A 57190-nucleotide genomic window follows, 5' to 3' on the forward strand; every position below is an offset into this window, starting at 1 on the left:
GCTCTCCACCATCGACGTCAAGAGCGATGAGATCGTCGATAATTGGTTGCCGAGCGTCGAGCGATCCAAGGAGATCGATACCGCTCTTTCCGACCTGAGGGTGGCCTTTAATCGCCATGTCCTGGCGACGACGGACGACGAGGAACACGCGGCCGAAACGGCGATCGAGGAGGAGAAGAGCCGCTTCTTCAAGGCGATCGACGACTACGCGGCGCTCGTGACCGAGGCGAACGAACAGACCGAACTCGCGAAGATCAAGAACGCGGCCGGCCAACTGATCGACTCGGGCCGCCGGATGGTCGCTGCTTCGGCCGCAACCAAGGATGAGGACGCCAAGCAGATCATTTCCAAGGAAATGGCGCCGCGCTTTGCCGAGATCGCCAAGTCGGTCGACGTCATTGTCGGCCTCAACAAGGAGGGCGCCGCCCGTTCCGGTGCGGACATCCAGAATCTCCTGGAAAGTGCCCTGAAACTTATCTCCATTCTCTGTGCGATCGGGGTGCTTGCCGGCGGCGGCGTCATCGCCTTTGCCGTCTCTGGTATCGCCAATCCGATTTCCCGCATTACCGGCGCAATGCGCAATCTCGCCTCTGGCGACGCGCAGTCGCAGATCCCCTTCGCCGGCCGTCAGGACGAGATCGGTGCGATGGCCGAGGCCGTCGAGGTGTTCCGCCAGAACGCGCTCGCCAATCAGCGCCTCGAAGTGGAGGCGGCAGATTCGCGCAGCCGCCAGGAAGCCGAGCGCGCCGAGGTCCAGCGCCGCAACGAGCGCGAGGCCGAAGCGCTGCGCTTTGCCTCCGACAATCTCGCCGCCGGCCTGAAGCGGCTTGCAGCCGGCGACCTTGCCTTCCAGCTTAACGACGCCTTCGCGCCGGACTTCGAGTCGCTGCGCCAGGACTTCAACCAGTCAGTCCGCCAGCTCGGCACGGCCTTGTCCTCCATCGCCGAAAGCATCGGCACGATGGACAACGGCACCCGCGAGATCGCCTCCGGCGCCCAGGATCTCGCCAAGCGCACCGAACAGCAGGCCGCTTCGCTGGAGGAGACCGCCGCTGCCCTCGATCAAATCGTCGCCAATGTCGGCTCCTCGACGAAGCTGACCGAGGAAGCCCGCACGGTCGCGACCCAGGCCAACCACAGCGCGGCGAAATCCGCGGAGGTTGTGTCGCATGCCGAGGAGGCGATGCGCCGCATCGAGGAGAGCTCGCAGCAGATCTCCAACATCATCGGCGTCATCGACGAGATCGCCTTCCAGACCAACCTCCTGGCGCTCAACGCCGGCGTCGAGGCGGCCCGTGCAGGCGATGCCGGCAAGGGCTTCGCGGTGGTCGCCCAGGAGGTGCGCGAGCTTGCCCAGCGCTCCGCGCAGGCTGCCAAGGAAATCAAGGGGCTGATCCAGAACTCGACGACCGAAGTCGGAAGCGGCGTCAAGCTGGTGCGCGATACCGGTGAGGCGCTGAACGTGATTGGCGGCTTCATCGGCCAGATTAACAGCCACATGAACGCGATCGCCGTCTCCGCCAAGGAGCAGTCGACTGGGCTTGCCGAGATCAACACGGCGGTCAATTCGATGGACCAGAGCACCCAGCAGAATGCCGCGATGGTCGAACAGTCGACCGCAGCGGCCTCAAGCCTCGCCCTGGAAGCGGCGAAACTCCGCGATCTTGTCGCCCGCTTCAAGCTCGAGGGCGCATCGAACTTGCGTGCCGCCCGCGAGACGGCAAAGCCGGTCGCTTCCCCGGCACGTGCGCTCGGCGGCCGCATCGCCCGCGCCTTCGGCAGCAAGGCCGCGACCGCGGCCGCCGTCGACGAGTGGGAGGAGTTCTGAGCGCTTCCCCGGGATGGGGAGCTCGCCCCCTCATCCCGCTGCTGCGACCTTCTCCCCGGCGGGGCGAAGGGACTCGCCCTCCACGCCCCTCTCCCCGCCTGCGGGTAAAGGCCAGGGTGAGGGGCGGGTGTCGCCGCGCCGCCGTTCTAACAGCTCATGGAATTCCGAAATGTCAAATATCGCCGTTTTTTCGACCAGAACCTCCGAAGACCGCGCCCGCGTGGCCGACCTCGTGAACGCCAGGGATCGCATGCTCTCGGTTGCCGACGAGCTCGACCGCATCATGACAGCCTTGTCACAGAAATCCGTGCGAGGGGCCTACGAACAGCCAGCGAGGACCAGCTCCTGACGGAGGCAAGGCGGGGGCAACAAAGGTAGGAGCGGGGCAGGATGACGAGATGACTGGAAAACCGCTGAGCAAGCCGCGGCAATCGCTGGAGCAGTACATTCGGTCGATCGGCCGGCATTATCTCCATGCCGTCATCGTGATGACGCTGCTGATCGCTGCCACCTATCTGACCATGCTGGTCGCCCTCGACCGCCATTCGCTTCAACAGAAAATCAGTTTTCTCACCAGCAATCAGTTCATCCGCTTCCAGCAGCTCGCCAACCAGACGCGCGCGCTGATGCGCGCCTCGGCTGATCCGAACCTGCCGGACTACATCATCGGTCCGATGAGCGACGACATCCACCGGGCGATAGGCGACATCCGGGCGATCAGCACAGAATTGCACGCGCTGGATCGGAGCATCGGCGGCAATCTCCTGGAGCGGCTCAACCCGCGCGACGAGATTTCGGTTGAATTGCGCCACGAACTCAATGTCCGCCTCGAGGACTTTCTCGAGCGGGCGGCGCGGATTGCCGATACCAGCGCCGAGGACCGCCGGCAGCGCTATTCGTTCTGGGGGCCGATTGACTTCGCCGTCGCCGCCGACAGCATGCTGATGCGCCAGTTCGCCGACCTGATCCGCCACGCGCACGACCGCAGCGACGTCAGCATCGATAATGCCAAGCGTATCAGCACGGGTCTCCTCGCACTGATCGCCGCCACCGTTGTTCTGGCGAGCACCTTCCTCTTCAGTCCCCTCCTGAAGAAGCTGCGCAACGAGCAACGCCGGACGATGGCTTTCGAGCAACAGCTAACGATTCTTGCCCACACCGACGCTCTGACCGGTCTCAACAACCGCTCGTCCTTCAACGCCGCGCTCGGCGATCTCTTTGGCGAACTGGAGCGGACCGGCGCCGTCTTCTCCATGCTGCTGGTCGACCTCGACCGCTTCAAGAGCATCAATGACGGCCTCGGCCATCCGGCCGGCGATGCGGTGCTGTGCCACGTCGCGAGCGCCCTCCAGGAGACGTTGCGCGCGAGCGACTTCATCGCCCGGCTCGGCGGCGACGAGTTCGCCGTGCTGCTGCCTGGAATTGGCGATGCATCCGCGCTCGAATCTGTTGCCGAGCGGGCGATCGAGGCGATCGCCGCGGCCATTCCCTTCGAGGGACGCGGCCTGCAGGTCTCGGCGAGCATTGGCGGTGCCATTGTGCCCGATCACGCCTCGGACGAGGCCGGATTGATGCGCATCGTGGACCTGGCGCTCTATACGGCGAAGGCCGGCCGCAACACCATGGTTATATTCGACGAGGCGGCGCTGGCGCGGCGGCTCGAAGAGAACCAGCTTTCGCTCGCCCTGGTCCTTGCGGCCGATCGCAACGAGTTCGTCGTGCACTACCAGCCGAAGGTCGATCTCATGACCGGGACGCATCTGGGCTTCGAGGCGCTCGTGCGGTGGCAGCACCCCGAACTCGGTCTGCTTCCGCCCGGGCGCTTCCTGCCCTTGATGGAAGGCACGCAGCTGATCCGCGGCATGACCCGCGCCGTGATCGCCGCTGTCGGCCGCGACCTCAAGACCTGGAAGAATGCCGGCCTTGTTCCCGGCCCCGTTTCGGTCAATCTTCCCGAGGTCCTTCTGGTCGGCGGCGAAGGCTACGAGTTCTTCGCCGCCACCGTCCGGGAGAACCGCCTGGAGTGGCAGGATTTCGCGGTCGAGATTACCGAGGACGTTTTTCTCAATCGCTCGGCCGACCAGATCCTGGCGACGGTGGCACGCTTCCGCGAGCACGGCCTTTCGATCTCGCTCGACGATTTCGGCACCGGCTTCGCCTCGCTCGTGCATCTGCGCGATTTCCCTTTCGACGAATTGAAGATCGACCGGAGCTTTGTCGACGGCATAGGCCGCGACGCCCGCAGCGAGCAGATCATCCGCGCCATGATCCATCTTGCCCAGAGCCTCGGCAAGCACTGCGTCGCCGAGGGCATCGAGACGGATCAGCAAAGACGCTTCCTGATGGAGGCCGGCTGCGACGTCGGCCAGGGATACCATTTCGCCAGACCCGAGCCGGTCGCCCTTGCAGGCAAGCGGCTGCCGCAGCAGGCCGCTGCCATCCACCGGCGCACGGACTCAGGACCTGCGACGGCGCCGCTCAGGCGGATCGCGCGGCGGTGACCTAAAAGGATGGAGGATGTTGTGAGAAAAGAAATCAAGGGTGCCTGGCTTGCGGCGGCACTCCTGCTGGCGACTTCCCTTCCCGCTGCGGCGGCCGATCAGCGCGGCGCTGTGGATGTCGTGCATTTCTGGATTTCGAAGAGCGAGTCGGCGGCACTTGACGTATTGCGGAAGGCATGGGCCGAAGCCGGCCATCAGTGGGTCGATCTTCCTGCGGAAAACAAAGTGGCGGTGCACAGGATCGTCAGCGATCGCATCGCCAACGGCTATGCGCCCGCCGTCATGCAATGGAACGCCAATGAGGGCTCCCGCGAGCTGCCGGAGATGGGCATCGTGCTCGACATCGAAGCGGTCGCCACGTCGGATGACTGGCGCCGCGTCCTGCCGGCAACTGTGCTCGATCGCATTACCTACAAGGACAAGGTCTTCTTCGCGCCGACCAGCATCCACGCGGAGAACTGGCTTTGGACCAGCGAGGCCATCTTCCGCGAGGCCGGCCTGAAAGCGCCCGAGACATGGGACGAGATCTTCGCCGCCGCCGAGAAGATCGAGGCCGCGGGCCACCTGCCCATCGCACTCGGCGAAGGCCCGTGGGAGATCTCCCTGATCTTCAACGGCATCGTCTATTCGAAACTCGGTGCCGATGGCTACGCGCGGATCATCCGCGGCGACCCGGCGCTGGTCAAAGATCCGCGCATGGCAGAGGCGCTCGGCATGCTGCGGCGTCTGTCGCGCTATACGGAACCGGCGGCAGCTCGCCGGCACAGGACCTGGGCGGACGCCACGGCCGCCGTGGGAGCCGGCAAGGCGGGCATGCAGTTCATGGGGGACTGGGCAAAGGGTGAACTGGTGGCGCGCGGCTACGCCGTCGACAAGGATTTCGGCTGCAGCCTGATGCCCGGCACCGAAATCGCCTATTTCATGGTAATCGACGCCTTCGCCTTTCCGCTGACCAACCGCGAAGGCGCCGCCGAAGCGCAGCGCGCCTTCGCGCGCATGGTGCTCGATCGCGACAATCAGGTTGCCTTCAGCCGTATCAAGGGTTCCCTGCCGGTCCGCACCGACGTCGATCCGAGCGGGCTCGACCGGTGCGGCCGGCTGGGCCTCGAGAAGATCGTCCGGAACAGCGGCGTCAGCGCCCAGTCGATGGCCATGCCCACGCAGATGTCCGACGGCTGGATCGGCGTACTGGCTGCATTCTTCAGCGACGAGAGCATGTCCGTCGAGACCGCCCAGCAGCGCCTATATGACGTCGTGAACCACCAATGAGATGGGTGAACTTAACAACTTGTTTCTGCGGCGCTTGAAACTTACCAATGGATTCGTTGGAGGCGTTGGGAGGCGTCATGCTGACTTTGCGACAGATCGAGGTGATCCGCGCTATCATGGTCACCGGCACAGTCGCCGGTGCGGCGAAGCTCCTCGGCGTCGCGGCACCCGGTGTCAGCCGGCTGATGAAGTATACGGAAGACAGTCTTCGGGTTCGCCTCTTCAACCGCAGCCACGGGCGATATGTGCCGACGCCCGAAGCGCGGCACATTTTCGGATTGCTCGACACCGTTTATCGACAGGTCGAGGATCTGCAGTTCGCGGTGCAGCGGCTGGAAAAAGGTGATGGGCTCGAGCTCAGCATCGGCTCCGTTCCGAGCATCGCCAATGTGATGGTGCCGCGAGCGATCGCCAAGCTGCGCCAGCAGTATCCGGGGCTCTATGTCGATATCAACATTCTTAAAATTGAGGAAGCGGTCGATTACCTGCTCGTCGGCCGCGGCGAGGTCGTTGCCATCAGCTCCTATCTCGAACATTCGATCATCCATTTCGAACCGCTCGCGACCGGCCGGCTGCTCTGCATCGTCCCGCAAAACAGCGAGCTCGCCGCGAAGCACACGATCGCACCGGCGGACATTGTCCGCCATACGTTGATCGGCATCGATCCGAACGATCCCTATGGGCGGGTGATGACCGAGATTTTCCGTCGTCAGAACCTCGCCTATGATATGAAGATCAAGGCGCGTTTCGGCACGACCGTCTGTGCCCTCGTCGCCGCCGATCTCGGCATCGCCATCATCGACGAGTTTACCGTCGCCGGAGGCAGGGTGCCAGGAATCAAATGCCTGGAGATCGAAGCGGACACGACCTTTCCGACCTTCGTCGCGTACCGCCGGGACGTGCCGCGATCGATCTTCGCGGAGCGCTTCATCGACACGCTGAGAGCCGAAATGGCCCGCGCCAAAAGATAACATGATGTTATTGACTCTACACAACTTGGTATTTGCCGTTACGCCGGAGATCGGCCAGTATCACGAAGCTGGGCGGGGGAGGTTCGCCGCTCATAAAAGAATGGACTAAGGAGGAGAACATGACAAAGACAGCTATTGCGTCGATCGCGATCGCCATGGCGATATCGGCCGGTCTGCCGAACATATCCTGGGCCGACACGATAAAGATTGCGAACGTAATCGAGCTTTCGGGCGCCGGCGCCACCGTCGGGAGCAACTGGCGCGATGCGCTGAAGCTCGCCTTCGAGGAGATCAACGCTGCCGGCGGCATCCTCGGCGAAAAGGTCGAGGTGACGGATTACGACACGCAGACCGACCCGACCACCTCGCGCGCCATGGTACAGAAGGCGATCGACGACGGCGCCTATGTCATCATGGGACCGATCTATTCCGGCTCGGTCAAGGTGAACATGATGGTCGCCCAGCAGAACGGTGTGCCGCAGCTGACCGGCGCCGAGGCCCCGTTCATCACCGACATGGGCAATCCCTATATTTTCCGCACCTCGTTTGGCGCCCAGCAGTCGATGCCCAAACTGGTCAAGTACCTGACCGAGGAAATGAAGGTGAAGTCGGTCGCCGTCGCCTGGGTCAATGACGATTTCGGCAAGGGCGGACGCGATTCCTTTGTCGCCGAGCTGGAGAAGAGCGGCATCGCGGTCAATGCCGACGTATCGAGCGAGGTGGGGCAGGCCGATTTCGCGGCCGACGTCATCAAGCTGAAGTCGAGCAATGCGGATGCGATCTTCGCCTATCTGCATGAAGAGGAAAGCGCCCGGCTTCTCAAAGAAATCCGCAAGCAGGGCGTGGCCCAGCCGGTCTTCGGCGAAACGACGCTGATGAACCAGAAGGTCGTCGACCTTGCCGGCGATGCGGTCAACGGCGTGCGCGGCCATGTCGGCCTCAGCGCCAATGCGCCGATCCCCGGCATCGAGGAATTCGCCAAGAAGTTCGAGGCGAAGTACAACTACAAACCCGATCACAATGCGATCAAGGCCTATATGGGCGCCTATGTGGTGAAGTACGTCACCACCAAGAACGGCAAGGTCGACCGGCAGGCCTTTGCGGATGCGCTGCACGGCATGACCATCACCCCGGCTGACGAACCCGGCATCCTGATGGAGACCAGCTGGGACGACAAGGGCGAGGTCAACCGCGAAAGCTTCCTCGTCGAGGTCAAGGACGGCAAGCAGACCGTCGTGACCACACTGCCGAAACTGTAAAAACGGGCAGGCTTCCGGCCCGCTGGGAGCCCCCCTCTTTGGGACATCTTCAATGGACACGTTTTTCCAGTTGTTCGTCTCCGGACTGGCAACGGGGTCGATCTATGCGCTCGCGGCGATCGGCTTCACCCTGCTCTGGCAGGCGTCGCAGACGATCAATTTCGCCCAGGGCGAGTTCATCATGCTGCCCGCCTTCCTCGTTCTCGCCGGAACGCAGTTTCTCGGCCTGAGCTTTCCGGTGGCGATGGCGATCGCGCTTGTTCTTTCGCTGCTGCTGCTCGGCCTCGGCTTCAAGCGCATCATCATCGATCCGCTGCTGCCGCACGGCGTCCTGCCGATCGTCATCGCCACGATCGCGCTCGGCATCCTGATGAAAGAAAGCGTCAAGCAGTTCTATACGGCCGAGGCGCAGCCATTCCCGGCGCTGTTTTCCGACCGCACCCTCAACGTCCTCGGCGCCGCCATTTCGGTACAGGACATCGCCGTTCTGCTGATCGCGCTCGGAGCGGTGGCGTTGCTGCAGCTCTTCCTGAACCGGACGAAGATCGGCCGCTGCATGCAGGCGACCGCGCAGAACCCGAACGTGGCCGAAATCCTCGGCGTCCCGGTCCGCCGGATGATCCTCTACACGTTCCTGATCAACGGTACCCTCGCCTTCCTCGCCTCCATCCTGATCTCGCCGATCTATCTGGCGAAGTTCTCGAACGGCGAGACGCTCGGCCTGATCGCCTTCATCGCGGCGATTGTCGGCGGCTTCAACCAGATCCGCGGCGCGCTTGCCGGCGGTCTCCTGATCGGCGTCATCGACAATCTCTCGGCAGCCTACGTTTCCGCGTCGTATCGCTCCGCGGTCCCGCTGATCCTGCTCATCATCATCATCCTCGTGCGGCCGCAAGGCCTGCTCGGAAAGGCAGAAGGACGCACCGTATGAGCAAGCACACTCTCGCTACACTGGTCGCCGGTCTCGCGATCCTGATCCTGCTCCCCTTCACCCAATCCAACTACGGCGTGTTCGTGCTGTGCTCGTGGCTGGTCTATTCGATCTCCGCCATGGGGCTCAACCTGACGCTCGGCTATGCCGGCCAGGTCTCGCTGGCCCAGGCCTCCTTCATGGGCATCGGCGCCTATATGACGGCGCTCATGACCATGGCCGGCGTGCCATGGCCGGTCGCGATGATCGCGGCGATGGTGCTGTGCTTCGTCATCGGCTTTCTGCTCGGCTACCCGGCCCTGCGCGTCCAGCATCACTTCCTGGCCTTCATCACGCTGGCCTTCAACGCTCTCGTGGTGCTCGTGCTGCGCAACGAGGAATGGCTGACCGGCGGCACCTACGGCATCGTCGGCATTCCGCGGCCTGAGGTCCTCGGCTTGCCGACGCAGACGCCGCTGGCCTTCTACTTCTTCGTTCTTGCGCTCTTCGTGCTGATGGCGGCCGCCCTCTACGCCATCATCCGCTCGCCCTGGGGCCGCACCTTCAAGGCATTGAGGGAGAACCCCATTCGCGCCAACAGCCTTGGCGTCGACATTCGCAAGACGACGCTTCTCGCCTTCGCCATCGGCTCCTCCTATGGCGGGCTTGCCGGCAGCCTCCTCGCACAGCTCACCCAGTTCATCGATCCGCATTCTTTCGGCCTGACCGTCTCGCTCAAGGTTCTGCTGATGGTCATAGTCGGCGGCGCCGGCTTCTTCTTCGGCCCGATTCTGGGCGCGCTGCTGATCGTTCTCGCGCCGGAGTTCCTGCGCTTCACCGAGGGATACTACCTGATGATCTATGCCACGCTGGTCATCGTGCTGATGGTCTTCTGCCCGACCGGCCTGCTCGGACTGGTCGAGCGTGCCCGCACGGCCCTGAAGCTTAAGCAGAACCCGAATGCCACGACCTGGGAGGCAGGACGATGACGCCGGTCCTTTCCGTACGCAATGTCAGCAAGTCCTTCGGGGGCCTGAGAGCCGTGGACGACGTGTCGTTCGATGTCCACCAGGGCGAGATCCTCGGGCTGATCGGCCCGAACGGCAGCGGCAAGTCGACCCTCTTCAACTGCGTCCTCGGGCAACTGCCCGCCTCGACGGGAACCGTGCTGGTCGATGGCAAGGAGGTCGCAGGCAAACGCCCCTGCGACCTCAACAAGCTCGGCGTCGGCCGCACCTTCCAGATGCTGCAGGTGTTTCCGGAGATGACGGTGCTCGACAACATCATCCTGGCCGGCCAGGAGCACAAGGGCACGATGCTCTCGCGCCTCTTCGGCAAGCCGGATGCGGGCCTCACCGAGGAGGCCTTGAGGATGATCGACTTCTTTCGGCTTGGGCACCAGACCCACGCAAAGGCGGGATCGCTCTCCTATGGCCAGCAGAAGCTGCTCGACGCCGCCATGGCGTTCATGGCGGGACCGAAGCTGGTGATGCTCGACGAGCCGGCCGGCGGCGTCAACCTCACCATGCTCGCCGACCTGAAGGAGCGCCTGAAGGCCTTCAACCAGGAACGCGGCGCCACCTTCGTCGTCATCGAACACAACATGGAATTCGTGATGTCGCTCTGCACGCGCATCATCGTGCTGGCGAACGGCAGGATCATCGCCGAAGGCGACCCGGAAACGGTGCGCAACGATCCGACCGTCATCGAAGCCTATCTCGGAGGTTGAGCCATGCTGGAACTCAAGCAGGTCTATGGCGGCTACGGCAAAATGACGATCCTGAACGGCACGTCCTTCAAGATCGACAAGGGTACGATCACCACGGTGATCGGTCCGAACGGGGCCGGCAAATCGACGGTCTTCAAGGCGATCTTCGGGCTCCTGAAGATCCGCTCGGGAACCGTGCTCCTGAACGGCGAGGACGTGACGTCCTTGCCGCCGGCGAAGATGCTCGCCAAGGGCGTCACCTATGTGCCCCAGGGACGCAACCTATTCCCGATGCTGTCGGTGCGCCATAATCTCGAGATCGGCGGCATTTCGTCCAATGATCAGTCGAGGATCGCACGGCGCATCGACGAGGTGATGGAGCAATTCCCGATCCTGAAGGAGAAGGCGAAGGAACAGGCGATCACGCTTTCGGGCGGCCAGCAGAAGCAGCTCGAGATCGCCCGTGCACTGCTGCTTGATCCGTCGCTGATCCTCATCGACGAACCGTCGATCGGGCTCTCCCCGCAAATGATCAACGAGACCTTCCGCACGCTGATCCGGCTGCGTGACGAGGGCGTGACCATCCTGATGGTCGAGCAGAATGCCAAGGCGGCGCTCGCCATGTCCGACTACGGGCTCGTGCTCGAACAGGGCCGGAGCCGGATATACGACAAGGCCGACAAGCTGCTCGCCGATCCGCGCGTCGGCCAGCTCTTCCTCGGCGCCCATCTCGAGGAGGCGTGAATGCAGCCGGTCCCCGAGATTACCGGAAAGACCGTCTTCATTCCGCTGATCGGTCATCCGGTCGAGCAGGTGAAGTCGCCGGGGCCGGTGAACGCGTGGTTTTCCGACAATGATGTGGCTGCGGTGCTCATCCCGGTGGATATCCTGCCGGACAAGGTAGCATCTTTCCTCGACGCCATCCGCGGCACCGGGAACTGCCCCGGCCTTTCGGTGACGATGCCGCACAAGCAGGCGGCCTATGCCGGCGTGGACGCGCTGACGGATCGGGCCCGCCGGGCGGAGGCCGTCAACATCATCCACAGGAGGCCGGACGGCACACTCCTCGGCGACATGGTCGACGGGGAAGCGATGGTCGCGGCGCTGGCGAAGAACGGCGTCAGCGTTCGCGGCAAGTGTGTGCTGGTCGTCGGCGCCGGCGGCGCCGGAACGGCGATCATCTACGCGCTTGCCGAGGCGGGAGCGGCAACCATCGTCGTCATCGAACGCGATCGGGCGAAATCGGACCGCCTGATCGGGCAGCTGCGCCGCGACTATCCGCAGCTTCAGGCACAGGACTCCCTGCCGGACGACATCGACGTCGACATCGCCATCAATGCCTCGCCGGCAGGCATGAACGCCGCTGATCCCCATCCCTTTCCGCTGGAACGGCTGACGCAGGCGGAAATCATTGCCGACGCCGTGACGAAGCCGCCGGTAACCCCCTGGCTCGAAGAGGCTCGGCGCCGCGGCATAGCAATCCAGGCCGGCGCCGAGATGACCCTGGCGCAACTGCCGACGCAGATCGCCTTCTGGGGCCTCGACAAGGCCGGCCGGGACGACGGAAAGGGACGATGAAGACCTCGATCGCAACAGTGTCGATCAGCGGCGAATTGCCGGACAAGCTCGCGGCGATTGCAGCGGCCGGCTTCGATGGCGTGGAAATCTTCGAGAACGATTTTCTCGCCTTCGACGGCAGCCCCGCGGATGTCGGACGGATGGTGCGTGACCATGGCCTGGAAATCACTCTCTTCCAGCCGTTCCGCGACTTCGAAGGCATGCCTGAACCGCACCGGACGCGCGTCTTCGACCGAGCCGAGCGCAAGTTCGACGTCATGCAGCAGCTCGGCACCGATCTCCTGTTGGTCTGCTCGAACGTCTCGCCGATCGCGCTCGGCGGCATCGACCGGGCGGCGGCCGATTTCCATGAACTCGGCGAACGCGCCGCCAAACGCGGCTTGCGTGTCGGCTATGAGGCGCTCGCCTGGGGCCGGCACATCTCGGATCACCGCGACGCCTGGGAGATCGTCCGGCGCGCCGATCATCCGAATATCGGCCTGATCCTCGACAGCTTCCACACGCTGTCGCGCAAGATCGAAGTGAATTCGATCCGCTCGATCCCCAAGGAGAAGATCTTCATCGTCCAGCTCGCCGATGCGCCGCTGATAGACATGGATCTGCTCTACTGGAGCCGCCATTTCCGCAACATGCCCGGCGAAGGCGACCTCCCGGTCAGCGAGTTCACGCGCGCAATTGCCGAAACCGGCTACGATGGTTATTTCTCGCTGGAAATCTTCAACGATCAGTTCCGCGGCGGGGCCGCCAAACCGATTGCCGCCGATGGCCATCGATCGCTGGTCTATCTCGGCGATCAGGTGCGACGGCATCCGAGTGCAGGCTCTCTCACCGTTGCGCCGATGCCGGGGCGGGCTCCGGTCCAGCGAGTCGGCTTCGTCGAATTCGCGGCTGCCGACGACGATGCCGCTGACCTGACCGCCATCCTGAGGACGCTGGGCTTCCGCAAGGCCGCTACGCACCGCTCGAAGAAAGTCGACGTTTACCAGCAGGCCGACATCCGCATTCTGATAAATACCGACGAAACCGGATTTGCCGGCTCCTCCTATGCCGTTCACGGCAGCTCCGCCTATGCAATGGGTGTCGTGGTCGACGACGCGAAGGAAACCATGGAACGCGCGCTGGCGCTCGACGCCGAGTCCTTCAGCCAGCCGGTCGCAAAGGGCGAGGTCGAGGTGCCGGCGATCCGCGGCGTCGGCGGCGGGCTCCTCTACCTGCTCGACGACAAGGGCGACCTCGGCCGCATCTGGGAGATCGACTTCGAGCCGTTCGAGGAGGAAGGCGCGGAGGAGGACGCCGGGCTCCGGAATATCGACCACGTCGCCCAGACGGTCGCCTACGAGGAAATGCCGACCTGGCTGTTGTTCTACACCTCGATCTTCGCGGCGGAGAAAACGCCGATGGTCGATATCATTGATCCTGCCGGGGTGGTGCGCAGCCAGGTCGTAGAGAATGCCGCAGGCACGCTGCGCCTGACACTCAACGGGGCGGAAAACCGCCGCACGCTCGCGGGCCACTTCATCGCCGAGACGTTCGGCTCCGGGGTCCAGCATCTCGCCTTCCATACGGATGACATCTTCACAACCGCGGCGGCGCTCCGGCGGAACGGCTTCCGCCCGCTGCAGATCTCGCCCAACTATTACGACGATGTGGAGGCGCGCTTCGGCCTGGAGCCGGACATGACCGAGCGGCTGAAGGCGGAAAACATCCTCTATGATCGCGACGAGTACGGCGAATTTTTTCAGCTCTACAGCCCCACCTACGGCGAAGGCTTCTTCTTCGAGATCGTCGAGCGGCGCAGCTATCGCGGCTATGGTGCGGTCAATGCCATCTTCCGCATCGCCGCGCTCAAGAAGCACCTCAGACCGGAGGGGCTGCCGAAGCAGTAGCGGGAGGGGAGATCCCCAGCACTCTTGAGAACGGCCTTAGTGATCGGCCAAGAGCCCACGCTGCCTATCCCGCATCGCGAGCGCTGGTCGACAGCAACCGCTCGCACATCACCGCCGCCTGGGTGCGGCTGACGACGCCGAGCTTCTTGAGGATTGCCGAGACGTGCACCTTCACGGTCTGCTCGGCGATGTCCATCTCGCCGGCGATCTGCTTGTTGAGCTTGCCCTCTATGATCTTCGTCAGAATGCGCAATTGCTGCGACGACAGCGAAGCGAGGCGGGCACTCATCGCCGCATCCGGATCGGCCGTTTCGGTGCCAAAGCGGGGCGGCGTCCAGATCTCGCCGTCGAGGATGGCGCGGATCGCGCTCGCCATTTCCGGCAGGTCCAGCGATTTCGGGATATAGCCGGAAGCGCCGAAGGTGATCGCCTTCTGGATCGTCGCCGCGTCCTGCCTTGCCGAAACGATCGCCACCGGAAGGGTCGGATAATGGGCATGCAGCAGGAACAGGCCGGCAAAACCCTCCGTGCCGGGCATGGTCAAATCGAGCAGGACGAGATCCACCTCATGCCGGTCGCTCGAGAGAACCTCCAGAACCTCGTCCACCGACCGGCAGGCGATCAGTTCGAGCTCCGGCAGCACTGCGACGAGAGCGCTGCGCAAGGCTGCCTGGACCATCGGATGGTCATCCGCGATGACGATGCGCGTGCTCATGTTCTTCCTCCCCCTGCAGCCCGGCGCCCTTGAGCAGGGCGACGGCATCCAGATATCGTCTCAAGGCGGCCGGCTTCACCGGCTTCGCCATGACTTCGCAGCCAAGCGCTTTCGCCTTTGCGCTGACCTCCTCGCTGCGGTCCGCGGTGATCACCAGGCCCCTGACCTCCCGGCCCCAGTGCTTGCGCAGCCCGTCCAGCACTTCGACGCCGGTCGTGCCGTCGAGATGGTAATCCACGAGCGCCAGATCTGGCACCAGGCCGTTGCAATTGGCAAGCGCCGTCCTCTCGTCGCTCGCAACAATCGGCCGGTGTCCCCAGCGGGAGAGCAAGGCCGACAGGCCCTCCCGTATCGCCGCGTCATTGTCGACGCAGAGCACGGTAAGCGCGGCATGGTTCGCGATCGACGGCGTGGCGGTCTTTTCCGAAACGGCGACCGCCGCACCTTGCGCCGCGAGCGGAACGGTGACGATGAAGCAGGTTCCCTGGCCTGGCCGGGAGCGCACTTTTAAGGGAAGATCGAGCAAGCGGCAGATGCGCTCGACGATCGCTAGGCCGAGGCCGCTCCCCTTTTCCCGCTCCTCGCCCGTATCGAGCCGGCGGAACTCCTCGAAAATCTCCTTCTGGCGCTCCGGGGCAATGCCGATGCCGGTATCACGGACCTCGATGCGCAAGCCGTCCTTCCGCCGCCGGCACCCCAGCAGAACCCTTCCCCTAGGCGTGTAGCGTATGGCGTTCGAGAGAAGATTCTGCAGCACACGACGCAGGAGCTGCGGGTCGGTGCGGACGAAACGCGTCGAGGCAACCACCTTGAGCGTCAGGCCGCGCTGACGCGCAAGGGCGGAGAACTCGAGCTCGAGTTGGGCGAGAAGCGAGCCGACCGAAAAATCGACGGGCTGCGCCCGCACCGCACCGGAATCATAGGACGAGATGTCCAGCAGCTCGTCGAGCAGCCGCTCGGTCGATGAAAGTGCCGCCGCGGCGTTCTTCGCAAGCGCCCGCTCCTCTGTCCGCAGGTCCTTTTCGGCTTCGTCGGGCTTGAGGCGCAGGCTCTCGTCGAGCGCCGCCAGATAGAGCCGCGCCGCGTTCAGCGGCTGGAGCAGATCGTGGCTTGCCGCGGCGAGAAAGCGCGTCTTGCCGATATTGGCGCGCTCTGCCTCGGCCTTGGCCTGCTCGAGCGCCTGCGTCCGCTCCTGGACACGCCGCTCCAGCTCCTCGTTGGCGCGGCGCAGGCCGGCCGCTGCCCGATGCCGCTCGGTCACATCCGTGTAGGTCGAGATATAGCCGCTCTCGGCCATACGGTCGTAGGCGATCTCCAGCACCATGCCGTCCGGCCGCTTGCGCTCGTAGACATAGGGCCAGGATTGTCTGGCGAGATCCCGGTTGACGAGCAGGGCCTTGAGGTCCTCGCCGTCGTATTCGCCGCGCTCGCGGTTGAAGTCGACGAGGTCGGCGAGCGGCAGGCCGACGCGGATCAGGTCCTTCGGCAGGTCGAGCAGCGTAAGGAACCGGGCGTTCCACGCCTCAATGGCGAGGTCTGCGTCGAAGACGCAAATGCCCTGCGGCACGCTTTCAAGCGCCCCTTGCAAGAGCTTCCGGTTGAAATGCAGCGCCTGCGACGCCTCGTCCAGCATCCCCACGGCTGCCTTGCGCGACAGCGAACGGCTTTCGAGCGCCGCGGCCATCACCACGCGGGCCGAGGCCGCACCGAGCGCGCCGGCGATGAGGTTCTCGGTGAACCGCATCGCATCCACATCGGCAAGTCCGTCCTGTCGCGCGCGGCGCTGTTCCACGAAGTCATCGAAGGCGGAAACGCTGCGCTCGGCTCCGACGAAGCGAGCGGCGAGCGTCTTCAGGTCGTCAAGCCGCGTGACGAGCGGCAATGAGGCGAGCGGCGGCGGCGCCGGGACCCCCTCGGCAAAGGCCTCCGCCTGGAGACGCTCGAGCGGCGAACGATCCGCCAGCAAGGACACGGCCGCAAAGACGGCGAGATTGGCACCCAGGCTCCAGAGCGTCGCATGCGAAATCGGATCGAGGCCGACGATGCCGAAGAGCGATTGCGGCCTGAGCCAGGCGAGCCCGAGTGGCCCGTTGGCGACCACGGCGTCGACGGCGGGCACGAGCGGCGCAATCGAGGGGAGGAGCAGGGTGTAGATCCAGAAGGCGAAGCCGACGACAATGCCTGCGCCCGCCCCGGCGCTCTTGGCGCGCCGCCAAAGCAATCCTCCGAGAAAAGCGGGGCCGAACTGGGCGATCGCAACGAAGGACAGCAGGCCGATAACGGTCAGCGGATAGGCCTGATCGACCAGGCGGTTCATCATGTAGGCGAGCAGCAGGATGGCCGCGACGGAGATCCGCCGCACCAAAAGCAGGGCCGAAGGCGACGGCCAGATTGCACCGCCGCGGCCAACGAGGCGCGAGCGCAACAGCAGGGGGACGATGACGTCGTTGCAGAGCATCGTGCTCAGTGCCACCGAGGCGACGATCACCATGCCGGTTGCCGCCGAGAAGCCGCCGAGAAAGGCGATCAGCGCCATCAGGGGGGCATCGGCGGCAAGCGGCAGCGAGATCACGAAGGTGTCCGGGTTTACCGTGTCGGCGAAACGGGCGATGCCGGCTATGGCGATCGGCACCATCAGGACGCTGAAGACGATGAGATAGGCGGGGTAGAGCCAGGCGGCGGCGCGCACCTGCGACAGCGATTTGTTCTCCACCACGGCGACATGAAACATGTGCGGCAGGCAGAGGAAGGAGATCGCGGCAATGATGGTGTTCGATATCCAAGTCGGATCGAAAAAGTCCGGCGCCAGCAAGGACCCCATGCGCGGATCCGCCTCGGCGCGGGCGACGAGGTCGCCGAGACCGTCGAACATGCGGAAGACAATGAACAGCGCCACGATAACGAAGGCCGAAAGCTTGACCAGGCTTTCGAAGGCGATCGCCGCCATCAGGCCCCGATGGTGCTCGCTCGCATGGATGTGCCGAACGCCGAACATGATGGCGAAGAGCGCCATCGAGGCGGCTACGGCAAACGTGCTGTCGCCGCGGATCGGCCGGACGCCTTCGGGGGCGACGGCCGGCGCGGTCAGGATGTCGAAACTGGTGCCGACCGCCTTCAGCTGCAGTGCTATATAGGGCAGCACGGCGAGCAGAGCCGCCATGGTGACGAGCGCGGCGAGTGCCTGGCTCTTGCCGTATCGCGCCGCGATGAAGTCGGCGATCGAGGTGATGTTCTGGCTCTTCGCGACCGTGACGATCCTGGCGATCAGCCGCTGCCCGAAGATCAGCACGAGAGTCGGGCCGACATAGATCGACAGGAAGTCGAAACCGCTCAGGGCGCGCCCGACCGAACCGTAGAAGCTCCAGGACGTGTTGTAGATGGCAAGCGTCAGCGCGTAGCCGAGTGCCGCCATCCACTCGGTGGGTACGGCCAAGCGCCGGCCCGCACCTCGCCGATCCGTCCACCAGGCGATCAGGAACAGGATGACGACATAGGCTGTAGAAACGGAGAGGACGACCCAACCGGGCATGGCACCTCGTTGCCCAACTGCATGCCCCCATAAGTCGCGACCGACTTAAGGACAAATCATGCAGCAATTCAAAGTGCTACAGCGCCTTGCGGGTCCGGTCAGACACGCGTCGCTGTAGCGCGGCATACTCTTCGCCGCCGCTCTTGGTTCATTGCCATATCACCCGCCGAATGGCAACGCGACGTGGAAGCCGGCACCGGCGAGGGAGCGATCGGCGAGGGGCCGGCCTGATCCGGCCGGCCCCTTGAACTTAGCTGCGCGATTCGGCCTCGGCGACATGGAGATCATCGTCGGCGGTTTCTTTCGCCGGCACGATGAGGTTGACGGCCACCGCCACGGTGACGTTGAGCGCCAGCGCCAGCAGCCCGGTATAGACCGAGACGGTCACGCCGTCGAAGGCCAGCGCGTGCAGCGGCTTTAGCCCATCCGACCAGACGAGAGCCGACCCGCCGATGAAGCCGGCGGCCCAGCCGGCAAGCAGTGCCGGAGCGCGGAACCAGCTCGTATAGAGGCCGAAGACGAGGGCCGGCAGCGTCTGCAGGATCCACAGGCCGCCGAGCAGCTGCAGGTCGAGCGCGAACTGGGTCGGCAGCAGCAGGATGGCGACAAGCGCCCCCACCTTGACCAGCATCGAGGTGATCTTGGCGACCTGTGCCTCGCCGGCGGGGGTGACATCCGGATTGACCCAGACCTTCCAGAAGTTGCGGGTGAAGAGGTTCGCTGCGCCGATGCTCATGACGGCCGCCGGGACGAGCGCGCCGATGGCGATCGCCGAGAAGGCAAAGCCTGCGAACCAGCCCGGGAACAGCGTCTTGAACAGCGTCGGGACGACGTCGTTGTTGCTCTGAAGCTGAAGCCCGGCGGCGTGGCCCATATAGCCGAGCAGGGCGAGCAGGCCGAGGAGCAGCGTATAGGCGGGCAACAGCACCGCATTCTTGCGGATCGTGTTTGCGCCCGACGAAGCGAAGATGCCGGTCAGCGTGTGCGGATACATGAAGGCGGCGAGCGCCGAGCCGAGTGCGAGCGTCACATAGGGAACGAGCTGCGTCGGATCGAGCAGGATGCCGCCCTTGCCCTTCGCCTCGAAGGCCGCGTCGGCTGCCGAAAAGACGGCGCTATAGCCGCCGAGCTTGGAGGGCACGACGATGATCGCCGCAAGCACCACGATATAGATCATGATGTCCTTGACGAAGGCGATGAGCGCCGGTGCCCTGAGGCCAGACGAATAAGTGTAGAGGGCAAGCACCAGGAAGGCGAGGATGATCGGCATTTCGCCTGTAAGCCCCAGCGCCTTGATCGCCACCTCCATGCCGATGAGCTGCAGGGCGATATAAGGCATCGTCGCGATCACGCCGGTGGACGCGACGGCAAGCTCCAGAGCGCGCGAGCCGTAGGTGCCGCGCACCACGTCACCGGCCGTCACGTAGCCGCGCTCCTTCGCCGCCTTCCACAGGAGCGGCATGACGGCAAACACCAGCGGATAGACGATGATCGTGTAGGGCAGCGCGAAGAAGCCGTAAGCCCCAATCGCATAGACCAGCGCCGGCACGGCGATGACCGTATAGGCGGTGTAGAAGTCGCCGCCGACGAGGAACCAGGTGATCCAGGTGCCGAACTTGCGGCCGCCGAGGCCCCATTCGTCGAGGTGATCGAGCGATTCGGCCCGGCGCCAGCGCGAAGCGAAGAAGCCCATGGCCGTGACGAGCACGAAGAAGAAGATGAAGACGGCGAGCGCCGACATGTCGATGTTAGCTTTCATGACGCACGCTCCTGTAGACGAAATAGGTGATGAGCGACGTCAGCGGCACCCAGGCAAGCTGATACCAGTAGAAGAAGGGAAAACCGAAGAGCTTCGGCTCCTCGAAATTATAAAAGGGGACCCATAGCAGCCCGATATAGGGCGCCAGCAGCAATAGACGTATCACGTTATCCTCCCGCGATGTCTGGACTAAGCGGGATGAGGAAAAGTGTGTGCGGTTTCCCGCCCGCCTCCCGCTCGAGCTATCGATGGCCACGTGATCCTCGGCACGTGTCCATCTCGCATAGCGCCAAACGCCGCGCCGCGGCCTCCCTACTTTCGCTCCGGCGCCCCCCTACTTTCGCTCATCCCTCTCGCTGGAACTGTTGCCGGCGCGACAGCACGATCACCTTCGCACCGATTTTCACCCGCTCATAAAGATCGATGACGTCGTCATTCGTCATGCGAAAACACCCCGAAGAGGAGGATTGGCCGACGCTTTGCGGCTCGTTCGAGCCGTGGATGCGGTAGAGCGTATTGCCGAGATAGATGGCGCGCGCGCCAAGCGGATTGTCGACGCCGCCTGCCATGTAGGCCGGAAGCTCCGGCCGCCTGGCGCGCATGTCGGCGGGCGGCCGCCACTCCGGCCAGGCGCGTTTGCCGCTCACCATTTCGGTTCCGTGCCAGCCATAGCCTTCGCGCCCGACGCCGACACTGTAGCGCAGCGCCTTGCCGCCAGGAACGATGTAGTAAAGGGCGTAGCGGCTCGTATCGATGATGATCGTTCCTGGCGGCTCCTGGGTGCGGTATTCCACCAAATGCCTCGGCACGAACGCCCCCGCCTGCGGAGAGACCAACGCTCCCCGCTCGTGGCGCGGCGGGTAGGCCGGCGGCGACATCAGGAACTCGATATAGCCGCTGTCGATCCAGACCCGCTTGTTCTTCTTGTCGAGGATCGGCGGCCAAGGCTGGTCCGCGGTCGCATGCGCGCCCGACGGCGTCAGAAGGAGGAGAAGAAGCAGCAGCCTCAGAGGCTGCATCCTCGGCGGCAAATCCGACATGTGAAGTCTCCTCGGACGTTGCGGGCGTTCAAATCAGACCATTGGCGACCAGGGCATTCGCCACCTCCTGGAAGAGCCGGTCCGGAACGGGCGCCCCGACGGGTGTCTTGCCAAGCTCGGCGGCGAGCTCCGCGTCGGCCATGAACGGTATTCCCTGGCTTCTCGCCTGCGCTCTCATCGAGAACGCCGCTGCACCGACGGCACGACAGACGACGATCGGCACGGGCGTTTCGCCGCGGACATAGCGAATGCCAATCGACACCGACCGCTCCTCGCCGATCAGCAGCACGGCGCTCGTAAGTCCGGTCCTCGTCGTTCCGAAGAGACGCGCCAGCTTGCGGCGCTCCTGCCGGATCAGCGGATCGCCTTCCGTATCCTTGTGTTCGCGCTTGCTCTCCGACCGGGTCATGCGCATTTCGCGCATGAACAGCCAGCGCTGCAGGAAGACATCGACCACGCCCATGACGACAAAAGCGGCAATCGCGATTGACGTGATGGTCTTCAGCATGGAGAGCGACGTCGCATGCAGACAGGCAAAGCCGCAGGTCGGCGACTGGAACAGAGCTCCAAGCCCCGCATGGAAGACGACGGCAAAGGCGATGGAGAGCGCAACGATCTTGAACAGGGCCTTGCCGAAATCGACGACGCTCTTCAGCGAGGCCATCCGCTTCAGCCCCGATGCCGGATTGATGCGGTTGAAATCCGGCTCGATCGGTCTGGCCGAGAAGACGAAGCCCTTGGTGATCGCGACATTGGTGGCGAGAATGGCGATGATCGTGATGCCGAGGATGGGCAGCACCGTCGTCCAAAGCGCATCGGCGGCGATCGTGCTCAGCCGGTACCAGACATCGGCGAAGGGGCGGGCGTGGATCTGAGCCGCCTCGTCCAGGAGCCGGTCGATCTTCACCTCAAGATTCGGCGCGATATAGAACAGGAACAAGGTGGAGAACAGGACGACGATGCCAGAGACCATGTCCGGGCTGTGCAGCACCTGGCCTTTGCGGCGCGCGTCCCGGATCTTCTTGTCGGAAGCGGGAAGCGTCTTCTCCTCGCTTGTTTCGCTCATGTGACGTCATCATCCCTGGACGACGCCAGCAGACCGATTTCCTGTGCACGGTTGGCGACGTCCGGGATGGAGCGCAATTTTGCCGCCTTCGCGAGGATCTGGCTTTTCTGCCTCGCCGACATCTCGGGCACGGCGACGGATCGCGCCTTTTCCGTTTCGCCGGCCATGGTTAGAACGATCAGGTAGTTGACGAAATGCCGCCGTTCGGCGAGCGGCGAGCCCACGACGGTCGTCATATGCGTTACCGCCTGCGTCAGGTTGTTCGAGAGCGCTTCGGCAAGCGCCAGATTTGTCGTCGTGTCGAGGTTGGACGGCTGCAGCGCCAGGGCCCTCGAAAATGCGCCCTCCGCCGCTCCGCCGTTGCCGCTGAAGACGAGCGCCGTTCCCAGTCGGTTATACGCCACCACCGAATTCAGCGCCTCGGCGGCCGGTGCCAGGCTTCGTGCCGCCGACTCCGCCTCTCCCTTCTGCAACTGAGCGGTTCCGAGCCCAAGCAGCGCGTCGGCGTCCTTGGGATCGATCTCGAGGGCGGCGCGGAAGGCTTGCTCGGCCCCCTCGACGTCACCCGCCTTGAGGCGCGCATTGCCGAGCCGGACGCGCATCGACGCATCGTTCGGCGCATTGGCAGCGGCGCGCTCGTAGAGCGCCAATGCCGTTTCGCTTTCGCCCTTCGCCTCGATGCTCTGGGCGATGCTCAGCAGCTTCATCTGGGCGCCCGCCTGCTTGTCCTTCTCCTTGTCGGCAGGAACCGTGGTGCAGGCAGATAGCACCAGGAGCGCAGCAACGGCCCCGATCCCCCGCCCCATGCTAGGCCGGCAACGGCCCGGATTCAGAAACCAACACGCCTTCATTCTACCCCCGTTTCATTCGCCGCGTTGCGGTGGCTACCGCCGACGTCCCCGTATCGATCGATGTAGTTTTTCGCTGCGCGCGCCACGGGCGCGGCCATCGCCGGGCCCATTTCGCGACCCTTGAGCAGATGCCGCTGATCCGCAGCCATGAGCTGTAGATTGAGGTTGTTGGCGCAGCCGGACGGCAGGTAAAGCGGCTGGTCGGCGGTATCCGGCGTGATGCATGCATCGGGCACCAGCGTCTGGGTCGCGGTCGTGTCGTAGCCCTTGCGAACGAGCCCGCCCTTCGCCGGCGGGGCACCGTGCATCGAGAGATAGCTGTAATTGGGGGAATAGGGTTGCGGATGCGAACCGCTGCAGCCCGCCGAGGCGAGCAGGCCGGCCATCAACGCCGCCCGCATCTTCGCCACTCCCGAAGGAATTTCATTCAACATAGAAGCCGTATCCATTGTTGACCGCCGGCTTCGCCTTCTTGCGCGGCGAGGTAATCACACCGGAGGGGCTGTCCAGCGGCGTTTTCATGTTTCGCTCGGAGGTGGGTGACACGAGGTATGGGGTGATCAGGATGACGAGTTCCGTCTCATTGCGCTGGAACCGCTTGGACTTGAACAATTCACCGAGGATCGGCACGTCGCCGACGACGGGCGTCTTGTTCAGCGTCTGCGATTCCTGCCGTTGGAACAGGCCGGCGATCGCAAAGGTCTGGCCGCTGCCGACCTCGACGGTCGTGTCCGCACGGCGGATGCGCAGCGACGGCACCACCAATCCGGCGATCGAGACGACGCTGTCCTGCGAAACGCTGCTGACCTCGGGACGAACCTGCAGGGCGATTCGGTTGTTCGGCAGCAGCGTCGGGGTGAATTGCAGCGACACGCCGAATTGCTTGTATTCGATGCCGATCTGACCGTCGCCAGCCGGCACCGGCACCGGTAGCTCGCCGCCCGCCAGGAAACTTGCGGTCTGGCCGGTGACGGCGGTGATGTTGGGCTCCGCCAGGATGGTCAGGATGCCGTTTGCCTGCAGCGCGTCGAGCAGCACATTCACGTTCACATTATCGCCCCGTGCACCGATGGCGATCCCCGTATCGTCTTCATTGCTGGCGCCGCCGGTCCGAACGATGCCGAAGGAGAAGGATCCGCTGTTGACGAAAACGCTCCAATCGATGCCGAAGCGCGTCAATTCGTTGCGGGCGACTTCGGCAAAGCGGACGCGGATATTGACCTGGTTCGGTCCGGCAATCGTCGTGTTGTTGAGCGCCGGCTTGTCGGGTGTCGAATAGCTCTGCAGGACACTTTCCATGTCCATCGCCTCGCCGACATTGCGGGTCTGGCCGGTGCCGACATATTGCCCACCGAAGAGGCTGATATCGACCCTGGTCGTCGGCTGCAGCGCCAGGGCCGACTGTTCCGCGGCTCTCGGATTGCCGCTGACGCGCACCTGCACGGTGCCGCGCGTCATCTGATCGGCGCTGAGCGCGATCAGATTGGTATCGCCGGTCTTCGTCGCGTAGATGTAGACGACGCCGGGCGAGACGACGCGCACGTCGGCGATTGCCGTGTCGGCGAGAAACACCGACTCGACCGGTTCGTCGAAGCGAAGAATCGTGCCCTCGCCAACGGTGAGTTCCAGAACCTGGCCGTTTATGGCGTCGACCTTAACCTGCGCACTCGCCGATCGCAGTGCACAGTGGACCGCAAGTGCGGCCAGCAAGATAAACAGAAAGAGTTTCCCCGCCTGGACAAAGCGAAGGCTTCGCAAAACTAGCATTCCACTCCCTATTCGTTCCCCTCACCCCGCGCCCCCGCGCAAGCGAGACATGGATCTTCTCGATGTCGATTTCTGAAAGCTCATCCGCGACCGGCACCTCCAAGCTCCGGCGTTCCGGCGACCGGAAGCGCGATATAGCCGAGGCATTGGACGCTGAACTCCGCAGAGATTTCCTGATAGGACAGAACCGCCATAGGGACGTCGTGGCGCATCAGGAGGTTTCGGATGTGCCGACGAATGTCCATTGAGGTCAGGATCGCGGTGCGCGACTGCGCATCGGCCTTCTCGCGCCGCCTCTTGAGCTCCTCGAGGATCGGTGCCGCCAGACGCTCCGGCACAGTGCCGGCCGGACCGCTATTCTTCTCGATCGCCGCTCGCACTTCGTCTTCGAACGGCCGCGTCAACAGATAGGCCGAAACGATCCGGTTGCTGTCGGCAAGACGAAAACAGATCTGCCGCCCGAGGCTCGCCCGCACATTGTCGGTGAGCGCCTGCAGGTTCTGGACTTGCGCTGCACGTTCGGCGATCGTCTGCAGAATGATGCGCATATTGGTGATCGGCACGTCTTCCTCGATCAGCCTGCGGAGCACGTCGGCAAGCCTCTGCACCGACACGACCTCCAGAACCTCCTTGATCAGATCGCCATAGGTCTCTTCCAGCCGGCCGAGCAGCGCACGCGTTTCCTGCGCGTCGATGAAGTCCGGCGCATAGCGGCGCAGGACGCGCTCGACGAGCGTCATCACCACGTCTGCCGGCTCGCAATAGCCGACATCGGCAGCGTCGAGAGCTGCCGCATGCGATCGTTCGATCCAGACGAGCTTCAGCCCCAGGAGGTCCGGCTGCGTCACATAGGGAATCGACATGATGTCGAGATCGACGGTTTCGTCCCAGACCATGAGGTGGTCGAGCAGGAGCGCACCCTCGACGACGGGAACGCCCTCGAAGTCGATGCGAAACTCGACCGGCGCGAGTCGCGCGGCGGTGTGCAGGCCGATCGCCGGAACGCGAATGCCGAGATCCTCAAGGATCGCTTCGGCGAGGCCCTCCGCCCGCTCGGTGAACGATGGCTGAGGCAGACACCCGGCAAGTTCCTCCCCCATCGTCACAGTAATCCTTTGCGGCATTCCAGCGGGCGTGCCCGGAGCCCCGGGCAGGTTGCCCGCTATGTGATCGACGACACGTCCACCGGGGGACACGGAGCGGTCCGCTTCGCGTCGGGTCGGAGCAGTCCGTGCAACCTCTTCGGCAGCCTGGCGTCTGCGGGCGGCGTAGGCGAGCAGGCCGGCCACGCCGGCAAGCGCCCAGAAGACGATGAGCGGAAAACCCGGAACCAGCCCGAAACCGAAAAGGATCGCCGCCGCCAGCGCCAGCGCACGCTCGCTCGCACCGAGCTGCCCGAGGATTTCGGAGCTGAGGTCCTGCGGGCCGCGGCCGGACGGCACGCGCGTCACCACCGCCCCTGCCGCCACCGCCATCATCAGCGCCGGTATCTGCGAAATGAGGCCGTCGCCGACCGTCAGCAGCGAATAAGTGTGCGCCGCTTCGCCGACCGAAAGGCCGCGTTGCAAGGATCCGATCGTCAGGCCGCCGATGAGGTTGATCGCAATGATGATCAATCCCGCCACCGCGTCGCCCTTGACGAATTTCATCGCGCCGTCCATGGCGCCGTAGAACTGGCTCTCGCGTTCGAGGTCGTCGCGCCGGCGCCGCGCCTCCTGCTGGTCGATGTCGCCGCTGCGGGCCTCGTTGTCGATGCTCATCTGCTTGCCCGGCATCGCGTCGAGCGCGAAGCGGGCCCCGACCTCGGCGACGCGCTCGGCGCCTTTGGTGATCACCACGAATTGGGCGATGGTGATGATCAGGAAGACGATGAGCCCGACGAGCACGTCACCACCGACGACGAAGGAGCCGAAGGCAGCGACGATCTGTCCGGCATCCGCGTCAGTCAGGATCAGCCGCGTCGTGGTGATCGCCAGGGCCAGCCGGAAGAGCGTACCGAGCAGGATGATCGAGGGCAACGAGGAGAATTGCGCCGGGCTTGAAATATAGAGCGCGCCGACGAGAATGAGCAGGCTGTAGAAGAAATTGAAGCCGATCAGCACGTCGACGAGAAAAGTCGGCATCGGGATGATCATCATGGTGATTGCCAGCATCACCACGGCTGCAACGACGATGTCCGACCGCCGGGATGCCGCCCTGGCGAACTGGTTGACCGCGGCGATCGCGCTCATTCCGCCACCCTCGCCCGAAGATAGGCCTCGAACGCTTCGCGGGCCTGGTCCTTCTCTCCGCGCAGCCACTGTGCCTTGCTCCTCAACCGCCCAGCGGCTGGATCGACGGCTTCGGAAATGTCCTCTATCCGATCGATGGCGGCGATCGCACGCAGGCCGGCACCGCTCTCGACGAATGCCTCGGCCAGCGAATGCAACACCGCGACATTGTCCGGGGCCATTTTTGCCGCAAGCAGAAGAAATACCAGGCCGCGCTCATGGTGGCCGGCGCGACAGTAGAGCGAACCGAGCGCATGAAGGAATTCGAGGCTGTCCGCGTGCCGCTGCGTCAACTGCTTTGCGCCTGCATCAGACGGTGCTGTAGATCGCGTCTGCTTTCGATCTCGTCGTTCAGCATCGATGTGGTGAGCTTGGCGATGTCCTCGTCGAGATCCAGCCCGGGCAAGACTTCCCGGACGATATAGGTCAGGATCTCCTGGGATCGCGACAGATCGAACAGGCTGGCGTTCGAAAGCCTGGCCCGCTCGGCGGCGCCGGACCGAACATTGCCGGTCGACGGCTTCTGGCGGGTCTGGCGGATCGATTGCAGGAGCCTGGCGTCGAACTCTTGAGATTGGGCGCGTCCGGCCGCGTCCGGCCGCAACGACACCGCGCCTGATTGAGCGCGGTTGCGATTGTCGTGCCGGCGGACCTCGATACTCATCTGTTGTCCCCTCTCGTCGCGCCTCAGAAGCGGAGGACGAATTCTTCGCCTTGCCGGGCGGCCGTCAGGCTGCCGTCACGGATGTCCTTGATGTACCAGCCGTCCTCGAGTGCGGCTCCCCTGTAAAGACGCGCGCCGTCGGCGCCGATCGCATAGGGCGTCTCGCCGAACCAGACGGCTCGGAGATTGAATTTCGGTGCCGCCTTGGGCACGGCGTCGCCGACCAGGCTCGTCAGAACGTAAGCCGTGCCATAGGAACGGTCGAACCAGGCCTGGACCTCGCCCCAGTTCTTGCGGGCCTCGTCATCGACGGCACCGGAAACGGAAAACCGCGTCCCCTCGACGTCGACTTTCAGGTCCGACAGACCGGAGTCGCGCAGCCTTGCCGAAAGTGCTGCCGAGACATCCTGTGGCGAAGCAACCGTGGACGCGACCGTCCCGGTCGTCATCGCCTTCTCGTCGAGAGCCGCCATGGAAAGCCGGTGATCGACGTCCGCAACTCCGGCTTGGACGGCAGCTATGGTAAGCAGCGAGAAAGCCGCCACGCCGCCGAGCATCCAGCTGGCGCGCGACGACTTTTCCGCCTTTCGAGGCGTCGCTTCCCGCGCCGGCCGGGAAAGGCTGAGGCTTGCGCCGCCGAGCGTCACCGTCACGGGGGTGGGAACCTGAAGCCCATGTCCGACCGGGACGGTCGTGTCGTCCACCACGAGATCGGCGCCGATGGCCTCGATCATCACGTCCGCCCCGGCAAACTGCAGGCGCATGTGATGCGCCGACACATCGCTGTCGCTGAGCATCAGGTCGCAATCGGCGCCGGAACCGATCAGATAGGCGCCCTTATCCAAAGGCAGTGAAACGCCGCTGTGCACGCCCTTCAAGACATCGAGCGTCAAAGCGGCAGGATTCCTCAAGACCAGATTGGATGCCATGGAACTATCACCTCGCTGGCCGGATAGCCGAGACACCGACGCCGCGCGCAAGGCGCAGCCCGGTCAAGTCAGGTTTCTCGCAAATGTGGATGAAGGGCGGCGCCAAGCCGCCCTTCGGCCCGCTTAGCCGTTCGGACGCTGCTTTGCGGCGTCCAGGGCGACCTTCTTTTCGGTCGTGATTTCGGTGATCTTCGCGGACTTCTCAATCGCCTTGTCGAAGGCGTCCGTCATCTTATCGATCGAATTGTCCGAGGTTTGCGTACCGCCTACACCGGAAACAGCCATTGTCTTCTCCTTGAGAAATTCGGGCCGGTCGGGGCAAGGCCCGGCGCCGGCATACAGTTCTTATCGAGTCGACCCCCCATCTCGGGGCGGTGCAATGGTTAAGGTCGAAGCCAGGGAATGACAATTTGCAAGAGCATCACATAATATTTCTGTGTGTAATACTTCGTGAGTATAAACGATTAGATCGCGCCAACAACTGTCATAAAATTGTTACCGGCTCGGAGAAATCAGTTACTTTCAAAGGATTTTCAGCCGGTGCTTGTTTAGCAAAGGGCGTTACTTGTATTTTTTCGGAACCTCGAGTTGCACCTGTCGATCTACTGTTATAGTTTTCGGCCGCTGATGCGAACAATCGGAACGTTTGACATGAAGAACGTCATGCTCATGGGGAGGTTCTGTATGTTTGCTATCGCTATATTAGCGAGCACATATCCGACATTTGCCGGATATCCGGGCTGGTATGGCAGCAAATACAGCTATGTCCTGATCAACCAGGACGTTCGCGACGCGCTGCAGGAGTTCGGCCGCAACCTCTCGATTCCGGTGCTTCTGTCCGACAAGATCCGTGGCCAGGTGCGCGGCGAAATCCGCTCCGAAACTGCGGGCGGCTTCCTCGACAAGCTGACGCAGGGGAACGGTCTCATCTGGTATTTCGACGGCTCGGTCCTGCACATAAATACGAGCGACGAGTTCTCGACGCAGATCATCAACATCGGCAGGGCGAACGGCAAGGCGGTGATAGATGAGATCGAGCGGCTCGACCTCATGGATGAGCGCTTCTCCGTACGAGCCACCGCCAACGCCCCCGCGCTTCGCGTGTCGGGTCCGCCCCCATTCATTGCAATGGTCAAGCAGGTCGTTTCGTCCGTTCAACCGCCCCCGGCGGCCCAGATGGACGATCCGCGGGTAAGGATCTTCCGCGGCGGACAGCACGACGAGGTTGCGGACGATCTGACCGAGAACGGTCGCAAGACGGCCGCCAATTCAAAAACAAGCGACACCTTAGCAGGAGAGCAATAGATGGCTGGATCGGTAAACGCGACCACACAGGCGCCCGCGCAGACACAGAATGTGGACCCCTCTCAGGCACAATTCGAGGAAGCGCTGCAGCAAGCCGCCGCAAGCGGCGGCAGCCAGCTGATCGGGCAGGAAATGATGAAGATCGCCCAGGAAGTGCTGAACGAAGCCTTGTCCGACGAAGAATAGTTCCCCTCTTTGCCAACAGGAGACGCAATCATGACGGTTGTCCCGACAGTGGAGACTGCCACGCTTCCAATGTCCCCTGCTCCGCAGGAGTCGGTCCCGCTCGCTTCGCAGAACCTGTTCGAGCATTCCGCGCTGAACGCCAATACGCTGCCGCACGGTGCGAGCCCGGCGGATCTCGGCCGGACGATCATCGACAAACTCGAAGGTTTCGTCGAACGCGCCGGAAAATTCGCCAGCAGGACCGGGCTTTCCGCCGAACCTGGCCAATCGCCGACATCGCCGTCTTTTGTGCCGAACGCGGCTAACGCGGAAGCGAATCTCACACGTACGCCGGACAGCGAGGCCGGGCGGCTGGTGGAAGCCTTGGGCAGGATCTTCGACCATGCGATCGAGACGCAGATGGTCGTCCGCGCTCCGACGCAATTCACCAGCGCGACGATGACGCTCACCAAAGGTCAATGAAGATCTTGCTGCGTTCCCCGGCAATTGCGCGCGGACTGGTGCTCGCATTTATGGTTCTGACGCTGCAAGCCTGCAGCGTCGACCTCTACACCAACCTCGATGAGCGCGAGGCGAATGAAATGGTCGCGACGCTGCTCGCGAAGGGAATTGCCGCGGGCCGTGTCGTGCAGAAGGACGGTAAGCTGACGGTTACGGTTGATGAGGATCAATTCTCGCAGGCCGTGACCGTGCTCAACATGGCGGGACTGCCCAAGGAAAAATTTGCCACACTCGGCACAGTGTTCCGGCAGGAGGGCCTTGTCGCCTCGCCAGTGCAGGAACGCGCGCAGATGATCTATGCGCTCAGCGAAGAGCTTTCCCGCACCGTTTCCGAAATCGACGGCGTCCTGTCGGCCCGTGTCCACGTCGTCCTGCCCGACAATGACCCGCTGCAGCGCAACGCAATTCCCGCTTCCGCCTCCGTATTCATCCGGCACGAAGCGGAGCTCGACGTCAATCCGCTGATCCCGCGGATCAAGACATTGGTCGCCAACAGCATATCGGGCCTTACTTACGAGAAGGTCTCGGTCGTGCCCGTCGCCAGCCAGCGGACGAGCGAGCCCGTTGCCGCTGCCGAGCTGACGTCCTTCCTCGGGATCTGGATGCTGCCGGCGAGCGTCGCCAAGGCCCGGTTGATCTTCGGCTGTCTCCTCGCCGGCCTGCTCGCGGCGATCGGCTGCCTCGGCTATCTGGCATGGCGAAAGCAGAGCCGGCGCCGGAAGGTCTATCCGCTGCAACCCTATGGCCCGGCGAAATGACGGGTCCTTCGCTGGCAGAGGGTTTGGCGGACGCCGATCCGGAAAGCGTTTGGGCGATTTTCCAGACGGCTCCGGCCCGCCTCGTTCACCCGCGCCATATCGTTCATGCCTATGACGAGGCGATCTCCCTCGAAGCCGCGGCGAGGCTGCAGCAATCCGGCCGGGTGCAGCGGCCGCTCGCGCGCTTGCTCACCGAAAAATACCGGCTTCCGGAAGCCGGCTCCTGTCAACGCCCGGCAGAGGAGGATCTCGAGCTCCTCGAACTGTCGCCCGAGCAGATAAAGCAATGCAGCCGTCTGGCGGGTGCCGTGTTCTGGGGCCATGTGCTGGCCGGCGAGATCCGCAATCGCGCGGTTGCCGAGATGAAGTCGCGGATCGGCGACCTCGCCTTTCAGCTCGCCGTCCACAACCGCGATCTGGCCTCCGGCCATTTGACACCCGGCGACCTCGATCTCTTGGTGCAGGCGATCGAAACCGACGGCCGGAAATGCTGGGCGAGCTGGAAAGTCTCGCTGCCGGAGCCGCTGGCGGCGTGGCTGCGGCTGAGAGACGAGATCGATGAAGATATCGCTTTTCCCGCGCCGACCGATGCGGAGCGCGGCGCGGCGATAGTCAGGCGTCTCGTGCGGGACAAGAATGTCGGCGCGGCGTTGAGGCAGGTCCAATGAACGACATCCCTTCGAGCCCCACTAAAAAAATACTCCGGCAAGCCGAAGCAGAGCAGTGGCTCGAAGGCTTTGCCTTCCTGGAGGCGGCGAAGGCCGCAGCGGACCGGCAGCTCGCTGGGGTGCGTGACCTCGTCGAGAAAAGCAGGAGGGAGGGCTACGAAGCCGGGCGGGTCGAGGGCGAACGCCAGGCGGCAGCGCTGCTTCTGAGGACCACCGCCGCAGTCAACGCCTACATGGCCGGGTTGGACCGGCAGATTGCCGAGCTCAGCCTGGCGGTCATTGAGAAACTGCTTGGCCGATTCGATCAGGCCGAGCTCGTCGCCAGGCTGGCGCAGCAGGCGCTGCAATCGTTCCAGCATGAGCGCGACGTCACGATTACCGTTGCCCCCGTGCTTGCCGAACGCGTCGCCGAGTTCGTGCATCAGCACAGCAACAACGGCACGCTGAAGATAGCCGTTCTCCCCGATCCTCGACTGGATGCGAACAAATGCGTGCTCGCCAACGCCGTGGCCGTCGTCGATGCGGGCCTTGACACGCAGCTCTCGGTGATACGCGAAGCGCTGCTCGGCGCCCAGCCCAGTCGCTCGGACTCCGCCGCATGAACAAGCATCTCCTGACCGATTCGGGCGACCTCATCCGGCGGCTGCGAGAGCGGGCGCTCGGCAGCGAAACACGGCCCGTGCATGGCCGTGTTCGCCGGATAACCGGCATCATCGTCCACGCGACTGCACCGATGGTGCGGATCGGCGAACTCTGCCATCTGAGGGACCCGGTTTCGGGCGCGACGGTACCGGCGGAGGTCGTCGGCTTCGAGGACGAGGAGGCCGTGCTGACGCCGATCGGCGATCTCGACGGCATGTCGACACGCGCCGAGGTCATCGCCACCGGGAAAACCCTGCAGATCCCGGTTTGCGACGACCTCCTCGGCCGGGTCCTGAACCCCTTGGGCGAATTTCTCGATTTCTCCGGCGACCGGACGCTCCCGCTCGTCACTGACACCTATTATCCGACGCACCGGCCGCCGCCCCCCGCCCTTCACCGTGACCTGATCACCGAACCGCTGCAACTCGGCATTCGGGCGATCGACGGGTTGCTGACGGTGGCGCGCGGCCAACGCGTCGGCATCTTCGGCGAGCCGGGCGTCGGCAAATCCTCGCTGCTTTCCGCTATCGTCCGCGGCACCAAGGCCGACGTCATCATCATCGGTCTCATCGGTGAGCGTGGCCGCGAGGTGCGGGAATTCATCGAGGGACAGCTCGGCGAAGAGGGGCGCCGTCGCTCTGTCGTCGTGGTTGCGACCTCCGACCGCCCGGCGATCGAGCGGGTGAAGGCCGCCTATGCCGCGACGGCGATCGCCGAATATTTCCGCGATCAGCGCCGCGACGTCCTGCTGCTGATGGACAGCGTCACCCGTTTCGCCCGTGCCCAGCGAGAGATCGGCCTGGCGGCCGGCGAGCCGCCGACGCGCCGCGGCTATCCGCCGTCGCTCTTCGCCGCCCTCCCGCGCCTCTTGGAGCGCGCCGGTCCGGGGCAAGGCGGCTCGATCACCGCCCTCTACACGGTATTGACCGAGGGCGACGGCACGCTGGACCCGGTTGCGGAGGAGACGAAGGCCATTCTCGACGGGCACATCATGTTGAGTTCCGATCTCGCCGAGCGCAACTTCTTCCCGGCCATCGATATCTTGAAAAGCCGCAGCCGCCTGATGGAAACCATCGCCAGCAGGACGCATCGGGACGATGCGGCCCGCATTCGTACGCTGCTTGCCCGTTTCGAAGAGATCGAACTTTTGCTGCGGGTCGGCGAATACGAACGCGGCGCAGACGCCCTTTCGGATGAAGCGATCGACAAGCGCGACGCCATCGACGCTTTTCTGCGACAGGAGAGTGACGCGTTCTCGCCGCTGGAGGCGACCGTCGAGCAATTGAAGAGGTTGGCTGCGTGACCCGGAAAGGCGATTTGCGGCAGCTTGTCGAATTGAGGGCGATGCGGATGCGGCGGGCGGAGGAGCAGGCCCAGCGCCAGCACAATCGTCATGATCAAACCGTCCGAGCGCTGGAAGCGGCAAAGGCTGAAAACCTTGCCCACGATGAACAGCGCAGGCGGGAAGAGCAGGCCCTCTATTCCAATCTCGCTCAAGGGACCCTCGATCATCGCGACCTCGGACGATATCGGGGCGCGCTGTCCGACCTGGATCACCGCGCCCGTGATCTGGAGGAACGCATTCACGGCGCGGAGCGCCACGAAAGGCGGGAAAGCCGAAAAAGGGAAGAACTCGCCGCCGAATATCGACGGAAACAAAAACTGCACGACCGCATTCAGATCCTTGCCGAGGAGAAACAACGGAAGGCGACGAAGCGCGCCGACCTCATCAACGAGATCGAGGACGAAGAGGCGATCCGTCCAAAGGGCAGAAAGCGGTAGACGATGAGGCTGTCGACCCAGACCCCGCCCGCCGCGGATATCCGCTCGCTCACGGAGGATCCCTCCTGGCTGCCGGAGGTCGCCGCGGCACAAATCGACCTCACCAACATGCTGTTGAGCATCCGGGGCGCCTTCCGGCTCTCGCTGCCGTCGGTCCATATTGACCTCGAACCCGGCGACAGTACGCGGCGCGTGATGGATCCGGTCCAGCTGGCGTTCCTGATCGGCGCCTCGCCGGGCCGATGGCTGATTCCCGCATCCGCGCTCGACCGGCTTTCAGCGCACCTCGGAGTAAGGGGAAGCCTCGTCAACTTCACCGCCCTGCAACGCAACATCCTCCTCGAGGAGGCTCTCGCCCCCGTGCTCGAGGAACTGGACAAGCGCATCGGAGAACCGTTGCGCCTGGAGCCGCCGGACGAGGCGGCCGACTATGCGATCAAGCTCCCCTGGACGATCGATAGCGGCGATTTTCCGCTCCCTGCCGAATTGCATTTGAGCGCCGCGGCGGCGTCGAAGATCGGAAAGGCCTTCGGCACCAGGACGAGTTTTTTGAACGAGTTCACTGATAATCTCGTCCAGCCGATCCAGCTCCGCGCCGGCGGCCAGCAACTGACCCTCCGCGAGTTCAAGAGCCTTCGCCCCGGCGACATCGTCATGTGCGAGCAAGCGGACGAGCCGTTCGCCGTTCTTGGCAACCACCTCATCGCGCCTCTGCGCCGGAGCGAAGCCGGCCTCGCCTTCGCCTCCGGCTGGCAGCCACTGAAAACAAGTTGGGAATTCTCCGCCATGTCAAAGCAGGAAACGCCTTCGTCCGAAGAGCTCGAACCGCTCGCAGATCTGCCGATCGAGCTCGTCTTCGAGATCGGCCGCGCCGAATTCCCGCTGAAGGAAATCGCCAGGATGGGCGAGGGAACGGTGCTTCAAGCCAGCCCGAGCCTTTCAAGCCCCGTCAATATCCTGGCGAACGGGCGGCTGGTCGGGAAGGGTGAGTTGATCAGGATCGGCGAGGGCCTCGGCGTGCGCGTGGTGCGGCTTTCGACCGATGGGTGAGACGACCACCAATCTCATCCCGATCATCATCATCGTCTCGACGATCGGGCTCATCCCGCTCGCCGTGGTGACGATGACCGGGTTCCTGAAAATCTCGATCGTCCTGTTTCTGATCCGCAACGCGCTCGGCATCCAGCAATCGCCGCCCAATCTGGTGCTTTATGGCGTGGCGCTGATCCTCACCGTCTATGTGACGACGCCGCTCGTCGGTGAAATGTACCGGACGCTCTCGAGCGAACAGGTCGACGTGCAATCGATGGACAGCATGGTGCGGGCGGCCGATCAGCTCAGGGCGCCGCTGCAGGCGCACCTTACCCGCTACACGGATGAGAACGAGCGCCAGTTCTTCCTGCAGGCAACCGAGCGCATCTGGTCGGAGGAAGCGAGAGCCTCGGTGAAGACCGACAGCCTGCTAATTCTCGTTCCCGCCTTCGTCAGTTCGGAGCTGACCCGCGCCTTCGAGATCGGCTTCCTGCTCTACCTGCCGTTCCTGGTGATCGATCTCATCGTCTCGACCGTGCTGATGGCAATGGGGATGATGATGGTCTCGCCGACGCTGATCTCCATTCCGCTGAAGATATTCCTCTTCGTCGCGGTCAACGGCTGGTCGCGGCTGATGCACGGCCTAATCCTGAGCTACGGGTAGCGTCGATGGATCAAACCGCCTTCCTCGCCCAGATGCAGAAAGCGATGCTGACCGTGCTGATCGCCTCGGCCCCGGCGCTTGCCATCGCGATCGTCATCGGCGTCAGCGTCGGTCTCATCCAGGCGCTGACCCAGATCCAGGACCAGACGCTCCCGCAGGCCGTCAAGCTGGTCGCCGTGATGCTGGCCCTGGTCGTTCTCGGACCGGTGCTTGCCGTCCAGGTCGCCAATTTCGCCAGCAACACGCTCGACATCTTTCCGGCCTTGACGCGATAGGGGAGCGGCGTGGACTTCCTCTCCGCCACGTCCTCGCTGTTCGACGTCGTCTACCCAGTGCTCGCCGGCACCGCGATCGCGATGGCTCGCGCCCTCGGCATGATCGTCATCACCCCGGCTTTCGTGCGGCTCGGGCTTACCGGACTGATCCGCTCGGGCGTGGCCATCGCCATCGCCCTGCCGCTGATACCGAGCTTCACGGCGACGCTCGCGGAGGGGCAGAGCTTCTCGACCCTGGTGATGACCGGCCTGATCCTAAAGGAAATCATTCTCGGGCTCATCATCGGCGTGGTGCTCGGCATTCCGTTCTGGGCCGCGGAAGTCGCCGGCGATCTCGTCGACCTGCAACGCGGCTCGACATCGGCGCAGCTCGTCGATCCGCTGCAGGCGACGGAAACCAGCATCGCCGGAACTTTCTTCGTTCTGACGCTGGTCGCCCTATTCTTCAAGTCAGGCGGCTTTTCCCTGCTCGCCGAAACCTATTACCGAAGCTACGAGGTCTGGCCTGTCACTAGTTTCGCACCAAGCCTCGGTTTCGGCGCAGCCGAGGCCGTGCTCGCCATTCTGGACCGGGTCATGCAAATCGGCGTTCTCCTGATTGCGCCGATCGTGCTCGCTCTGCTCATTGCCGATCTGATGCTTGCATACCTGTCACGCATGTCGCCCCAGTTGCATGTCTTCGATCTGTCGCTGGCGATCAAGAACCTGCTCTTCGCGATCCTGATCGTGCTCTATCTCAACTATCTCCTGCAATACATGGTTGCGGAGCTCGCCATCCTGAAAGAGGCCCCGGCAATGCTGCGCGGCCTCCTCGGGACGACGCCTGAATAAGGCTTCGCGCCGGCCCACAAAATCCAGTCCCTGTCATCAAACCATTAAGCAGGCCCGCCATAGTGGCCCGCGCGCGCTGGCGCGCAACCGACCAGCGTCTTGATTTCAGAGACCATTCTTCGCTTTCCGCGCCATTCGCCGGATGTGCACCTCTCGCGCGCCGCATAGAGCCGAGGAGACCCCGCCCATGTCCTATCGCATCGATATCGACGGCAAGAACCGCTACGACGCAAACGGCGGTCGCGCAACGTCCGTCTCCGAAGAGCAGCGGCGCTTCTTCATTGAGCAGATCAACCAGGCCGTGCGCGAGCGGGCCGAGGCCGGTGGGCCGAGGACGATCGATCCTCTTACCGAGAAGGCGATCGTCGTCGAGAAGGGCGACAGTCTTTCGGAGATCGCTGAGGAGAACCATGTCAGCCTGGACGACCTCATGGCCGCCAACCGCATCAAGCTGACGGCGAACTCGGCGGCGATCGACCCCAATGACGTGGTGATCGTGCCGCTCGCCTCGCCCGTGCTTGTCGCGCAAGGCCCGGTGGACGGCAAGGGCGTGCCCAAGGGCGAGGCTGCGTTCATCGATGATCTCTATGGCCGCGGCAACAAGCTCGCCTATGCCGACGACCCTTCGAAGATCGACTATGCCGCCGAAGGCAAGGACATGCAGCGCAACGTCCGAGCCTATCTCGACAACCTGCCCAAGGCGGAGCGACAGGCCGCAGCCCTCAGGCTGATCAACAGCGATTGGCTGGATGCAGGTCCCGCCGGCAATGCCGTCAAGGCGGCGATCGAGGAGCGCGGTCTGAAGACGGACGAAGATTCGGTGATAGCGGACGGGATCTATGATCGAGGCAACCGCATCCAATATTCCGACGACCCGAAGATAGACTATCAGGCGGAAACGGGCGAGATCACCAAGGACGTCAGAAGCTATATCGAGAAGCTACCGGAGAAGGAGCGATCCGAGACGCTGCAGCGCCTCTATGACCGTGACTGGACCGATGCGGCGCCGGCGCAAAAGGCAATTGAAGACGCTGCAAAGGCGCTGAATGTCAGCTTGCGGCCGTCGATCCACGCCGGTGTCGACCTTGAAGCCAAGGCACGCGGCATTATCGACAACGCGAACGCCGCCGGCGGGCCAGACGAGGCGTTCCGCAAGCTCGCTTCGGCCTACAGGTCGGCAACGCCGGAGGTCCAGCTCGTCCTCCTGGGCTCCGAAGATGCGAAGGCCCTAATCGACAAGGCTGCGAACTGGGCATCGAAGCCGCTCGCCGATTATCAGCCAGAGCAGGCTTTGAGCGATCAGGGCGATGCCGCGACGACGATGAGCAATCTCGAGCGGCTGACGGCCGGCGCCGATCCGCGACTGGCCGTGGATCTCGTTTCCTCTGCCATGCCGACCATCGAAGCCGCAAACACGAGGAAGCAGGAAAAGATCGGCGGCGATCTGATCGGAATGAACGCCCAGGCGAACATGATGGCGATCATCGACCGCATCGGCGACAGTCCGGGTGCCGATCAGATCGTCGAGCGCTTTGCCGAGATCGGTGGCTACCACCCGAACTCCGTCCCTGTGGCGATCAGCAACGGCTCCCGCCTCGACTATCCGATCGCTGTCGGCGCCAAGAGTGCGGCGGCCTCACCCGACTTCGTCGTCGAGAACATCGTTCCAAACGTCAAGCAATATGCCTCGGCCAAGGTCAACCAGGACGTCATCGCCTATTCGGCGCATATGCAGGAGCTTCAGTGGCTGGTTTCCAACCACGGAGGGACAATGACCCGCGAGCAGCTCACCAAGGCGGTCGAAGACTACAAGAAGGAAAAAGGCCCAGAATGGGCCAAAACGGAGCAGCGCCTGGAAGACAACATCGCCGCGAGCGGCGAAAAATTGCTGCATCAACTGACGGCGCTCGGCAATCTACCGCCGGAACTGGCCTCACAGCAGCAAGCCGTCAACGACGAGATCGGCAAGATCCTGTCGGACGAAAAGACTGCGATGGCCATCGAGATCGCCATGAAGAAGGATCCAGCACTCATAGACAATCCGGCCGTTCTGAACCTGATGGGCTACCAAGCCCGCCTGACCGACCGGGGCAGAAAGCTCGCCGAAGAGGCAACAACCCAGATCATCCGCCACAAGGTCCTGCCGTCGTTCACCGAGCTGCAGTCCGGCGGCCCGGCAGCCCTCGGCAAAGCCAGGGCCAGCCTAGAGGAGCTTAAGGACGGCAAACTCTCGCAGATGCTCGGCATTCCCAAGGCCGACATGGATCGGGCGATCGACGCAGTCGGCAAGTCCTTGCCCGAACCGGGCGAGACGGTCGAGCAATCCCGAGCAAAGATGGCCACCATCAACGGCGATCTGAACGATCTCAAGAGTTCTAGCGGCGTCAGGTCCTTCGCCAACACGACCGGACCGGGTCAGATGCTCCGCCTGATCGGCGTTGCGGCCACCGGAGCGAGCATTTCAAATTCGGCGACCGTGGCGCAGAACAACCCCACGCTCAGAAACAATCTGAAAGTGGTGATCGATGCGGTCGGGCTCGGCCAGCGAACGGTGGAGATACTCGGCGGAATGGACCACCTCAACGCCGACTCCGCCGCCGTCAAGCATTTCGGCAGCAGCAGCCGGCCGGCCGTCAAGTTTCTCGGCGCGCTGAGCGGCGGCTTCGATGCCTGGGTCGCCTTCGACTACTTCAAGGCCGGCGACCCGCTGATGGCCAGCCTTTCGGCCGCGGCGGCGGGTGGAACCATCATGGCGGCGCTCGGAACCGGTACGATGTTCGGCCCGGCCGGGCTCGTCATCGTCGGCGCCGCGGTGATCGGCCAGATGATCGTTACCAACACGCGCGATTCGAACAAATACATGACCGACACCTCAAAGCGTTTCCTCGCCCATTCCGACCTCAACGAAACCGCCGCCGGCGCGCTCGTCGACCAGAGCGGCGATGGCCATAGCCCGGTGCCGATCCTCGCCAGATACGCGGAACTCAAGGGCTATCGTCTCGACCAGCCGGCCGACCGCCAGCAGTTCATCGACTGGCTGAACGGCCTTCCGAAGGAAGGGCTGGAGACGTTGCGCGACAATCTGCACCATACGCTCGATGCGTTCGGCGGCGACCGGGCGAAATTGGCTGCGAGCGCCGGTTCGGACGAAAGCTACACGGACACGACACGTCTGAACGAGCGCTATGTCAGCGGGCAGGTCTATATACCGAGCCTCGCCGACAAAATCAGAAACGGCGATGCCGCTCCTGCGTCGGCAAAACAGATCGATGTGGTCCTCGCAGAATTGGGAATTGGAATTCCGGTGGCCTGAAGTCTCGTTTCTTTGGATCGAGGGGCGCCGTCAGGCTGGACGGCGCCCCTTGGGACAATATGGCGGTCACTGCAAATACAAAAAGCATCAACTCGTCAGAACGAGATTTTCGCGAGTCCATTCGGCCAATTCCGGAATAGTGCGGGGGCGACCAAGTGATGGATCCCGGTAAATCGTTTCGCCATCGGGCAACTCCAAATTCTCCAGCCGCTTGGGAGCCGTCGTCGGATAGGTACCATTTTTATCCGGTTTGGTTTCGTGAACGCCCGCCACGAATTCTCTTAGCTTCGCCATGTCCTTGGTCGCTCGCAGACTTTCGGTAAGGGCCTCGGGCGTCATTCCCAGTTCCTTGGCGAGAGGCTCGATGACGGAACCGACACTGTTTCCATCCTCGTCGTGATTGGAAAGTAACTTCGCCGCTTCCTGTTCGAATCCGGCCTTAATGAGGAATTTCTCGGTCGGGCCTTCGTAGTAACTTGCGATCTTGCTTCTGCGGTAATCGTTATAGATAGCCTCGCCGATGATGCCGACAGCCGCGAGGCCAGCCCCCCACAAACCGGCCTTCGGTGACTTCATCAGCGAGAGGAACGTTCCGACGGTGGTTGTCGCAGCGAATGCCGAGTTTGCCCATTTGCCCTTCGCCGCATAATCGAGAGTATAGGCAACCATCAACGCTCCGCCGGCGCGGTCAAAATACTTAGAGAACCATCCCCACTTCGAGGTGCCGCCGACTTCGGCAAATCGCGTGGCCCGGTCGAGGAAGCCGCCCTTTGCGACGGTGCCACGTTCGATCAGCGAACGAACGCCGCCGGCGGACAGTTGAGCTGCCTCCTGCGCGATCCCGGCCGTCAGCCAGACGCCGAACGACTGGGTGAGGAGGCCAGGTGTGGCGAAATTGTCCTTCGCGCTCCCCAGATAGAGGAGACCCTGAACCGCGGCCAATCCCTTGCCGAAGCCGGACGTCGTGGTTATGCCGGCGCGGGGATCGAATTTCGATCCATCGAACGCCTTGCTGAGACTTTCGATTGCAGCCTTGCGCGCCTTCGGGTCGGTTGAGGCGTTGGGCCCGTGGAGAAGCAGGGATGCGCTTTGTGCCAGCTTCGGATCGTACTGACCGGGACTCATGCGCTTAGCCGTTTCGATGCTGCCTGGAGTCGGTGGCTTGTAGGCCTTGTTGCCGCCAAGGGCCTCATAGGCAGCCACTGTTCTGTGCATGCCGATGATAGCCCGACCGGACCAGTACAAGGTGGGGGCGGCGGGAACCGCTTCAGTCTCTGGCTTCGCGGTTGCCTCGATGTAAGCCTTGCCCATTTCCGTCCAGGCCTGTTCGCTATTGCTCACCGCGAACCGACTTTTCTCGTCCTGTTCCAGATGGTTGGTGGCCTGCTTGTAGCGATTGAAGCCATCGAGCCCTTTCAGGTCTTTCAGACTCCCTTCGGCCTCGTGGAGCGCACTGAGGGTGCGGAATATCCGCGCACCCTGGTCGTCCATCTTGTCTTTGCTGCCCCTGTTATTGGCAATCGAATCGTCGAGCCCATCGGTCAACTGCTTGGCAGAGAGCGACGATTTCCAGTCATTGGCGACAACGAGGTGATCCTTGGCGAATTCGCCAACGGCATTCTGACTGTTCTTGGTCAGGTCATCCGTGCCTTTGATCACAGCATCGAAGACGGCATTGGCGCCGCTGAGATTGCCGGATTTGTTGAGCTCCTTGACCACCGCGAGACTCAAGGTCGGGTCGTTGCCGCCCGCGATGGCCTTGCGGAATGGGTCGCCAGCGGCCTGCGGGTCCGCAGGTTTGATCTCCGGGTAGGGAATACCGATTTCCTTGCCGATCTTCTTCTTGTCTTCGAGCGAGAAGGTTCTTGCCTTTTCGGGAAGCTTGGCTTCCCAATCCGAAAACGTCTTGTCGGTCGTGTCCTTTACGGCTTTGGCAATCGACTTTGCGCTGTCATCGATGATCTTGGCGCCGCCAGGAGCCTTCGAGATCCTACCGAGGGCTTCGGAATAATGCGCGATCGTATCGTGCTGCGCCATGTTCCGCGACAGGTTGACTTCCTGGTTAACGTAGCGGCCGGCCAGACTGTCGGGAAGTGCACCTGAATTGATCGCCGTTTGCTGACCGATCGTCTGCTGGATGACATCCAGCACCTTTGTGTCCTTCGTCCCAAACGCCTCGGTCGGTTGATTTGCTTGCTGGACAATCAGAACCGCCGTTTCGTCGGTGACGTTCTTGGTCACTTCGTCGAGCACCTTGGCAGCTCGGGCCGCACCGTCCTCTTTCTTGAACTGTGTGGCGTCCTCGCCATCGAAGCCCTTGAAATCGTTCTTGCCTTCGCGGAAAGCATCCTGCACACGTTTGGCCGGTCGGTTGACCAGAACCTCTCGTCCGCTGGCATCGAGCGCCTCGAGAAAGCCCTTGTCCGTCGGACCAAAGGCTTTCAACGTTTCCCGGGCACTGTTGATCGCAGCTTCGCCGCCATCGGGTGCATTCTTGGCAAGTTTTTCGAACTGACCGGTAAGTTCGGTTTGGACCTTCTGCCATTCTGCAGGGTTTTGCTGCGCTGCCGTCACCAGCTTGCTGATCGGCTCGAAAACAGCATTCAGATTAGTCTCCACAGATTTCCGCTCGCCCTGCACGAGCTTCTTGTATGCGTCCGTGTCAGGGCCGAGCGCAATGAGGTCCGCCTCTCGTTGATCGAGGGAGGCCTTGAGCTTCTCGGGCGTGTAGGCCTGGTTCTTGCCGGCCGATTGAAGGTCCGTCTCGATCGCGAGCGTCAGCGCCTTGGTCTTCTCGTCTTTATCAGCCGGGCTCGAAGCCTTGTCGATGTCCGCATGCAGATCCTTGATGGTCTCAAGGCTCGTGCGCCGCTCTTCACTCAATATCCGCAACGACTCGCCTTCGCTAATGACGTCCGGGTTACGGATGGCTGGATTCGTCAGCAGGATATCGGGGATGCTCTGCTCGTAGAGCGGCGCAATACCCGTAAGCGTTTCGTCCCTCTTGATCTTGTGATCGACGCGACCGTCCTGCTCTTTCTCAGGATTGCCCTGCGGCACCAATGGCTTTTTGGCTTTCTGTACGGCGTCTGAAAACTGGCTCGCCTTTGGATCATGCAGGGCAGCCGTATTGCGATGAAACGATGTGCGCAAAAGACGATTGAAGTCGAAAATGCCCATGCTGTCACCTCCCGCAACTGTCACAAAAGCGTCGCAGGTTTATCAAACGCTCGCACCAGTGGCAAATGGCATTGTAGATGCTGGAAGATTTTTTAAGAACTACCCGCCTCACTTGGGCATTTTCTGCAGTCATTCTTATAACGAAAATTAGGTAATGCTGATCGTCCGTGAGACAATTTTGTACGCTCCGCAGCCGTGCACGCATCTCTATTATTTCATTACTTTACGTAGTTTACTAAAAGAGCTAATTTGAATATATATGATGCTGCGCTTTTAAGCATGTGGTGCTCAGGACGATGACGTCCCTTGGCCCTGTCTCCTGCCAAACCCAATTGCAGGTGCGGCGCCGGGCGAGCCAGGCTGAGCCTGCACGCGACGGAAAATCGTCAGGGCAATTTCCTTCAATAACCACGGTTGGCTTTGTCATACCTTCCAGGCGGCTGGGACCACGCTTGAGGAAGACCGTGACACGCTGCGCATTCATCATCGACCACGCCCTGCCCCGAGGCCTGATCGCCAACACCGCCGCCATATTGGCCATGACTCTCGGCAAGGAGCGGCCGGATTTGATCGGCCATGCCGTCCACGATGCCGACGGTAACTGTCATCAAGGGATCACCACCATCGTCATGCCCATCCTGATGTCTAACGTCGACGGCCTGAGGGAGCTGAGGCGGCGGGCGGTATCGCAGGAAACATCGGGATTGGCTGTGATCGACGTGACCGAGACGGCGCAGCGCGCCAAGAGCTATCAGGCCTATGAGCACGGCATCGGCGAAATGCGGCATGATCACCTGCGCTATCTCGGCCTTTGCCTTCACGGTCCCGAGAAGCTGGTCCGCTCGCTGACCGGCGACCTGCCGCTGATGAAATAGAGGCACCCATGTCGCTGGCACACTATCTTTCGATGGGCTCCTTCGCGCTTGCCGCCTCCATCTCGCCGGGACCGGTCAACATCGTCGCCCTGACCACCGGCCTTCGCCATGGCTTTCGCGCCAGCATGGGCCACGTGACCGGCGCGACGGTCGGCTTCACAGCGCTTTTGCTGCTGAGTGGGCTCGGTCTTGCCGAACTGCTGTTGCAATGGCCGGGCGCGACAAGGATCATCGGCGCGGCCGGCGTGGCCTTCCTAGTCTATCTCGCCTGGAAGCTCTGGCGGGACGACGGACGCATTTCGGACGGCAAGGTGCGGCGGCCGCCCTCGCTTCTCTCCGGTGCCGCGCAGCAATGGCTCAATCCGAAAGCCTGGATCGCCGCGATCGCCGGCATGGGAGCCTTCGGCATGGACGGTGGAACGGCCCGGATTTGGCTGTTTTCGGCGCTCTACTTCGTCGTCTGCTACGCCTCGATCGCCGCCTGGGCCTATGCCGGGGCGCGCCTGCGCCATTACCTCGACGATGCAGGGCGAATGCGCGCCTTCAATCGGGCGATGGCGGCGCTCGTCGCGCTCAGCGCCCTCTACCTCGCCTTCGAGAGCTGATCATCGCCGCGCGTCGGCGGTCGGATGCGCGCTCCGCAGCCGCGCATATTGGCGCGGCGTCGCCGCCACATGCTGCTTGAAGACCCGCTGGAAATGGGCCTGGTCGGCAAAACCTGCCGAGAGCGCAACATCAACGACGGACCGGCCACGACGCAGTTCGCTCTGCCCGAACTGGATGCGGCGGTTGAGCTGGTAAGCATGCGGCGTCATGCCGTAGCGCGACCTGAAGGCCCGCACCAGATAGGACGGGGACAGGCCCGAGACGTCGGCGATTTCATTGAGCCGCAGGCGGCGCGTGCAATGCTCGGTGATGAAGGCGGCGGCACGATCGAGGCGAGGCGTTTCCTGTGCCAGTCGCTCGTCGATCCTCTCGAGGCGATTGTCGAGATCGCCAAAGAAGGCCGCCGCCGCGCATTCCTTGGCGAGTACCTCGGTTTCCGCGTCGAACAGCACGTCGAACAATCGGTTGAGGCTGCGATAGAGGTGAGAATCGGTGCTCACCACGGCAGCATAAGGGGTGAAGTCTGCCGCCTGCTGCATCTCCGTCAGCCAGGAAACGTCCACATAGAGCATGCGATAGCCCCAGGGCACGTTTTGAAGCGGGTTGCAGGCATGCGCCTCTTCGGGGTTCATCAGAACGACCGTGCCGGCCGCCACGTCGTGCCGATAGCGCCCATTGCGGTAGTTGCTGCGGCCATGTGTGACCGCGCCGATCGAAAAGGTCCAGTGACTGTGGAGACCGTAACAGACGTCGCGCCCGTCGGCCACCTGGCGCGCCTCCAGAAAGGGGAGCGCCGGATCGCGCCAGAATATGTGGGCGTCGACGGGCCGGGGAGCCATGCTGCCTCGCACTGCGAAATTGGGACTGGGCACAACGTCATAGGCCAGTTCGCCACTACAGACAAATCGCCCCGGGCCGGCTTATTTCCAACGGGAAGGAAGGCATCAACAGAGTTCCGGCAGGCAGGAAAGCGTATTTCCGATGCCGAAACAACCCTCGCACGACGGTCGTTTCGGCGGCCCCGCAAGGTCATGCGCAGCGGGAATAACCTGCAAAATCCGCATATTGCGGGAGTCCTTGAATCGAAACCGATTTAAGGATAAAATTACCCCAGCAATTCAAGGCGTTACGGCAACCGTGCGATCCCAAACGACCGGAGCCGTGTGTTGCACGCGAGTGGTGACGCTTTGATCAAGCTTCATACGTGGAGGTTGTCATGCCCAACACCCTTATGGCAGGAAGAAGAAGTCAGGATTGGGCCAATCTGGTCCTGGCCGTCTGCCTGTTCCTCTCTCCCTGGGTCATCGGCTTCGCATCTGATACGACGCCGACCTGGAACGCTTGGATCGCCGCAATCGTGCTCGGCGCCCTTGCGGTCGCGACCCTTTCGGCCTTCGCCGAATGGGAGGAATGGGCCAATATGGTGATCGGTCTGTGGTTGATCGTTTCTCCCTGGATCCTCGGCTTCATGGCGAATGCGAACGCGATGTGGACTCACGTCATTCTCGGCGTGCTCGTCGCCGCAATCGCCGCCTGGGCGCTCTGGGATTATCGTCATCACCTGCATGCCTAGACTTAACGGCTTCGGCTCGAGCCGGAGCCGCTAAGTCACAGCGCTGGGATCGAGCGGCCCACGAGAAACGACGACCGCTCGAACATGTCGCGCGTTCGCTATGAACGCTGTGCCGACTATCTCCCGCTTTTCGGGAATGCCGGAAAGCGGGAGCAGCTTTGAGTTATCCTCCGACGACGAGCCGCCCGTCCGCGACCCACTCCATATCCGCGACCCCGAGTTCCCGCCGCTCACGCTCGGTTTCGATCGCGAGATCGAGGACCTTCTGCAGGTCGGCGGCATGGCGGAAGCCGGGCTCGGTCACCTGCCCGGCCTGAACCGCGGCGACGAAGCGCTCGTAATTGGTCGGCACCGCGCCCGCATCGACCTCGCGCCAGATGGCCTTTTCGACGTCGGGCCCGAGGCACGCCCGCAGGCTAGAGCCATCCGGCGTGTGGATCACCTCCAGCGCACCCTTGTCGCCATGCAGCCTCAGCCTCAGCTCGTTAAGATGGCCGGTTGCCCAGCGGCTCGCATGAATGACGCCCATGGCACCGCTGTCGAACTCCACCGTCATGGCAAAACTGTCATTGGCATCGAGGTCGTATTCGCCGATCCGGTTACCGGGCACCTTGTCGAAGGCCTTCAGCCGCGCGAACACACGCTCGACCGAAATGCCGGCCCCATAGCCGGCAAAATCGAGAATATGAATGCCGACATCGCCGAGCACGCCGTTCGAGCCGTGCCTGGTCGAAAGCCGCCACAGCCACTTGGACTCGCTTGCCCAGTCGCCCCAGGCCTTCGACACCAGCCAGCTCTGCAGGTAGGAGGCTTCCAGATGCCGGACCTCGCCGATGGCGCCGGAGAGCACCAGTTCGCGCGCCTTCTGGAGCGGCGCCACATTGCGGTAGGTGAGGTTGACCATGGCGATGAGGCCGGAGCGCTCGGCCGCCGCGGCCATTTCCGCAGCTTTTTCATAGTTCTCCGCCAACGGCTTCTCGCAGAGCACGTGCTTGCCGGCGGCAATCAGCGCAAGCGTCGTCGGATGGTGCGCCTTGTCGGGGGTGACGTTGGTCGCAGCGTCGAATTGCCCCCAGGCGATCGCCTCCTCGAGCGACGTGAAGGTATGCTCGATACCGTGCTGCTCGGCAAAGGCCTTGGCGCGGTTCGGGTCGACGTCGACGGCGCCGACCATTTCGACGCCGTCTATCTTGGCAAAGGCGTTGGCATGGCTGTTTGCCATGCCGCCGGTTCCGAGTATCAGCAGACGCATCGGCACGCTCCTCATCTGTAGCCCGCTTCGCCGGCGCGGTGCAGTTTCGGGCCACGCTCGACGATCGGCTCCAGCGCCCTTTCCACCGGCACGTTCGGCGCCTCGTGGATCGCCTTGTAGGACCCTTGCGGGTTATGCGCCCATTTCACCGAATTGCGCAGCACATGCTGCACCGTTTCATCGTGATAGGTCGGATAGGTCTCGTGGCCGGGACGAAAATAGAAGATGTTGCCGGCGCCGCGCCGCCAGGTCAGCCCGGAGCGGAACACCTCGCCGCCGGCAAACCAGGAGATGAACACCGTCTCCAGCGGCTCCGGCACGGAGAATTGCTCGCCATACATCTCCTCGTGCTCGATGACGAAATTGTCGCCGAGGCCTTCGGCAATCGGATGGCGCGGGTTGACGACCCAGACGCGCTCGCGTTCGCCCGCCTCGCGCCATTTGAGTGCGCAGGGCGTGCCCATCAGCCGCTTAAAGACCTTGGAGAAATGGCCGGAATGCAGCACGATCAGTCCCATGCCTTCCCAGACCCGCTTGGCGACCCGCTCGACGATCCTGTCGTCGACGGCGCCATGATCCTTGTGGCCCCACCACAAAAGCACATCGGCCGAAGCCAGCCGCTCCTCGCTCAGCCCGTGCTCCGGCTCCTGCAGCGTCGCCGTCGTCGCCTTGATCGCCGGATCGGTGTTCAGCGCCGCGGCGATCGTGTTGTGCATGCCGTCCGGATAGATTTCCCGCACGACGGCATTCGTCTGCTCGTGGATGTTCTCACCCCATACGATGGTGTTGATAGACAAGGTCGTTCTCCTGCTGATTGGGGCATCCGCCGCGGGTGCCCGCTGTCCGTGAATTGAGTCTGTCGACCGGGGTCGGGCTGGGATTTCGCCCTACCGGGTCTAACGTCTGGCATTTGGAAATGATCCGAAATCGATGCGATCTACAGCGCCACGCGTCTTCTCAGACGCACAAAGGTCGCTGTAGCACTTTGAATGCTGCATGTTTTTATCCTTAAATCGGCGACGATTTAAGGAAGCATGCATTACGCGGCACCTCGCAGAATGTGGCGTCCTATCGACCGCCCCGCCGCATCGAAGCGGTGGATCTGGCCGGCCTCGGGAGCGATCCGCACCGTCTCGCCGGGCTGATGCCGGGACGTCCCGGTCTCCCGGACGATTACCGGTTCGCCGGCGCCGATGTCGAGGTAGATGTAGCTGTCGGATCCGAGCATCTCGGAGTGGACGACGGTTCCGGCCCATTGCCCGTCCCCGCCGGCGATCTCCAGATGTTCCGCCCGGATGCCGATCGTCTCGGCTTCGTGGAGCGCGGCGAAATTCCCCGAGAGGAAGTTCATCTTTGGCGAACCGATGAAGCCGGCGACAAACACCGAGTTCGGATTTTCGTAAAGCTCGAGCGGCGTGCCGATCTGTTCGACGCGCCCGTCTCTCAGCACGCAGATGCGATCGGCGAGCGTCATCGCCTCGACCTGATCATGCGTGACATAGATCATCGTCGTCTTGTGCATGCTGCGATGAAGCTTGGCGATCTCGATGCGGGTGGCGACGCGCAGCGCCGCATCAAGATTGGAAAGCGGCTCGTCGAACAGAAAGACTTTGGGATCGCGCACGATCGCGCGTCCGATCGCGACGCGCTGCCGCTGGCCACCCGAGAGCTGACGCGGCAGCCGCTCAAGATAAGGTGTGAGTTGCAGCATCTCCGCCGCCGCCTCCACGCGCTTGCGGCACTGCTCCTTGTCCTTGCCGGCAAGCTGCATCCCGAAGGCCATGTTCTCGAAGACCGTCATGTGCGGGTAAAGCGCATAGGACTGAAAGACCATGGCGATGCCACGTTTCGACGGGACGAGATGGTTGACGACCTCACCGTCGAAAGAGAGCGTGCCGGAGGTGATCTCCTCGAGGCCGGCAATCAGCCTCAAAAGAGTGGACTTCCCGCAACCGGAAGGGCCGACGAAAACCATAAACTCGCCCGCCCGGATATCCATGCTGACGCCCTTGATGACGTCGTAGGCGCCGAACGACTTGCGAATGTCGCGCAATTGCAGCTCTGCCATCTCTTAACTCCTAACCTTTGACGCCGCCGGCCGTCAGGCCGGAAATGATCCGCCGCTGAAAGATGAGCACGAGCACCACCAGTGGCACCGTGACGATCACCGATGCGGCCATGATGTTGCCCCACGGTATTTCGAAGTTGCTGCTGCCTGAAAGGAGCGCAATCGCCACCGGCACCGTGCGCTGCACGTCCGACGAGGTGAAGGTGAGCGCGAACAGGAATTCGTTCCAGGCGGCAATGAAGGCGAGCAGGCCGGTCGTGACCAGGGCCGGCCACATCAGCGGCATGAACACCCGCGTGATGATCACCCAGGGCGAGGCGCCGTCGACGATCGCCGCTTCCTCGATCTCCACCGGCAGATCGCGCATGAAGGTTGTCAGCACCCAGACCGTAAACGGCAACGTGAAGATCATGTAGGAAAAGATCAGCGCCAACGGCGTGTTGAAGATCCCGATCCCGCGTATCAGCTCGAAGAGACCGGCAAGAACGGCGATCTGCGGAAACATCGACACCGACAGGATGGTCAGCAGCAGCAGCGACCGGCCGCGGAAGCGCACCCGTCCGAGCGCATAGGCGGCGGTGACCGCGAGCAGCAGCGAGATGGCGACGACCAACGTCGCCACGAGCAGCGAATTTCCGAGATTCCGCAGGAAGCTGCCGCTCGAGACGACGTTCGTGTAATTGGCCAGCGACAGTTCGCTTGGCCAATAGTCGACGCGGAAGAGGGCAGTGCCGGATTTGAGGCTCGTCAGGACCGCGTAGTAGAAGGGAAAGACCGCGATGACGATGATCGTCGCGACGAGCAGGTAGAAAGCGGTGCGTTTCGCGAGTGTCGCAGCCATCAGCGTTCTCCTCCGTCGAAGTTGACGCGCCCGAACCACATGTAGAGGATGGTGATCGAGGCGATGATCAGGAACAGCATGGTCGAGGCGGCCGCGCCGTAGGCGAACTTGTCGAAATCGAAAAGGTTCTCGCGGGCCAGCACCGACATCGTCTTCGTCTGCGCATTGTTGGGGGTGAGTACGTAGATGAGGTCGAAGATGCGCAGCGCGTCGAGCATCCGGAAGATCACCGCGACCATCAGTGCCGGCCGGATGAGCGGCAAGGTCACCCGCCAGAACACCCGGAGCGGATGGACCCCGTCTATCCTGGTGGCCTCATAGATGTCGATCGGCACCATCTGCAGGCCGGCGAGGATCAGGAGCGCCATGAACGGCGTCGTCTTCCAGACGTCGACGATGAGCACGGCGATCATCGCCGTATCGGGACTGGCGGTCCAGGCGATCTTCTGGCTGATCAGGCCGAGCCCGAGCAATATCTCGTTCAGAATGCCGAACTGATCGTTGAGCATCCATGCCCACATCTTTGCCGAAACGATCGTCGGGATCGCCCACGGAATGAGGATTGCCGCCCGCACCAGGCCGCGCCCGGGAAAATGGGCATTCAGCACCAGGGCGACGACGAGCCCCAGCGCCGTCTCGATGCTGACGGAGATCACGGTGAATTTCAGCGTGTTCCAGACGGCGTTCCACCAGGCCGGATCGGCGAGCAGGCCCTTGTAGATGGTGCGGCCGCTCTTCAGCGTGATCCAGGAAAGATAGTTCTGAAAGCCGACGAAATCGGCGGCGGCAAGGTTGGTCAGCGACGCATTGGTGAAGCTGAAATAGATAGTCCGGACAAGCGGCCAGCCGGCGACGAGCGCCAGCACCAGCAGGGTCGGTGCCAGGAACACCCAGGCGGAGCGGACGCGCTGGACCTTGAGGTCCGAATTGATATAGCTCGAATGCGCAAGCGCGGCCGGTGGGTCCGCGACGGTGAGATCGATCATAAGGTTGGCTCCCCATTGCCGTTCGGCTTTCGCCGCTAGGTTTCAGGGGGATGGCGGCCGGAGTGGGCCGCCATCCCCGGCGACGGCTGCAAGGCGGGGAGAGAGGTACAAAGTTTTACAGGCTTCCCCGCCCGGGGAGGTTTACCAGCTGTCGCCTTTGAGCTCGGTCAGCTCGACTTCCAGCAGTTCGAGGTTCTCGGCAGCGGTGCCGTCGCCGGAGAGCGTGTTATGGACGGCGCTCCAGAGTTTCGAGGAGACCTCGTTATACTTGACCTTCGTGACGGCCGACGGGCGCGGCACGGCACTTTGGAAGATCGGTTTCCAGTTCGGCATGAAGGGGTGGGTGGCGGCAATTTCCGCGTCGTCGTAAAGGGCGGCAACCGTCGGCAATTGCGACAGTTGCAGGGCACGCGCTTTCTGCACTTCCTTGGACGAGAGGAACTTTACGAGCTCGATCGCCGCTTCCTGCTCATCGGAGTATTTCGACACCGCGAGGTTCCAGCCGCCGAGCGTCGAGGACGGCTTTTCGCCGTCGGTCGCGGTCGGCAGCGGCATCACGTCGAACTTGCCCTTGACGGCGCTGTCGTCACCATTTCCGAGCGCATAGGCATAGGGCCAGTTGCGCATGAAGACGGCATTGCCGGTCTGCCAGACGCCGCGCGATTCCTCCTCCTGATAAGCAAGCACGCCCTCGGGCGCGATCGTGCCGATCCAGCCCTTGGCCCGCTCGATGGCCGCAGCCGCCTTTTCGTTGTTGACGGAGATCGTCCCGTCGGCCTCGACGATCTGCCCGCCACCGGAGGACTTGATCCATTCCAGCGCGTTGCAGGTCAGCCCCTCATAGGCATTGCCCTGGAAGACATAGCCCCAGAGATCGGCCTTCCCGTCGGCCCGCTCCTTTTCCTGGATCTCCTTGGCGATCGCCGCCAATTCGTCCCAGGTCTTGGGCGGCGTCTTGCCATATTTCTCCAGCAAGTCCTTGCGGTAGTAGAGTGCCGGCGCATCGGTGAAGATCGGCAGCGCCACCAGCTTGCCGTTGACGGTCTGTGACTGGATAATCGACGGAAAGTGATCGCCGACCACGTCTTTGGCGGCCTCGGTGAGGTCGACGAACTGGTCGGCGAGCTGCGGCGCCCAGATAACGTCCGTCTGGTAGACGTCGACGTCCTTGTTTCCAGCCGCCAGCCACAGCCGGTATTGGCTGAATTGCTCGCTGCTCGACGGCGGCATGGTGACGAGACTGACCTTGTGGCCGGTCTTTTTCTCGAAGGCGTCGAGCTGTTCGCGCATGAAATGCACGTTCTTGCCGGTGGTGTTGGCGGCAAGCGCGAGCTCCGCAGCGACGGCAAGATCGGCGGCGCCCAAAGCGGCGCAGAGAGTCAAGGTTCTCAGAAGCAGTGTCATGATCGATGGCTCCTCCAAATCCCCCAACCGCTCGAAAGCTCCTCAGCAAATTCGAAAACGGTTTGGCTGGAAAAAAGTGTCAGAAGCGCGAAATGATGTCAATATACTGCCGGACGCCAGTTTGCAGGTACGAATTCAGACGGTTAAATGTCACAAATTCAGGAGCTTATCTTGTTTACAACCCTGCTTCGCGTTCGTTGACTCAAAGCTCACGATGAGTGTACGCCTCATGAAATTTAAAGCGATTTGGCTGAGGTGACCGCGCAAGACAGACTCTGCTTTTCGCCAGATGCGGCAACCGGGCGATCGGTTGTCCCTTGCGGCAAAGGCGTATATTCCTCATCGAGCAACCGGGGTTAAGGGAATAGTTAGGCCGCATGAAGCTCAAGGAGTTCGCCCGCCAATTGGGTCTTTCGCCGACAACGGTCAGCCGCGCGCTGAGCGGCTATCCGGAGGTGAGCGAAAAGACCCGCAAACGGGTGGCGGAAGAGGCCGTCCGGCTCGGCTATCGGCCCAACATCAATGCGGTGCGGCTGGTGACGGGGCGCGCCGGTGCGATCGGCGTCATCATGGGCCGCACCGGCGAGTTTCACTTCGCCGAATTCATGAGCGGCATGGCCGAGCGCCTGGACGGCGAGGACATCGACATCCTTGTCAGCCCGACGACGGATCGCGACTCCACCGACGAGATTTCGCTCTACAGCCGGCTCGTCACCAGCGGCCGGGTCGATGCGGTGATCGTCCATTCGCCGAAGCCGACCGACGAGCGCATCGCCTTTCTTCACGAGCTCGGCTTTCCATTTCTGGTCCACGGCCGTTCCGAGACCGACGTGCCGCATGCCTGGATCGATATCGACAACGAGAGCGCCGTCCGGCGCGCCACGTCCCATCTGCTCGACCTCGGCCACAAACGCGTTGCGATGATCAACGGCCGCCACGGGCGGACCTTCTCGCTGCATCGCGACAAGGGTTACCGCAATGCGCTGCAGGAGCGCGGTATTCCCTTCGATCCACGCCTTGTCGCCCATGACCACTTCACCGACGAGCTCGGTTTTCGCTATGCCCGGTCGTTTCTCGAACAATCGCCGCGGCCGACCGCCTTCGTTGCCGGTTCGATGATGACGGCGCTCGGGATCTATCGCGCGGTGCGTTCCCGCGGGCTCGTCGTCGGACGCGACATTTCGGTGATCGCCCATGACGACGTGTTCCCCTATCTGACGGCCGACAACATGGTCCCGTCGCTTTCGGCGACCCGCTCCTCGATGCGGGCGGCCGGGGCACGATCGGCGGATCTCGTGCTGCAACTGTTGGGCGGACGGTCGGCCGAGGAAATCCACGAGCTCTGGCCCGTCGAACTCATCCTGCGCGAGTCGACCGGCCCGGCGCCAGCGGAAGCACAGTCTTGAGCGAGCAAGTCATCGCACGCAAAGAGGTCGCGATCATCGGCGGCGGACCGGCCGGCCTGATGGCGGCCGAGACCCTGGCGGAGCTCGGCCATGCGGTGACGATCTACGAGGTGATGCCGACAGCCGCGCGCAAGTTACTGCTTGCTGGCAAGTCCGGGCTCAACATCACTCATTCCGAGAGCTATCAGCGCTTCGCGATGCGCTTCGGCCACGCGTCCGATCGCCTCCGCCCTGCCCTCGACGCCTTCACGCCCGACGACATACGAACCTGGGCGGCCGGGCTCGGCACAGAAACCTTCGTCGGCTCCTCCGGCCGCGTCTTTCCGAAGGCGATGAAGGCCTCCCCGCTGCTGCGGGCCTGGCTGCGCCGGCTGGAGGCCAAGCGCGTCAGGCTCCTCACCCGCCACCGCTGGATCGGCCTTGCGGAGGACGGCTATCTGTTCGAGACGCCGGAGGGACGGAAGACCGTCCACTGCGACGCCGCGCTGCTGGCACTTGGCGGCGCAAGCTGGCCGCGGCTCGGCTCCGACGCCGCCTGGGTGCCTTGGCTGGCCGCCAAGGGAGTAGAAGTCCACCCGTTTCGCCCCGCCAATTGCGGCTTCGACGTCGCCTGGAGCGAGGCATTCGTGGGGCGCTTCGCCGGCGAACCCTTGAAATCCGTCGCCGCCACGTCCGGAGCCGGCGCCCTTCCGGGCGAATTCGTGGTGAGCCGCCACGGGATCGAAGGCAGCCTTGTCTACGCCCATGCGGCGGCCCTGCGCGACCAGCTCGAGCGGGACGGCAAGGCCGCGCTTACGCTCGATCTCGCGCCGGGTCGAAGCCTGGACCGCCTGACGCGGGATCTGGCGCGCCAGGACGGCAAGGCGAGCTTTGCCAATCGCCTCAGGAAGGGCGCCGGCCTCGAAGGCGTCAAAGCGGCGCTGTTACGCGAGCTCGTGCCGGCGGCATCGAAGGCCGATCCAGAAAGGCTGGCAGTCACCATAAAGGCCTTGCCCATCCCGCTGCTGCGGCCGCGGCCAATCGCCGAGGCGATCTCGTCGGCCGGCGGCATCGGCTTTGATCAGATCGACGCTCACTTCATGCTGAAGGCGCTCCCCGGCCTCTTCGTCGCTGGCGAGATGCTCGACTGGGAAGCGCCAACCGGCGGTTACCTGCTGACCGCCTGCATTGCGACGGGCCGTGCCGCGGCGCGCGGCATCGAGGCCTGGCTCGTTCGCGACTAATCGGGCTTTGCGACAACCCTATCCGTGAGCGGAAAGCTCATTCGATCTACATTCATGAACTGAATTCACAGGCGTTTCAACAAGGCAGCCGCTTATCGCGGCGGCGCGGCGCTAGCATATTGCACTGCGAAAGACCAACCGTCGTCAACGCCTCTTCAAGCCTCCGCTCGCACTCCGAACAGTGGGGGGAAACGGATTTGCCATGCCTCTCGCTATCTTCGCCCTGACGATCGCCGCTTACGCGATCGGCACCACTGAATTCGTCATCGTCGGTCTGTTGCCGACGGTCGCGACCGACCTCGACATTACCCTGCCGCTCGCCGGCCTTATCGTCAGCGTTTATGCGCTCGGCGTCACCTTCGGCGCCCCCATTCTCACCGCACTCACTAGCAGGATCGAGCGCAAGCCGCTACTGCTCGGCTTGATGGCGCTCTTCATCGCCGGCAATACGGCAGCTGCACTTTCGTCGAGCTATGAAATGCTGCTCGTCGCCCGCGTCTTCTCGGCCTTCGCCCACGGTGTGTTCTTCTCGGTCGGCTCGACGATCGCCGCCGATCTCGTTCCGGAAAATCGCCGCGCCTCGGCGATCGCCATGATGTTCATGGGGCTGACCGTCGCAATCGTCACCGGCGTGCCGATCGGCACCCATATCGGCCAGATCTTCGGTTGGCGCACGACCTTCTGGGCCGTTGCGGCGCTCGGCGTGATCGCCTTTGCCGGCATCGCGGCGCTCCTGCCGAAGTCGCTCTCCAGGGCTACCCCGGCAAGCCTTGTCGACCAGCTCCGCGTGCTTTCCTCCGGCCGCCTGCTGATCGTCTTCGCGATGACCGCGCTCGGCTATGGCGGCACCTTCGTCGCCTTTACCTACCTCGCGCCGATCCTTCAGGAAATCACCGGCTTTTCGCCCGAAAGCGTCGGCCTGATCCTGGTTCTCTACGGCGTCGCCATCGCCATCGGCAATATCGCCGGCGGGCGGATCGCCAACACCAATCCGGTGAAGGCGCTTATCGGCCTCTTCCTCCTCCAGGCGCTGGTACTCTTCGCCTTCTCCTTCACGGCGGCTTCCCCGGTGCCGACGCTCGTCACGCTGGCCGCGCTCGGCTTCCTCTCCTTCGCAAATGTTCCGGGGTTGCAGCTCTATGTCGTCCAGCTTGCCAAGGAGCATCGACCCGGCACCATCGATGTCGCCTCGGCGCTCAACATCGCCGCCTTCAACCTCGGCATCGCGCTCGGTGCCTGGCTCGGCGGCACGGTGGTGGACTCCGCCCTCGGTCTCGCTGCGACGCCCTGGGTCGGCGCCGTCCTCGTGTCCCTCGCAC

At 63.1% G+C, this 57190-nt stretch carries 53 protein-coding genes (2 of these 53 running past the window's edge); 31 read left to right on the plus strand and 22 right to left on the minus strand.

Annotated features, from left to right (window positions below):
- The 12 genes from USDA257_RS10280 to USDA257_RS10335 form a co-directional block, all read left to right on the plus strand.
- A protein-coding gene (locus USDA257_RS10280; protein ID WP_014762881.1) for a methyl-accepting chemotaxis protein crosses the window boundary here: on the plus strand, positions 1 to 1828 show its 3' portion. The gene continues 92 nt to the left of window position 1, outside the view; 1828 of the gene's 1920 nt are visible here — the last part of the coding sequence; its start codon lies off the left edge, out of view; its stop codon occupies positions 1826 to 1828.
- Positions 1829 to 1997: 169 nt separating this feature from the next.
- Positions 1998 to 2177: a hypothetical protein gene (locus USDA257_RS10285; protein WP_014762882.1), complete on the plus strand. Its 180-nt coding sequence runs from the start codon at positions 1998 to 2000 to the stop codon at positions 2175 to 2177.
- 49 nt (positions 2178 to 2226) lie between these two features.
- A complete protein-coding gene (locus USDA257_RS10290; protein WP_014762883.1) occupies positions 2227 to 4329 on the plus strand; it encodes a putative bifunctional diguanylate cyclase/phosphodiesterase in 2103 nt (700 codons plus the stop codon).
- Positions 4330 to 4338: 9 nt separating this feature from the next.
- Positions 4339 to 5598 carry an ABC transporter substrate-binding protein gene (locus USDA257_RS10295; protein WP_014762884.1) on the plus strand — a complete coding sequence of 420 codons (1260 nt, stop codon included), beginning with the start codon at positions 4339 to 4341 and terminating at the stop codon, positions 5596 to 5598.
- Positions 5599 to 5675: 77 nt separating this feature from the next.
- Positions 5676 to 6569, plus strand: a complete 894-nt coding sequence (locus tag USDA257_RS10300) for a LysR family transcriptional regulator (RefSeq protein WP_014762885.1) — start codon at positions 5676 to 5678, stop codon at positions 6567 to 6569.
- A gap of 119 nt (positions 6570 to 6688) precedes the next feature.
- Positions 6689 to 7828, plus strand: coding sequence for an ABC transporter substrate-binding protein (locus USDA257_RS10305; protein ID WP_014762886.1), 1140 nt, complete (start codon positions 6689 to 6691; stop codon positions 7826 to 7828).
- 52 nt (positions 7829 to 7880) lie between these two features.
- Entirely contained in the window at positions 7881 to 8759 is an 879-nt protein-coding gene (locus USDA257_RS10310; RefSeq protein WP_014762887.1) for a branched-chain amino acid ABC transporter permease, read from the plus strand.
- Positions 8756 to 9727, plus strand: coding sequence for a branched-chain amino acid ABC transporter permease (locus USDA257_RS10315; RefSeq protein ID WP_014762888.1), 972 nt, complete (start codon positions 8756 to 8758; stop codon positions 9725 to 9727). Before USDA257_RS10310 ends, USDA257_RS10315 begins: the two co-directional genes overlap by 4 nt.
- Positions 9724 to 10467: an ABC transporter ATP-binding protein gene (locus USDA257_RS10320; RefSeq protein WP_014762889.1), complete on the plus strand. Its 744-nt coding sequence runs from the start codon at positions 9724 to 9726 to the stop codon at positions 10465 to 10467. Before USDA257_RS10315 ends, USDA257_RS10320 begins: the two co-directional genes overlap by 4 nt.
- 3 nt (positions 10468 to 10470) lie before the next feature.
- Positions 10471 to 11190, plus strand: coding sequence for an ABC transporter ATP-binding protein (locus USDA257_RS10325; RefSeq protein ID WP_014762890.1), 720 nt, complete (start codon positions 10471 to 10473; stop codon positions 11188 to 11190).
- Positions 11191 to 12024, plus strand: coding sequence for a shikimate dehydrogenase family protein (locus tag USDA257_RS10330; RefSeq protein WP_014762891.1), 834 nt, complete (start codon positions 11191 to 11193; stop codon positions 12022 to 12024).
- On the plus strand, positions 12021 to 13910 hold the full coding sequence (locus tag USDA257_RS10335; protein WP_014762892.1) for a bifunctional sugar phosphate isomerase/epimerase/4-hydroxyphenylpyruvate dioxygenase family protein: 1890 nt from the start codon (positions 12021 to 12023) through the stop codon (positions 13908 to 13910). The genes USDA257_RS10330 and USDA257_RS10335 overlap by 4 nt, the downstream gene beginning before the upstream one ends.
- Positions 13911 to 13974: 64 nt before the next feature.
- On the opposite strand, the gene USDA257_RS10340 is transcribed toward USDA257_RS10335, so the two are convergent.
- The 14 genes from USDA257_RS10340 to USDA257_RS37095 all read right to left on the minus strand — a co-directional run bounded on the left by USDA257_RS10340 (position 13975) and on the right by USDA257_RS37095 (position 28785).
- Positions 13975 to 14625, minus strand: coding sequence for a response regulator (locus USDA257_RS10340; protein ID WP_014762893.1), 651 nt, complete (start codon positions 14623 to 14625; stop codon positions 13975 to 13977).
- Positions 14597 to 18154: a hybrid sensor histidine kinase/response regulator gene (locus USDA257_RS10345; RefSeq protein ID WP_014762894.1), complete on the minus strand. Its 3558-nt coding sequence runs from the start codon at positions 18152 to 18154 to the stop codon at positions 14597 to 14599. The genes USDA257_RS10340 and USDA257_RS10345 overlap by 29 nt, the downstream gene beginning before the upstream one ends.
- A 250-nt stretch (positions 18155 to 18404) precedes the next feature.
- On the minus strand, positions 18405 to 19913 hold the full coding sequence (gene mctP / locus USDA257_RS10350; RefSeq protein ID WP_014762895.1) for a monocarboxylate uptake permease MctP: 1509 nt from the start codon (positions 19911 to 19913) through the stop codon (positions 18405 to 18407).
- Positions 19903 to 20079: a DUF3311 domain-containing protein gene (locus USDA257_RS33805; RefSeq protein WP_014762896.1), complete on the minus strand. Its 177-nt coding sequence runs from the start codon at positions 20077 to 20079 to the stop codon at positions 19903 to 19905. Before USDA257_RS33805 ends, mctP begins: the two co-directional genes overlap by 11 nt.
- Before the next feature lie 178 nt (positions 20080 to 20257).
- Complete coding sequence (locus tag USDA257_RS10360) at positions 20258 to 20953, minus strand: L,D-transpeptidase (RefSeq protein ID WP_014762897.1); 696 nt, start codon at positions 20951 to 20953, stop codon at positions 20258 to 20260.
- Between the two features lie 28 nt (positions 20954 to 20981).
- Positions 20982 to 22019 carry an EscU/YscU/HrcU family type III secretion system export apparatus switch protein gene (locus USDA257_RS10365; RefSeq protein WP_014762898.1) on the minus strand — a complete coding sequence of 346 codons (1038 nt, stop codon included), beginning with the start codon at positions 22017 to 22019 and terminating at the stop codon, positions 20982 to 20984.
- Positions 22016 to 22870, minus strand: a complete 855-nt coding sequence (locus tag USDA257_RS10370; protein WP_014762899.1) for a tetratricopeptide repeat protein — start codon at positions 22868 to 22870, stop codon at positions 22016 to 22018. Before USDA257_RS10370 ends, USDA257_RS10365 begins: the two co-directional genes overlap by 4 nt.
- Positions 22867 to 23304, minus strand: coding sequence for a hypothetical protein (locus USDA257_RS10375; RefSeq protein WP_041414066.1), 438 nt, complete (start codon positions 23302 to 23304; stop codon positions 22867 to 22869). The genes USDA257_RS10370 and USDA257_RS10375 overlap by 4 nt, the downstream gene beginning before the upstream one ends.
- Entirely contained in the window at positions 23294 to 24637 is a 1344-nt protein-coding gene (locus USDA257_RS10380; RefSeq protein ID WP_014762901.1) for a type II and III secretion system protein family protein, read from the minus strand. The genes USDA257_RS10375 and USDA257_RS10380 overlap by 11 nt, the downstream gene beginning before the upstream one ends.
- 80 nt (positions 24638 to 24717) lie before the next feature.
- Positions 24718 to 26868, minus strand: a complete 2151-nt coding sequence (sctV, locus tag USDA257_RS10385) for a type III secretion system export apparatus subunit SctV (protein ID WP_014762902.1) — start codon at positions 26866 to 26868, stop codon at positions 24718 to 24720.
- Positions 26865 to 27200, minus strand: coding sequence for a tetratricopeptide repeat protein (locus tag USDA257_RS10390; RefSeq protein ID WP_014762903.1), 336 nt, complete (start codon positions 27198 to 27200; stop codon positions 26865 to 26867). Before USDA257_RS10390 ends, sctV begins: the two co-directional genes overlap by 4 nt.
- A complete protein-coding gene (locus USDA257_RS10395) occupies positions 27197 to 27571 on the minus strand; it encodes a hypothetical protein (protein WP_014762904.1) in 375 nt (124 codons plus the stop codon). Before USDA257_RS10395 ends, USDA257_RS10390 begins: the two co-directional genes overlap by 4 nt.
- 23 nt (positions 27572 to 27594) lie before the next feature.
- Positions 27595 to 28500 (minus strand): SctD/MshK family protein, encoded by a 906-nt coding sequence (locus USDA257_RS10400; protein WP_014762905.1) that lies wholly within the window; start codon positions 28498 to 28500, stop codon positions 27595 to 27597.
- Between the two features lie 123 nt (positions 28501 to 28623).
- Complete coding sequence (locus tag USDA257_RS37095; RefSeq protein ID WP_014762906.1) at positions 28624 to 28785, minus strand: hypothetical protein; 162 nt, start codon at positions 28783 to 28785, stop codon at positions 28624 to 28626.
- A gap of 399 nt (positions 28786 to 29184) precedes the next feature.
- Here USDA257_RS37095 and USDA257_RS10405 point away from each other — a divergent pair, with 399 nt between their 5' ends.
- The 13 genes from USDA257_RS10405 (at position 29185) to USDA257_RS10465 (ending at position 40457) form a co-directional block, all read left to right on the plus strand.
- Entirely contained in the window at positions 29185 to 29805 is a 621-nt protein-coding gene (locus USDA257_RS10405; protein ID WP_014762907.1) for a hypothetical protein, read from the plus strand.
- Positions 29806 to 29991, plus strand: a complete 186-nt coding sequence (locus USDA257_RS10410; RefSeq protein ID WP_041414067.1) for a hypothetical protein — start codon at positions 29806 to 29808, stop codon at positions 29989 to 29991.
- 30 nt (positions 29992 to 30021) lie between these two features.
- On the plus strand, positions 30022 to 30453 hold the full coding sequence (locus USDA257_RS10415) for a hypothetical protein (RefSeq protein WP_014762909.1): 432 nt from the start codon (positions 30022 to 30024) through the stop codon (positions 30451 to 30453).
- Positions 30450 to 31250: a type III secretion system inner membrane ring lipoprotein SctJ gene (gene sctJ, locus USDA257_RS10420; protein WP_014762910.1), complete on the plus strand. Its 801-nt coding sequence runs from the start codon at positions 30450 to 30452 to the stop codon at positions 31248 to 31250. Before USDA257_RS10415 ends, sctJ begins: the two co-directional genes overlap by 4 nt.
- Entirely contained in the window at positions 31247 to 31918 is a 672-nt protein-coding gene (locus USDA257_RS10425) for a hypothetical protein (protein ID WP_014762911.1), read from the plus strand. Before sctJ ends, USDA257_RS10425 begins: the two co-directional genes overlap by 4 nt.
- Entirely contained in the window at positions 31915 to 32520 is a 606-nt protein-coding gene (gene sctL / locus USDA257_RS10430; RefSeq protein ID WP_014762912.1) for a type III secretion system stator protein SctL, read from the plus strand. The genes USDA257_RS10425 and sctL overlap by 4 nt, the downstream gene beginning before the upstream one ends.
- Positions 32517 to 33863, plus strand: coding sequence for a FliI/YscN family ATPase (locus tag USDA257_RS10435; RefSeq protein ID WP_014762913.1), 1347 nt, complete (start codon positions 32517 to 32519; stop codon positions 33861 to 33863). The genes sctL and USDA257_RS10435 overlap by 4 nt, the downstream gene beginning before the upstream one ends.
- Positions 33860 to 34342 (plus strand): YscO family type III secretion system apparatus protein, encoded by a 483-nt coding sequence (locus USDA257_RS10440; protein ID WP_014762914.1) that lies wholly within the window; start codon positions 33860 to 33862, stop codon positions 34340 to 34342. The genes USDA257_RS10435 and USDA257_RS10440 overlap by 4 nt, the downstream gene beginning before the upstream one ends.
- 3 nt (positions 34343 to 34345) lie before the next feature.
- The gene (sctQ, locus tag USDA257_RS10445; protein WP_014762915.1) at positions 34346 to 35392 is read left to right on the plus strand and encodes a type III secretion system cytoplasmic ring protein SctQ; all 1047 of its coding nucleotides are present in this window, start codon (positions 34346 to 34348) and stop codon (positions 35390 to 35392) included.
- Positions 35385 to 36038 carry a type III secretion system export apparatus subunit SctR gene (sctR, locus tag USDA257_RS10450; protein WP_014762916.1) on the plus strand — a complete coding sequence of 218 codons (654 nt, stop codon included), beginning with the start codon at positions 35385 to 35387 and terminating at the stop codon, positions 36036 to 36038. The genes sctQ and sctR overlap by 8 nt, the downstream gene beginning before the upstream one ends.
- Positions 36039 to 36043: 5 nt before the next feature.
- Positions 36044 to 36313, plus strand: coding sequence for an EscS/YscS/HrcS family type III secretion system export apparatus protein (locus USDA257_RS10455; protein ID WP_014762917.1), 270 nt, complete (start codon positions 36044 to 36046; stop codon positions 36311 to 36313).
- Between the two features lie 9 nt (positions 36314 to 36322).
- On the plus strand, positions 36323 to 37144 hold the full coding sequence (sctT, locus tag USDA257_RS10460; RefSeq protein ID WP_014762918.1) for a type III secretion system export apparatus subunit SctT: 822 nt from the start codon (positions 36323 to 36325) through the stop codon (positions 37142 to 37144).
- A 187-nt stretch (positions 37145 to 37331) separates the two neighbouring features.
- Positions 37332 to 40457: a LysM peptidoglycan-binding domain-containing protein gene (locus USDA257_RS10465; protein ID WP_014762919.1), complete on the plus strand. Its 3126-nt coding sequence runs from the start codon at positions 37332 to 37334 to the stop codon at positions 40455 to 40457.
- Between the two features lie 87 nt (positions 40458 to 40544).
- Here USDA257_RS10465 and USDA257_RS10470 read toward each other — a convergent pair whose 3' ends face one another.
- On the minus strand, positions 40545 to 43637 hold the full coding sequence (locus tag USDA257_RS10470; protein WP_014762920.1) for a LysM peptidoglycan-binding domain-containing protein: 3093 nt from the start codon (positions 43635 to 43637) through the stop codon (positions 40545 to 40547).
- A gap of 464 nt (positions 43638 to 44101) precedes the next feature.
- Here USDA257_RS10470 and USDA257_RS10475 point away from each other — a divergent pair, with 464 nt between their 5' ends.
- Both USDA257_RS10475 and USDA257_RS10480 read left to right on the plus strand, forming a co-directional pair.
- Positions 44102 to 44512, plus strand: coding sequence for a DUF2000 domain-containing protein (locus USDA257_RS10475; RefSeq protein ID WP_041414069.1), 411 nt, complete (start codon positions 44102 to 44104; stop codon positions 44510 to 44512).
- An 8-nt stretch (positions 44513 to 44520) separates the two neighbouring features.
- Positions 44521 to 45117, plus strand: a complete 597-nt coding sequence (locus USDA257_RS10480) for a LysE family translocator (RefSeq protein ID WP_014762922.1) — start codon at positions 44521 to 44523, stop codon at positions 45115 to 45117.
- Here the strand turns inward: USDA257_RS10480 and USDA257_RS10485 are convergent, their stop codons facing one another.
- Complete coding sequence (locus tag USDA257_RS10485; RefSeq protein ID WP_014762923.1) at positions 45118 to 45957, minus strand: helix-turn-helix transcriptional regulator; 840 nt, start codon at positions 45955 to 45957, stop codon at positions 45118 to 45120.
- Between the two features lie 377 nt (positions 45958 to 46334).
- Between USDA257_RS10485 and USDA257_RS10490 the strand changes: the two genes are divergently transcribed.
- On the plus strand, positions 46335 to 46691 hold the full coding sequence (locus tag USDA257_RS10490; protein WP_014762924.1) for an SPW repeat protein: 357 nt from the start codon (positions 46335 to 46337) through the stop codon (positions 46689 to 46691).
- 163 nt (positions 46692 to 46854) lie between these two features.
- Here the strand turns inward: USDA257_RS10490 and USDA257_RS10495 are convergent, their stop codons facing one another.
- The 6 genes from USDA257_RS10495 to USDA257_RS10520 form a co-directional block, all read right to left on the minus strand.
- Complete coding sequence (locus USDA257_RS10495; protein WP_014762925.1) at positions 46855 to 47943, minus strand: Gfo/Idh/MocA family protein; 1089 nt, start codon at positions 47941 to 47943, stop codon at positions 46855 to 46857.
- A gap of 11 nt (positions 47944 to 47954) precedes the next feature.
- Positions 47955 to 48740, minus strand: coding sequence for a ThuA domain-containing protein (locus USDA257_RS10500; protein ID WP_014762926.1), 786 nt, complete (start codon positions 48738 to 48740; stop codon positions 47955 to 47957).
- A 242-nt stretch (positions 48741 to 48982) separates the two neighbouring features.
- Positions 48983 to 50011: an ABC transporter ATP-binding protein gene (locus tag USDA257_RS10505; RefSeq protein ID WP_014762927.1), complete on the minus strand. Its 1029-nt coding sequence runs from the start codon at positions 50009 to 50011 to the stop codon at positions 48983 to 48985.
- A 10-nt stretch (positions 50012 to 50021) separates the two neighbouring features.
- On the minus strand, positions 50022 to 50852 hold the full coding sequence (locus tag USDA257_RS10510; protein ID WP_014762928.1) for a carbohydrate ABC transporter permease: 831 nt from the start codon (positions 50850 to 50852) through the stop codon (positions 50022 to 50024).
- The gene (locus USDA257_RS10515; RefSeq protein WP_014762929.1) at positions 50852 to 51838 is read right to left on the minus strand and encodes a carbohydrate ABC transporter permease; all 987 of its coding nucleotides are present in this window, start codon (positions 51836 to 51838) and stop codon (positions 50852 to 50854) included. Before USDA257_RS10515 ends, USDA257_RS10510 begins: the two co-directional genes overlap by 1 nt.
- A gap of 141 nt (positions 51839 to 51979) precedes the next feature.
- On the minus strand, positions 51980 to 53242 hold the full coding sequence (locus tag USDA257_RS10520) for an ABC transporter substrate-binding protein (protein ID WP_014762930.1): 1263 nt from the start codon (positions 53240 to 53242) through the stop codon (positions 51980 to 51982).
- A 377-nt stretch (positions 53243 to 53619) separates the two neighbouring features.
- Here USDA257_RS10520 and USDA257_RS10525 point away from each other — a divergent pair, with 377 nt between their 5' ends.
- From USDA257_RS10525 to USDA257_RS10535, 3 genes are all read left to right on the plus strand, one after another.
- A complete protein-coding gene (locus USDA257_RS10525) occupies positions 53620 to 54648 on the plus strand; it encodes a substrate-binding domain-containing protein (RefSeq protein WP_014762931.1) in 1029 nt (342 codons plus the stop codon).
- A gap of 11 nt (positions 54649 to 54659) precedes the next feature.
- Positions 54660 to 55871, plus strand: coding sequence for a TIGR03862 family flavoprotein (locus USDA257_RS10530; RefSeq protein ID WP_041415116.1), 1212 nt, complete (start codon positions 54660 to 54662; stop codon positions 55869 to 55871).
- A 202-nt stretch (positions 55872 to 56073) separates the two neighbouring features.
- A protein-coding gene (locus tag USDA257_RS10535) for an MFS transporter (protein ID WP_014762933.1) crosses the window boundary here: on the plus strand, positions 56074 to 57190 show its 5' portion. Its footprint extends 65 nt past the window's final position; the window shows 1117 of its 1182 coding nt (coding positions 1-1117); the start codon lies at positions 56074 to 56076; the stop codon falls past the right edge of the window.

Origin of the sequence: Sinorhizobium fredii USDA 257 (assembly GCF_000265205.3) — a bacterium.
GTDB lineage: Bacteria > Pseudomonadota > Alphaproteobacteria > Rhizobiales > Rhizobiaceae > Sinorhizobium > Sinorhizobium fredii_B.

Coding starts and splice junctions, on each gene's coding strand:
- USDA257_RS10455 (WP_014762917.1), top strand. CDS start 36,044: ATGGATCAAACCGCCTTCCTCGCCCAGATGCAGAAAGCGATGCTGACC.
- USDA257_RS10300 (WP_014762885.1), top strand. CDS start 5,676: ATGCTGACTTTGCGACAGATCGAGGTGATCCGCGCTATCATGGTCACC.
- USDA257_RS10515 (WP_014762929.1), bottom strand. CDS start 51,838: ATGATCGATCTCACCGTCGCGGACCCACCGGCCGCGCTTGCGCATTCG.
- USDA257_RS10305 (WP_014762886.1), top strand. CDS start 6,689: ATGACAAAGACAGCTATTGCGTCGATCGCGATCGCCATGGCGATATCG.
- USDA257_RS10320 (WP_014762889.1), top strand. CDS start 9,724: ATGACGCCGGTCCTTTCCGTACGCAATGTCAGCAAGTCCTTCGGGGGC.
- USDA257_RS10415 (WP_014762909.1), top strand. CDS start 30,022: ATGACGGTTGTCCCGACAGTGGAGACTGCCACGCTTCCAATGTCCCCT.
- USDA257_RS10365 (WP_014762898.1), bottom strand. CDS start 22,019: ATGAGCGAAACAAGCGAGGAGAAGACGCTTCCCGCTTCCGACAAGAAG.
- USDA257_RS10510 (WP_014762928.1), bottom strand. CDS start 50,852: ATGGCTGCGACACTCGCGAAACGCACCGCTTTCTACCTGCTCGTCGCG.
- USDA257_RS10490 (WP_014762924.1), top strand. CDS start 46,335: ATGCCCAACACCCTTATGGCAGGAAGAAGAAGTCAGGATTGGGCCAAT.
- USDA257_RS10400 (WP_014762905.1), bottom strand. CDS start 28,500: ATGGCATCCAATCTGGTCTTGAGGAATCCTGCCGCTTTGACGCTCGAT.
- USDA257_RS10295 (WP_014762884.1), top strand. CDS start 4,339: ATGGAGGATGTTGTGAGAAAAGAAATCAAGGGTGCCTGGCTTGCGGCG.
- USDA257_RS10395 (WP_014762904.1), bottom strand. CDS start 27,571: ATGAGTATCGAGGTCCGCCGGCACGACAATCGCAACCGCGCTCAATCA.
- USDA257_RS10285 (WP_014762882.1), top strand. CDS start 1,998: ATGTCAAATATCGCCGTTTTTTCGACCAGAACCTCCGAAGACCGCGCC.
- USDA257_RS10465 (WP_014762919.1), top strand. CDS start 37,332: ATGTCCTATCGCATCGATATCGACGGCAAGAACCGCTACGACGCAAAC.
- USDA257_RS10525 (WP_014762931.1), top strand. CDS start 53,620: ATGAAGCTCAAGGAGTTCGCCCGCCAATTGGGTCTTTCGCCGACAACG.
- USDA257_RS10330 (WP_014762891.1), top strand. CDS start 11,191: ATGCAGCCGGTCCCCGAGATTACCGGAAAGACCGTCTTCATTCCGCTG.
- USDA257_RS10290 (WP_014762883.1), top strand. CDS start 2,227: ATGACTGGAAAACCGCTGAGCAAGCCGCGGCAATCGCTGGAGCAGTAC.
- USDA257_RS10335 (WP_014762892.1), top strand. CDS start 12,021: ATGAAGACCTCGATCGCAACAGTGTCGATCAGCGGCGAATTGCCGGAC.
- USDA257_RS10315 (WP_014762888.1), top strand. CDS start 8,756: ATGAGCAAGCACACTCTCGCTACACTGGTCGCCGGTCTCGCGATCCTG.
- sctR (WP_014762916.1), top strand. CDS start 35,385: ATGGGTGAGACGACCACCAATCTCATCCCGATCATCATCATCGTCTCG.
- sctV (WP_014762902.1), bottom strand. CDS start 26,868: ATGAGCGCGATCGCCGCGGTCAACCAGTTCGCCAGGGCGGCATCCCGG.
- USDA257_RS10470 (WP_014762920.1), bottom strand. CDS start 43,637: ATGGGCATTTTCGACTTCAATCGTCTTTTGCGCACATCGTTTCATCGC.
- USDA257_RS37095 (WP_014762906.1), bottom strand. CDS start 28,785: ATGGCTGTTTCCGGTGTAGGCGGTACGCAAACCTCGGACAATTCGATC.
- sctJ (WP_014762910.1), top strand. CDS start 30,450: ATGAAGATCTTGCTGCGTTCCCCGGCAATTGCGCGCGGACTGGTGCTC.
- sctQ (WP_014762915.1), top strand. CDS start 34,346: ATGAGGCTGTCGACCCAGACCCCGCCCGCCGCGGATATCCGCTCGCTC.
- USDA257_RS10375 (WP_041414066.1), bottom strand. CDS start 23,304: ATGTTGAATGAAATTCCTTCGGGAGTGGCGAAGATGCGGGCGGCGTTG.
- USDA257_RS10485 (WP_014762923.1), bottom strand. CDS start 45,957: ATGGCTCCCCGGCCCGTCGACGCCCACATATTCTGGCGCGATCCGGCG.
- USDA257_RS10325 (WP_014762890.1), top strand. CDS start 10,471: ATGCTGGAACTCAAGCAGGTCTATGGCGGCTACGGCAAAATGACGATC.
- mctP (WP_014762895.1), bottom strand. CDS start 19,913: ATGAAAGCTAACATCGACATGTCGGCGCTCGCCGTCTTCATCTTCTTC.
- USDA257_RS10505 (WP_014762927.1), bottom strand. CDS start 50,011: ATGGCAGAGCTGCAATTGCGCGACATTCGCAAGTCGTTCGGCGCCTAC.
- USDA257_RS10360 (WP_014762897.1), bottom strand. CDS start 20,953: ATGTCGGATTTGCCGCCGAGGATGCAGCCTCTGAGGCTGCTGCTTCTT.
- USDA257_RS10435 (WP_014762913.1), top strand. CDS start 32,517: ATGAACAAGCATCTCCTGACCGATTCGGGCGACCTCATCCGGCGGCTG.
- USDA257_RS10425 (WP_014762911.1), top strand. CDS start 31,247: ATGACGGGTCCTTCGCTGGCAGAGGGTTTGGCGGACGCCGATCCGGAA.
- USDA257_RS10480 (WP_014762922.1), top strand. CDS start 44,521: ATGTCGCTGGCACACTATCTTTCGATGGGCTCCTTCGCGCTTGCCGCC.
- sctL (WP_014762912.1), top strand. CDS start 31,915: ATGAACGACATCCCTTCGAGCCCCACTAAAAAAATACTCCGGCAAGCC.
- USDA257_RS10345 (WP_014762894.1), bottom strand. CDS start 18,154: ATGCCCGGTTGGGTCGTCCTCTCCGTTTCTACAGCCTATGTCGTCATC.
- USDA257_RS10410 (WP_041414067.1), top strand. CDS start 29,806: ATGGCTGGATCGGTAAACGCGACCACACAGGCGCCCGCGCAGACACAG.
- USDA257_RS10340 (WP_014762893.1), bottom strand. CDS start 14,625: ATGAGCACGCGCATCGTCATCGCGGATGACCATCCGATGGTCCAGGCA.
- USDA257_RS10380 (WP_014762901.1), bottom strand. CDS start 24,637: ATGCTAGTTTTGCGAAGCCTTCGCTTTGTCCAGGCGGGGAAACTCTTT.
- USDA257_RS10405 (WP_014762907.1), top strand. CDS start 29,185: ATGTTTGCTATCGCTATATTAGCGAGCACATATCCGACATTTGCCGGA.
- USDA257_RS10520 (WP_014762930.1), bottom strand. CDS start 53,242: ATGACACTGCTTCTGAGAACCTTGACTCTCTGCGCCGCTTTGGGCGCC.
- USDA257_RS10370 (WP_014762899.1), bottom strand. CDS start 22,870: ATGAAGGCGTGTTGGTTTCTGAATCCGGGCCGTTGCCGGCCTAGCATG.
- USDA257_RS10495 (WP_014762925.1), bottom strand. CDS start 47,943: ATGCGTCTGCTGATACTCGGAACCGGCGGCATGGCAAACAGCCATGCC.
- USDA257_RS10310 (WP_014762887.1), top strand. CDS start 7,881: ATGGACACGTTTTTCCAGTTGTTCGTCTCCGGACTGGCAACGGGGTCG.